Annotated in this window: 45 protein-coding genes; 16 read left to right on the top strand and 29 right to left on the bottom strand. The window is 62.8% G+C overall.

From position 1 onward, the window contains the following. Positions 1-136 precede the first annotated feature (136 nt). The 4 genes from NKH43_RS30705 to NKH43_RS30690 form a co-directional block, all read right to left on the bottom strand. A complete protein-coding gene (locus NKH43_RS30705) occupies positions 137-1942 on the bottom strand; it encodes an ABC transporter ATP-binding protein (protein ID WP_352861332.1) in 1806 nt (601 codons plus the stop codon). A 389-nt stretch (positions 1943-2331) separates the two neighbouring features. Next, a complete protein-coding gene (locus NKH43_RS30700; protein ID WP_352482216.1) occupies positions 2332-2745 on the bottom strand; it encodes a GNAT family N-acetyltransferase in 414 nt (137 codons plus the stop codon). 26 nt (positions 2746-2771) lie between these two features. Next, positions 2772-4454 carry an NAD+ synthase gene (locus tag NKH43_RS30695; RefSeq protein ID WP_352861330.1) on the bottom strand — a complete coding sequence of 561 codons (1683 nt, stop codon included), beginning with the start codon at positions 4452-4454 and terminating at the stop codon, positions 2772-2774. A 65-nt stretch (positions 4455-4519) separates the two neighbouring features. Next, the gene (locus NKH43_RS30690) at positions 4520-5233 is read right to left on the bottom strand and encodes a DNA-3-methyladenine glycosylase I (RefSeq protein WP_352861329.1); all 714 of its coding nucleotides are present in this window, start codon (positions 5231-5233) and stop codon (positions 4520-4522) included. Positions 5234-5317: 84 nt separating this feature from the next. Between NKH43_RS30690 and NKH43_RS30685 the strand changes: the two genes are divergently transcribed. Beyond that, entirely contained in the window at positions 5318-5881 is a 564-nt protein-coding gene (locus NKH43_RS30685; protein ID WP_023720086.1) for a DUF1003 domain-containing protein, read from the top strand. Further along, complete coding sequence (locus NKH43_RS30680) at positions 5878-6465, top strand: DedA family protein (protein ID WP_352861328.1); 588 nt, start codon at positions 5878-5880, stop codon at positions 6463-6465. The genes NKH43_RS30685 and NKH43_RS30680 overlap by 4 nt, the downstream gene beginning before the upstream one ends. A 3-nt stretch (positions 6466-6468) precedes the next feature. Here the strand turns inward: NKH43_RS30680 and NKH43_RS30675 are convergent, their stop codons facing one another. The 6 genes from NKH43_RS30675 to NKH43_RS30650 all read right to left on the bottom strand — a co-directional run bounded on the left by NKH43_RS30675 (position 6469) and on the right by NKH43_RS30650 (position 13455). Continuing rightward, complete coding sequence (locus NKH43_RS30675; protein WP_352861327.1) at positions 6469-7056, bottom strand: hemerythrin domain-containing protein; 588 nt, start codon at positions 7054-7056, stop codon at positions 6469-6471. Between the two features lie 40 nt (positions 7057-7096). Beyond that, positions 7097-7456, bottom strand: coding sequence for a diacylglycerol kinase (locus NKH43_RS30670; RefSeq protein WP_023720089.1), 360 nt, complete (start codon positions 7454-7456; stop codon positions 7097-7099). Positions 7457-7533: 77 nt separating this feature from the next. After that, positions 7534-7953, bottom strand: coding sequence for a GFA family protein (locus NKH43_RS30665; protein WP_352482212.1), 420 nt, complete (start codon positions 7951-7953; stop codon positions 7534-7536). A gap of 147 nt (positions 7954-8100) precedes the next feature. Then, positions 8101-9474: a class II 3-deoxy-7-phosphoheptulonate synthase gene (locus tag NKH43_RS30660; RefSeq protein WP_352861326.1), complete on the bottom strand. Its 1374-nt coding sequence runs from the start codon at positions 9472-9474 to the stop codon at positions 8101-8103. 179 nt (positions 9475-9653) lie between these two features. Beyond that, positions 9654-13154, bottom strand: coding sequence for a transcription-repair coupling factor (gene mfd / locus NKH43_RS30655; protein ID WP_352861325.1), 3501 nt, complete (start codon positions 13152-13154; stop codon positions 9654-9656). Positions 13155-13167: 13 nt separating this feature from the next. Further along, positions 13168-13455 (bottom strand): succinate dehydrogenase assembly factor 2, encoded by a 288-nt coding sequence (locus tag NKH43_RS30650; RefSeq protein ID WP_023720093.1) that lies wholly within the window; start codon positions 13453-13455, stop codon positions 13168-13170. 91 nt (positions 13456-13546) lie between these two features. On the opposite strand from NKH43_RS30650, the gene recG reads away from it, so the two are divergent. Continuing rightward, positions 13547-15655, top strand: coding sequence for an ATP-dependent DNA helicase RecG (gene recG, locus NKH43_RS30645; protein WP_352861323.1), 2109 nt, complete (start codon positions 13547-13549; stop codon positions 15653-15655). On the opposite strand, the gene NKH43_RS30640 is transcribed toward recG, so the two are convergent. After that, positions 15607-16359 (bottom strand): DUF502 domain-containing protein, encoded by a 753-nt coding sequence (locus NKH43_RS30640; RefSeq protein ID WP_031194320.1) that lies wholly within the window; start codon positions 16357-16359, stop codon positions 15607-15609. The genes recG and NKH43_RS30640 overlap by 49 nt on opposite strands. 80 nt (positions 16360-16439) lie before the next feature. Next, positions 16440-18263, bottom strand: a complete 1824-nt coding sequence (gene glmS, locus NKH43_RS30635; RefSeq protein ID WP_023720095.1) for a glutamine--fructose-6-phosphate transaminase (isomerizing) — start codon at positions 18261-18263, stop codon at positions 16440-16442. A gap of 226 nt (positions 18264-18489) precedes the next feature. On the opposite strand from glmS, the gene NKH43_RS30630 reads away from it, so the two are divergent. Further along, on the top strand, positions 18490-18843 hold the full coding sequence (locus NKH43_RS30630) for an ADP-ribosylation/crystallin J1 (protein WP_352861336.1): 354 nt from the start codon (positions 18490-18492) through the stop codon (positions 18841-18843). Position 18844: 1 nt separating this feature from the next. Here NKH43_RS30630 and glmU read toward each other — a convergent pair whose 3' ends face one another. Together glmU and NKH43_RS30620 are read right to left on the bottom strand one after the other, a co-directional pair. Beyond that, a complete protein-coding gene (gene glmU / locus NKH43_RS30625) occupies positions 18845-20206 on the bottom strand; it encodes a bifunctional UDP-N-acetylglucosamine diphosphorylase/glucosamine-1-phosphate N-acetyltransferase GlmU (protein ID WP_352861321.1) in 1362 nt (453 codons plus the stop codon). A gap of 130 nt (positions 20207-20336) precedes the next feature. Beyond that, a complete protein-coding gene (locus NKH43_RS30620) occupies positions 20337-21284 on the bottom strand; it encodes an AraC family transcriptional regulator (protein ID WP_352482204.1) in 948 nt (315 codons plus the stop codon). Between the two features lie 129 nt (positions 21285-21413). Here NKH43_RS30620 and NKH43_RS30615 point away from each other — a divergent pair, with 129 nt between their 5' ends. Then, positions 21414-22307: an SDR family oxidoreductase gene (locus tag NKH43_RS30615; RefSeq protein ID WP_352861319.1), complete on the top strand. Its 894-nt coding sequence runs from the start codon at positions 21414-21416 to the stop codon at positions 22305-22307. A 66-nt stretch (positions 22308-22373) separates the two neighbouring features. Here the strand turns inward: NKH43_RS30615 and NKH43_RS30610 are convergent, their stop codons facing one another. Beyond that, entirely contained in the window at positions 22374-23120 is a 747-nt protein-coding gene (locus NKH43_RS30610) for a cytochrome c biogenesis CcdA family protein (protein WP_023720100.1), read from the bottom strand. Positions 23121-23317: 197 nt separating this feature from the next. Between NKH43_RS30610 and NKH43_RS30605 the strand changes: the two genes are divergently transcribed. Continuing rightward, entirely contained in the window at positions 23318-23695 is a 378-nt protein-coding gene (locus tag NKH43_RS30605) for a COG4315 family predicted lipoprotein (protein WP_352861317.1), read from the top strand. A 141-nt stretch (positions 23696-23836) separates the two neighbouring features. On the opposite strand, the gene NKH43_RS30600 is transcribed toward NKH43_RS30605, so the two are convergent. Further along, entirely contained in the window at positions 23837-24064 is a 228-nt protein-coding gene (locus NKH43_RS30600; RefSeq protein WP_023720101.1) for a hypothetical protein, read from the bottom strand. Positions 24065-24140: 76 nt separating this feature from the next. Here NKH43_RS30600 and topA point away from each other — a divergent pair, with 76 nt between their 5' ends. From topA to rpmG, 7 genes are all read left to right on the top strand, one after another. Continuing rightward, complete coding sequence (gene topA / locus NKH43_RS30595; RefSeq protein ID WP_352861315.1) at positions 24141-26756, top strand: type I DNA topoisomerase; 2616 nt, start codon at positions 24141-24143, stop codon at positions 26754-26756. Between the two features lie 6 nt (positions 26757-26762). Then, positions 26763-29069, top strand: a complete 2307-nt coding sequence (gene rnr / locus NKH43_RS30590) for a ribonuclease R (protein WP_502906524.1) — start codon at positions 26763-26765, stop codon at positions 29067-29069. Beyond that, the gene (locus NKH43_RS30585; protein ID WP_352861314.1) at positions 29069-29521 is read left to right on the top strand and encodes a DUF983 domain-containing protein; all 453 of its coding nucleotides are present in this window, start codon (positions 29069-29071) and stop codon (positions 29519-29521) included. Before rnr ends, NKH43_RS30585 begins: the two co-directional genes overlap by 1 nt. Positions 29522-29594: 73 nt before the next feature. Continuing rightward, positions 29595-30329, top strand: coding sequence for an NUDIX hydrolase (locus tag NKH43_RS30580; RefSeq protein WP_352861312.1), 735 nt, complete (start codon positions 29595-29597; stop codon positions 30327-30329). A 16-nt stretch (positions 30330-30345) separates the two neighbouring features. Next, complete coding sequence (locus NKH43_RS30575; protein WP_352861310.1) at positions 30346-31521, top strand: MFS transporter; 1176 nt, start codon at positions 30346-30348, stop codon at positions 31519-31521. 109 nt (positions 31522-31630) lie between these two features. After that, positions 31631-32086, top strand: a complete 456-nt coding sequence (locus tag NKH43_RS30570) for a YqfO family protein (protein WP_023720107.1) — start codon at positions 31631-31633, stop codon at positions 32084-32086. Positions 32087-32206: 120 nt separating this feature from the next. Then, the gene (rpmG, locus tag NKH43_RS30565) at positions 32207-32374 is read left to right on the top strand and encodes a 50S ribosomal protein L33 (RefSeq protein WP_006201775.1); all 168 of its coding nucleotides are present in this window, start codon (positions 32207-32209) and stop codon (positions 32372-32374) included. 68 nt (positions 32375-32442) lie between these two features. On the opposite strand, the gene NKH43_RS30560 is transcribed toward rpmG, so the two are convergent. The 8 genes from NKH43_RS30560 to NKH43_RS30525 all read right to left on the bottom strand — a co-directional run bounded on the left by NKH43_RS30560 (position 32443) and on the right by NKH43_RS30525 (position 41015). Next, positions 32443-33510, bottom strand: a complete 1068-nt coding sequence (locus NKH43_RS30560) for an ABC transporter ATP-binding protein (RefSeq protein ID WP_352861308.1) — start codon at positions 33508-33510, stop codon at positions 32443-32445. Positions 33511-33514: 4 nt separating this feature from the next. Continuing rightward, positions 33515-34363, bottom strand: coding sequence for a carbohydrate ABC transporter permease (locus NKH43_RS30555; RefSeq protein WP_023720109.1), 849 nt, complete (start codon positions 34361-34363; stop codon positions 33515-33517). Then, positions 34363-35286, bottom strand: a complete 924-nt coding sequence (locus NKH43_RS30550) for a carbohydrate ABC transporter permease (RefSeq protein ID WP_352814544.1) — start codon at positions 35284-35286, stop codon at positions 34363-34365. The genes NKH43_RS30555 and NKH43_RS30550 overlap by 1 nt, the downstream gene beginning before the upstream one ends. A 215-nt stretch (positions 35287-35501) precedes the next feature. Continuing rightward, positions 35502-36779 carry an ABC transporter substrate-binding protein gene (locus tag NKH43_RS30545; RefSeq protein WP_352861306.1) on the bottom strand — a complete coding sequence of 426 codons (1278 nt, stop codon included), beginning with the start codon at positions 36777-36779 and terminating at the stop codon, positions 35502-35504. Positions 36780-36809: 30 nt separating this feature from the next. Then, positions 36810-37997 (bottom strand): PLP-dependent transferase, encoded by a 1188-nt coding sequence (locus tag NKH43_RS30540; RefSeq protein WP_352586992.1) that lies wholly within the window; start codon positions 37995-37997, stop codon positions 36810-36812. Then, positions 37994-38728 carry a FadR/GntR family transcriptional regulator gene (locus NKH43_RS30535; protein WP_352861304.1) on the bottom strand — a complete coding sequence of 245 codons (735 nt, stop codon included), beginning with the start codon at positions 38726-38728 and terminating at the stop codon, positions 37994-37996. Before NKH43_RS30535 ends, NKH43_RS30540 begins: the two co-directional genes overlap by 4 nt. Before the next feature lie 463 nt (positions 38729-39191). Next, positions 39192-40565: a PleD family two-component system response regulator gene (locus NKH43_RS30530; RefSeq protein WP_023720114.1), complete on the bottom strand. Its 1374-nt coding sequence runs from the start codon at positions 40563-40565 to the stop codon at positions 39192-39194. Between the two features lie 33 nt (positions 40566-40598). Continuing rightward, positions 40599-41015, bottom strand: a complete 417-nt coding sequence (locus NKH43_RS30525; RefSeq protein WP_348625950.1) for a response regulator — start codon at positions 41013-41015, stop codon at positions 40599-40601. 173 nt (positions 41016-41188) lie between these two features. Between NKH43_RS30525 and NKH43_RS30520 the strand changes: the two genes are divergently transcribed. Further along, entirely contained in the window at positions 41189-41488 is a 300-nt protein-coding gene (locus tag NKH43_RS30520; protein WP_292657779.1) for a DUF3572 domain-containing protein, read from the top strand. A 66-nt stretch (positions 41489-41554) separates the two neighbouring features. Here NKH43_RS30520 and NKH43_RS30515 read toward each other — a convergent pair whose 3' ends face one another. Both NKH43_RS30515 and NKH43_RS30510 read right to left on the bottom strand, forming a co-directional pair. Then, the gene (locus NKH43_RS30515; RefSeq protein ID WP_352861302.1) at positions 41555-43039 is read right to left on the bottom strand and encodes a hypothetical protein; all 1485 of its coding nucleotides are present in this window, start codon (positions 43037-43039) and stop codon (positions 41555-41557) included. Positions 43040-43137: 98 nt separating this feature from the next. Next, positions 43138-43713: a GNAT family N-acetyltransferase gene (locus NKH43_RS30510; protein ID WP_352861300.1), complete on the bottom strand. Its 576-nt coding sequence runs from the start codon at positions 43711-43713 to the stop codon at positions 43138-43140. Between the two features lie 68 nt (positions 43714-43781). Here NKH43_RS30510 and NKH43_RS30505 point away from each other — a divergent pair, with 68 nt between their 5' ends. After that, a complete protein-coding gene (locus tag NKH43_RS30505) occupies positions 43782-45110 on the top strand; it encodes a DNA polymerase IV (protein WP_352861299.1) in 1329 nt (442 codons plus the stop codon). Between the two features lie 5 nt (positions 45111-45115). On the opposite strand, the gene NKH43_RS30500 is transcribed toward NKH43_RS30505, so the two are convergent. Further along, positions 45116-45622, bottom strand: coding sequence for a hypothetical protein (locus NKH43_RS30500; RefSeq protein ID WP_352640652.1), 507 nt, complete (start codon positions 45620-45622; stop codon positions 45116-45118). A gap of 174 nt (positions 45623-45796) precedes the next feature. Here NKH43_RS30500 and NKH43_RS30495 point away from each other — a divergent pair, with 174 nt between their 5' ends. Continuing rightward, complete coding sequence (locus tag NKH43_RS30495; RefSeq protein ID WP_352640650.1) at positions 45797-46678, top strand: DMT family transporter; 882 nt, start codon at positions 45797-45799, stop codon at positions 46676-46678. A 9-nt stretch (positions 46679-46687) separates the two neighbouring features. On the opposite strand, the gene NKH43_RS30490 is transcribed toward NKH43_RS30495, so the two are convergent. Continuing rightward, complete coding sequence (locus NKH43_RS30490) at positions 46688-47491, bottom strand: ion channel (protein ID WP_352482189.1); 804 nt, start codon at positions 47489-47491, stop codon at positions 46688-46690. 58 nt (positions 47492-47549) lie between these two features. After that, positions 47550-51077: a DNA polymerase III subunit alpha gene (gene dnaE, locus NKH43_RS30485; protein WP_352861296.1), complete on the bottom strand. Its 3528-nt coding sequence runs from the start codon at positions 51075-51077 to the stop codon at positions 47550-47552. Positions 51078-51223 lie beyond the last annotated feature (146 nt).

The raw sequence follows: 51223 nt of genomic DNA, 5'->3' as shown, positions 1-51223 counted from the left end.
CCTAACCCCCCCCCCCACGCCGCCGATCGCTTGGGGGTTGGTTATTGTTAATATGAAACCAAAAAATAAACTACGCCCACACACAAAAACCGCGGCCCCCCCGGGCGGCTAAAATCCCGGCGGGGCGCCGTAACCGTCAGATCACCAGGCCTTTGGTCAGCTCAAGCGCCTGACGTTCGAACAGCCGGCGGTAGATGCCGCCTTGCAGCCGGATCAGTTGGTCATGCGATCCCTCCTCGACAATGCGGCCGCGATCGAACACCAGAAGCCTGTCCAGCGCGCGCACCGTCGACAGCCGGTGGGCGATGACCAGCGTCGTGCGGCCGACCATCAAGCGCTCCATCGCCTGCTGGATCAGTACCTCCGATTCCGAATCGAGGCTCGACGTTGCCTCGTCCAGGATGAGGATGCGCGCGTCGGCGAGGAAGGCGCGTGCGATTGCAACACGCTGACGCTCGCCGCCCGACAGCTTTACGCCACGCTCGCCGACCAGCGTGCCATAGCCTTTCGGCAAATTGGCGATGAAGTCATGCGCGCTGGCCAACACCGCCGCGTGCTCGATCTCGGCCTGCGTGGCGCTCGGCCGGGCATATGCGATGTTTTCAGCCAGCGACCGGTGGAACAGGATCGGCTCCTGCTGGACGATTGCGATCTGTGCGCGCAGCGACGCCTGCGCCACATCGGCAATATCCTGGCCGTCGATCAGGATATTTCCCGCAGTCACGTCATAGAGGCGCTGGATCAGCTTGACGAACGTCGTCTTGCCGGAGCCCGAATGGCCAACCAGCCCGACCCGCTCGCCCGGCGCGATATCCACCGAAAAGTCGCGATAGAGCGGCAAGCGGTGGCTGCCGTAGTGGAACGTGACGTTGTCGAAGGTGATACGGCCATCGGTGATCCGGATCGGTTTGGCGCCGGGCCGATCCTCGATGCCGAGTGGTTCGGACTGGAAGTCGACCAGTTCCTCCATGTCGTTGATCGAGCGCTGCAGATTGCGGATATGCGTGCCGATGTCGCGCAGATAGCCTTGCAGCACGAAGAATGAGGTCAGCACGAAGGCGACGTCGCCGGCGCTCGCCTGCCCCCACGACCACAAAAGCAGTGAGAACCCGATGACCGCTGCCCTCAAAAGCAGCAGCATCGTGCCTTGCGTGGTGCCGTTGACGGTGCCGCGCACCCAGGTGCGCCGCGTGCGTGCGCGCCATTTGGCGACGACCTCGGCAAGCCGCGTCTCCTCGCGCTCCTCGGCGCCAAAACCCTTGACCACGGCGTTGCAGCTCACCGCATCGGCCAGCGAACCGCCAAGCCGCGTATCCCACGCATTGGCAAGCCTTGCCGCGGGCGCGACATAGCCGAGCGACAGCATCGTCGTCACGGCGATGAACAGCACCGAACCCGTCGCGACGACCGCGCCCATCAGCGGCCAGAACCAGCCGAGCAACAGCGTCGAGCCGACAAGCATGACGACCGACGGCAGCAGCGCGATCAGGATCGTGTCGTTGAGCAGGTCGAGCGCCCACATGCCGCGCGTTACCTTGCGCACCGTCGATCCGGCGAAGCTGTTGGCGTGCCAGTCGGTGGAAAAGCGCTGGACGCGGTGGAAGGCATCGGCGGCGATGTCGGCCATCATCTTCAGGGTCAGTTCGACGATGGCCATGAAGGCGAGATTGCGCAGCACGACACCGGTGAGCGCCAGGGCCACCAGCATCGAAAAGGCAGCCATCGCGGCATTCCATGCGACATCGGCGGCAGTGGCACTGCTGGCAACGGCGTCGACCAGCCGGCCGGAATAGAGCGGCGTCAGCACGTCGGCCAGGGTCGACAGCAGGAATGTGGCCATGATCAGCGAAAGCCGCCACGGCTGGCGCCGCCAATGACTGAGCGTAAAACCAAGAACGCTGCGAAAGGCGCCCGCGCGCAAATCTATTCGAAAACGAGCCATGATGTCATTCGGGCGCAAACGAGCCCGATCCCGGAAAGGTCGAAATTGAAAAAACCGCGTCGGGCGAATTAGCACCCAAGGAATGCGGAGGTTCGGCACATTTGGCGGCTCGCCCGAATACGGGCGGCGACCGGCATCGACGAACGCCTGTTCTCAGCTCGACTTCGCCGCAAGGGTAAGAACCTTCGGGCTCACCGATTGGGACCTAGGCTTCGCGGCCTCGCATAACGATGTCAAATCCTGGCATTTCGGTCCTCCCCAAGGGGATCGCGGAAAGGCGTTTATAGAGACGCCTCAACGCCGCGCCAAGTCAGTAGATGGTCGAAAGCGCATCTGGTCCAACCAGTGAGACGATTTTGCAACAACGGTCGGTTGTGCGCTGCCTCTGTTCAGGCTGCCGGGACGCGGTCGAGGCGCATATAGCGGCCGTCGGTGGAAGGCCTGAAGCCGAGCTTCTCGTAGACCGCGTGGGCATCGTTGGTAGACAGGCTCCAGTGGGTGACAGTCTTGCAATCCGGGTGGTCGATAAGCGCCTGGACAAGCCGGGTCCCGATGCCTTGCCCGCGATACCCGGGCCAGACAATGATGTCGGCGAGATAGGCAAATACCGTACGGTCGGTGATCGCCCGGCCAAAGCCGACCTGATTGCCGCCGACATAGGCGCCGACGCACAGTGAGTTGGCAAAGGCGCGGCGGTGCAGTTCATCGCTGCGGCCGCTGCCCCAATAGCTCTCCTTCAAAATGTCGGACGTCGCCCGGAAGTCGATCTGCGACAGGTCGAAGCTGATTTCAAAGTTGGCCATGGCTAAACCGTTATGCAGCCAATCGCCTACCCGCCATCCCTGAACCGGTTGGTAATAGGATAGCGGCGGTCGCGGCCAAAATTCTTCCTGGTGATCTTCACGCCGGGCGCTGCCTGCCGGCGCTTGTATTCGGCGACGTAAAGCAGGTGCTCGACGCGCGTCACCGTCGCCCGGTCATGGCCGCGCGCAACGATCTCGTCGACACCCATCTCGTTCTCGACCAGACACTCCAATATGTCGTCGAGCACTGGATAGGGCGGCAGCGAATCCTGGTCGGTCTGGTTCTCGCGCAGTTCCGCCGAGGGCGCCTTGTCGATGATATTGTTCGGGATCACCTCGCCGGACGGGCCTAGCGCGCCCGGCGGCACATGCGCGTTGCGCCAGCGCGACAACGCATAGACCTGCATCTTGTAGAGGTCCTTTATCGGGTTGAAGCCGCCATTCATGTCGCCATAGAGCGTGGCGTAGCCTACCGACATCTCGCTCTTGTTGCCGGTAGTGACCACCATCGAGCCGAACTTGTTGGAAATCGCCATCAGGATGGTGCCACGGGCCCGGCTCTGCAGATTTTCCTCGGTGATGCCTTCCTTGGTGCCCTCGAAAAGCTGCGTCAGTGTGTGCAGGAAGCCCTCGACCGGCTCGAAGATCGGCACGATATCGTAGCGGCAGCCGAGCGCGCGGGCGCAGTCCTCGGCGTCCTTGAGCGAGTCCGTCGAAGTGTAGCGGTAAGGCATCATCACGGCGCGCAGCCGTTCCTCGCCGAGCGCATCGACGGCAAGTGCCGCGCAGATCGCCGAATCGATGCCGCCGGAAAGGCCGAGCACGACATTCTTGAAGCCGTTCTTGTTGACGTAGTCGCGCAGGCCCAACATGCAGGCGCGATAGTCGGCCTCCTCCTTCTCCGGGATTTTCGACATCGGTCCGTCAGAGCAGACCCAGACGTCATTCTTTCGCTTCCAGGTGGTGACGTTGACCGTCTCCTCGAACTGGCTCATCTGGAAGGCCAGCGTCTTGTCAGAGCCTATGGCAAACGACGCGCCGTCGAAGATCAGCTCGTCCTGGCCGCCAAGCTGGTTGGCATAGATAATCGGCAGTCCGCATTCGATGACCTGGCGGATGACGATCTGGTGGCGGACGTCGACCTTGCCGCGGTAATAGGGCGAGCCGTTCGGGACCAGCAGGATTTCCGCGCCGCTTTCGGCCAGCGTCTCGCAGACGGCAATCTCGCCCCAGATATCTTCACAGATCGGCACTCCCACCCGCACGCCGCGGAAATTGACCGGCCCCTGGATCTCGGGTCCGGCCTGGAAGACGCGCTTCTCGTCGAACTCACCGTAATTCGGCAGATCGAGCTTGTAGCGTTCGGCAAGGATCTTGCCGCCATCGGCAAAGATGATCGAATTGTGCGTGCCGGTCTTGCGCTTCAACGGCGTGCCGATGATGAAACCCGGGCCGCCATCGGCGGTATCGCCGGCGAAATCCTCCGCCGCCCGCTCGCAGGCCTTCAGGAAGGCGGGCTTCAGCACCAGATCCTCAGGCGGATAGCCGGCCAGGAAAAGCTCGGTGAACAGCACGAGATCGGCGCCCTGGCGGGCGGCATCCGCCCTCGCCTCGCGCGCCTTGGCAAGATTGCCGGCGACGTCGCCGACCGTCGGATTGAGCTGGGCGACGGCGATGCGCAATATGTCTGGAGCGGTCTTGTCGATCATGCCTGTGGGTTTAGCGCGGCAAAATTCGTCGGGCAATGGCGTTCGTTTGGATCAAACAATCGGTCCTATTCGCCCATATATTCGCGTAGCGCCTCCGGCGGATGGTTCTCGCCGATCGACATTGCCAGAATGCGCGAAATGTGTCGGTGCGGCAGCTCGGTCTCCGCCGCCCAGGCGTTGATCTGCACCTGGATCTTGTCTAGGTCCTTCTTCGATGTCGGGCTCTGCGCGATGTCGAGCCCGGCGTCGCGCAGCGCTGCCGCCATGTCGACCGAGACGATGAAGGCGTCCCACTCCAGCCAGCGCAGACAATACTGGCCGGTATTGCCGCCGAGCCGGCTCCCGTGCTTGCCGAGATAAGCCATCAGCCCGACCTGATCGCCGGCCGGCCAGTCGGCGAGGAACTTGCCGAAGCTGCCATGCTCCTTCGACACGCGCTCGACGAAGGCTGCGTTGTCGCGTACCGACTTGATCTTCTGCGGATTGCGCACGATGCGCTTGTCGGCGGTGAGATCGTGCCAGAAATCGTCAGGCTGGAACAGCAGCCGCTTCGGCTCGAAGCCAAGAAATGCTTCCTCGAAACCTGGCCATTTCTGCTCGATGACGCGCCAGACGAAGCCGGCGGCAAAGACCCGTTCGGCCATGGTCGACAGGATCCGGTCATCCGCAATCTTTGCCAGCGCGGCATTGTCGGGCGTAGGGCCCAGCAGCGACGTCAGCGCTGCCTCACCGCCTTTGCGTTTCGCCGCACGGGCGCGAATCTTCTGAAAATCCACCATTGTTTCCTGACCCCATCGCGTCAATCTACCACTTCCCGTATGAACCGGCAGCTTCTACGTCTATCGCTGACGACGGAGGCGACGATGAACAAAACGATCGAGGATCTGGCAAACCGCTGGCTGAAGCGAAAGCCGGACGGCCTCAGCGCGCTCGAAAGCCGGGTGCTGCAATCAACGCTCGAGCGCACCACGATCTCCAAGGACACCAACAAGGCCGTCGCCTTTCACCAGACGTTTGGCGACCGCCTGGCTGACACCATCGCCCGGATCGGCGGTTCGTGGTCCTTCATCCTGACATTCATTGGCTTCCTGATCCTGTGGACGGCAGGCAATGTCTGGCTCTTGTCGCGCGCCGCCTTCGATCCCTATCCTTTCATCTTCCTCAATCTCGTGCTTTCCATGGTTGCTGCCCTGCAGGCGCCAGTGATCATGATGGCGCAGAACCGCCAGACCGAGCGCGATCGTATCGACGCCGCCCACGACTATGAGGTTAATCTCAAGGCCGAGATCGAGATCATGGCGTTGCATGAAAAGCTCGACGAACTGCGCCACAGCCAGATCATCGGCATGCGCGACGAGATCGCCCGGCTGGCCGAGCAGGTGAAGCGCATCGACGAGATTCTGTCGAAGCAGCGGACGTCTTCATGACGGAAGCCATTCATCGTCTCATTGAGCAATATGGGCTCGTCGCGGTTTTTCTGGGCTGCGTCGCCGAGGGCGAAAGCGCCGCCATCCTTGGCGGTTTCTTTGCGCATCAGCATGTCTTCGTCCCGTGGCAGGCCTTCCTCGCGGCGGCGCTCGGCGCCTTCGGTGGCGACACGTTCTTTTTCATCCTGGGACGGAGCTTCGCCGACCATAAATTCGTGATCAGACTCCGAGCCCGGCCGGGTTTCAGCCACGCCTACCGCCTTGTCACCTCTCATCCCAACATTTTCGTGCTGTCGAATCGCTACATCTATGGCCTGCGCCTGGTCGGTGGTATCGCGGCCGGGCTGTCGGGCATTGCGGCTGCGCGCTTCGTCATCCTCAACGCCATCTCGTCGGTAGTCTGGGCGGCACTGTTCTGCACTGTCGGTTATGTCTTCGGGCTGGGCGCGGAGCGCATCGTCGGTCAGGCGCTGGCCCGCCACGAGCGGTTGCTGATCGCCCTGGTCATCGGTCTCGTTGTAGCCATCTTCGGCTGGCTGGCGTCGCACGTCCTCGCCAAGAAGGGGCTTCGCAAGGGAAGCTGATCATCAATCAATGCCGAGCGCGCGGTCGCCCTTCTCGAGGATCAGCGGAATGATCAGGTCTTCCTCGTCGGCAAGATGCCGGGTCAACATGGCGATCAGCCGGCTGTTCTCGTCGGCATAGGCATCGGCGGCGAAGCGCTGTTTGTCCTCGCTCTCCTGAAGCGTGCCGATGAAGGCATTTGCCGCTTCGGCATTGCGCTCCAGTCCCTCATGGATTGTGTGGTGATCGGCATCCAGGATTTCGAAGCCGCGCTTCAGACGAGTCTCGGCCCTGGCGAAGACCGGGAAATAGTGATGGTCCTCGACATTGTGGTGGCCGTCGAGATTGCCGAGGAAATGATTGAGGCGCGGCGCGAACCAGCGTGCGAATTCCGGCGCGTTCAGCCTGCCCTCACGATAATCGCCAATGCCGTTGGTGAGCATGCCGCCAAGGTCGCGGAACATGTCGTGCCGCTGCAGCCACATATTGGCCATACCGTGGATGTTGGCATGCGCCTGCCAGTCCTCACGCGGATATTTTTCCACCAGCCAGTGCAGATCGTCCGGCAGGCCCTCACGTTCAAGCAGCAGAAATCCGGCGGTATCGGCCATATCGGTCTCCTCGATTAACCGGCATGTGGTGCCTGAAACCTCAGATCGGTACCCCAACGATGCGCTCGATGACTGCGACGCCCCAGACGCCAGCGACGATCACCACCGAAATCAGCACTGCCAGCGAACCGCAATCCTTGGCCAGCTGGATGTCGATGTTGAATTCCCGGCTGAACGCGTCGCATGCCGCCTCAATGCCGGTGTTCAGCACTTCGATCATGATCATGAGCAGCACCGCGCCGATCAGCAGGGCATAGCCGCGCCACGATTCTGAAAGGAACCAGCCGAGCGGCAGCGCAAGCACAAGCAGGACCAGTTCCAGCTGGAAGGCCTCCTCGCCGGCGGCCAGTTTGCGAAACGCCCGCACCGAATTGTAAAAAGCGTCGATCAGCCGCTGCATGCCAGAACCCTTCGGAATCACCGGCAGGGGATAGCGCAATGGCTGGATCAAGGGAATAAGGCGGCCTCTTCAAAAAATCAGCCGTCTGCCACCTTGATCGACGGCGTCGACTTCTCGAACTGCGGCAGCCCGTCGTCGATCGCGTAATAGTCGCCCTTGTCGCCGACAAAGATATGACATTCCCCTTGAAGTCCGGTTGGCGCGTCGAACAGGCCGGCCATGACCGAAACGTAGCCACCCTCCATCGGTTTCCAGAACAGCAGCGATCCGCATGTCTTGCAGAAACCGCGCCTGGCAAACGAAGATGCCTCGTACCAGGTGACGTTCTCTGCGCCGGCGATTGTGATGTCGCGATCGGCGACATTGGTCGCGGCATAAAAATGCCCGCTCTGCTTTCGGCACTGCGAGCAATGGCAGTAGATAACGCCGCGTAGCGGTCCTCGCGTCTGCAACCGCACTGCCCCGCACAAGCATGATCCGCTGTGACTGTCAGCCATCTCGGCCTCCCAATGCAATTGCCATCGCTTGGCAGGATTCCAGTTTTGCGCCCGTTACGCGCCAGCAAATGCGACACCCGCCGGATTGAATACAAAAAGCGCCGGATTTTTCCGGCGCTTTTTCAATACATCAAAGTTCAGATCGCATCAGCCGTTGACGGCCTGCTTGTGCTGGACCGGATGGCTCTTCTTGAGCAGATCGGACACCAGGAAGGCTAGCTCGATCGCCTGGTCGGCATTGAGGCGCGGGTCGCAATGGGTGTGGTAGCGATCCTGCAGCTCTTCGGCGGTGATGGCGCGGGCACCACCGGTGCACTCGGTGACGTTTTTGCCGGTCATCTCGATGTGGATGCCGCCGGGATGCGTGCCTTCGGCGCGATGCACCTCGAAGAAGGTCTGCACCTCCTTCAGGATGCGGTCGAACGGCCGTGTCTTGTAGCCGGCGGCCTCGATGGTATTGCCATGCATCGGATCCGACGACCACACCACGCTGCGGCCTTCCTTCTGCACCGCGCGCACCAGTTTGGGCAGATGTTCGGCGACCTTATCGGAACCGAAGCGGGCAATCAGCGTCAGCCGGCCAGGCTCATTCTCCGGATTGAGCAGGTCGATGAGCTGCAACAGGCCGTCCGGCGTCAGCGACGGGCCACATTTCAGGCCGAGCGGGTTCTTGATGCCACGGCAGTATTCGACATGCGCGTGGTCGGGTTGGCGCGTGCGATCGCCGATCCAGATCATGTGGCCGGAGGTGGCGTACCAGTCGCCCGAAGTCGAATCGACGCGAGTCAGCGCCTCTTCATAACCGAGCAGCAGCGCCTCATGGCTGGTGTAGAAATCGGTCTCGCGTAGCGCGTAATTGGTCTCCGAGGTGATGCCGACGGCCTTCATGAAGTCCATCGTCTCAGTGATGCGGTTGGCGAGCGACTCGTATTTCTCGCCCTGCGGGCTGTCGGACACGAAGCCGAGCATCCATTGATGCACGTTCTCCAGGCTGGCGTAGCCGCCCTGGGCGAAGGCGCGCAACAGGTTGAGCGTCGCCGCCGACTGGCGGTACGCCATCTCCTGCCGCGCAGGATCGGGAATGCGCGACTTGGCATCGAACTCGATGCCATTGATGATGTCGCCGCGATAGCTGGGCAGCGTCACACCGCCCTTGGTCTCATTGTCGGACGAGCGCGGCTTGGCGAACTGGCCGGCGACACGGCCGACCTTCACCACCGGCTGCGCGCCGGCGAAGGTCAGTACCACCGACATCTGCAAAAAGACGCGGAAGAAGTCGCGGATATTGTCGGCGCCATGCTCGGCGAAGCTCTCGGCGCAATCGCCACCCTGCAGAAGGAATGCGTCCCCGGCAGCGACGGCTGCAAGCTGCTTCTTCAGCTTGCGCGCCTCACCTGCAAAAACCAACGGCGGAAAGGTGGCGAGCTGGGCTTCCGTGTTCCTCAGCGCGACAAGGTCCGGATAGGCAGGAACCTGCTGGATCGGCTTAGCTCTCCACGAATTCGGCGACCATTTCGTCATCGAAGCACCCAACGCTCTTTCGCGCGGACGCCATCGCCCGCCAATCCGCCCAATATGGGGTCGCGGCTCCATACACGAAGCCGATTTCCTATTCTAGACCGGAATTGGCCGCGTGGCGAATGGGCACGGCACGGTGAAAGTGCCGGTGCGGCTGTGCCCAGAGCACCAGCGACACCCTGCTATGCCGCCGCCTTCTCCACCAGTCGTGCCAACTGCGTCATGACAACCGCCGAGCCTGCCAGTCGCTTTTCGGGGGTCGGCCAGTCGCGGCTGAACACGACGCTCTGGTCGGGCCGGATCTTGGCCAGCGAGCCCTGTTCGCCGATGAGCTTGACCAGCCCGACCGGATTGGGGAATTCCCGCTTGCGGAAATGGATGACGACGCCTTTCGGCCCGGCGTCGAGCTTCTCGACGTTGGCCTTGCGGCAAAGCGCCTTGATGAAGACGATCTTCAACAGATGTTTTACCTCTTCCGGCAGCGTCCCGAACCGGTCGATCAGCTCGGCGCCGAAAGCATCGATCTCTGCCGTATTTTCCAGATCGCCAAGACGGCGATAGAGCGCCAGCCTGAGCTGCAGGTCCGGGACATAGCTTTCCGGGATCATCACCGCTGTGCCGACGGCGATCTGCGGCGACCAGCCGCCGTCCTGCACCTCGCCGGAATCCTTCACTTCGGCCACCGCCTCCTCCAGCATCTGTTGGTAGAGCTCGAAACCAACCTCCTTGATGTGGCCCGACTGCTCTTCGCCGAGCAGATTGCCGGCGCCGCGGATATCGAGGTCGTGGCTAGCCAGTTGGAAACCGGCGCCGAGCGTATCGAGCGACTGCAGCACTTTCAGCCGACGCTCGGCTGTATCGGTGAGCTTGCGGTTGGCGGGCAGTGTGAACAGCGCGTAGGCGCGCACCTTCGAACGGCCGACACGGCCGCGCAGCTGATAGAGCTGCGACAGTCCGAACATATCGGCGCGGTGCACTATCAGCGTGTTGGCGGTCGGGATATCGAGGCCGGATTCGACGATGGTGGTCGACAAAAGCACATCGTACTGGCCGTCATAGAAGGCGTTCATGATGTCGTCGAGTTCGCCCGGCGGCATCTGGCCATGCGCCACCGCCACTTTCAGCTCAGGCACGGATTCGCGCAGAAAATCATGGATTTCCGCGAGATCGCTGATGCGCGGCACGACATAGAAGGAATGGCCGCCACGGTAGCGCTCGCGCAGCAACGTTTCGCGGATGACCAGCGGATCGAAGGGCGAGATGAAGGTGCGCACCGCCATGCGGTCGACCGGCGGCGTAGCGATCAGCGAGAGCTCGCGCACGCCGGTCAAGGCAAGCTGCAACGTTCGCGGGATCGGCGTCGCCGACAAAGTCAGGACGTGGACGTCGGTCTTCAGGTCTTTCAGCCGTTCCTTGTGCTTGACGCCGAAATGCTGCTCCTCGTCGATGATCAGCAGGCCGAGATTCTTGAACGAGATCGAGGAGCCGAGCAGCGCGTGCGTGCCGACGACAATGTCAACCTGACCTTCGGCGATGCCCTTCTTGGCCTCGGCCAGTTCCTTGGCGCCGACCAGCCGCGAGGCTTGGGCGACACGGATCGGCAGGCCCGAGAAGCGCTGCGAGAAGGTCTTGAAATGCTGGCGCGACAACAATGTCGTCGGCACCACCACCGCCACCTGAACGCCTTCCATCGCCGCGATGAAGGCGGCGCGAAGTGCAACTTCGGTCTTGCCGAAGCCGACATCGCCGCAGATCAGCCGGTCCATCGGCTTTCCGGCGCCTAGATCATCCATGACCGAATCGATCGCCGTCTGCTGGTCATCGGTCTCCTCATAGGGAAAACGCGCTGCAAACTCGCCATAGAGGCCTTCCGCCGGCACCAGCGCCGGTGCGGCCCGCATCTGCCGCTCGGCGGCGATGCGGATCAGCTGCCCGGCCATGTCGAGCAGGCGCTTCTTCAGCCGCGCCTTGCGCGATTGCCAGGCGCCGCCGCCAAGCTTGTCGAGCGTCGCCTCGGCCGAATCCGAGCCATAGCGCGACAGCAGCTCGATGTTTTCCACAGGCAGGAACAGCCGATCATCGCCGGCATAGTGGATTTCGAGGCAATCGTGAGGCGCACCAACCGCCTCGATGGTACGCAACCCGATGAAACGGCCAATGCCATGATCGGAATGGACGACAATATCGCCCGAGGACAACGCCGAAGCCTCGGCGATGAAGTCGGACGCGCGCTTCTTGCGCTTCGAGCGTCGGATCAGCCGGTCGCCGAGAATGTCCTGCTCGGCGACAACGACCAGTTTCTCCGTCTCGAAGCCGGATTCGAGCGGCAGCACGGCCAGTCCCGCCTGCCCCGGCTCAAGCCTTTCGGCTTCGGCAAGCGTCGCCACCGGCTTCAGATTGCCAAGATGATGCTCGGCCAGGATCTGACCAAGCCGGTCGAGCGAACCCTCGGTCCAGCCGGCGACGATGACGCGGCGGCGTGCAGCGCGCTCGTCGGAAATGTGTTTTACGACGACGTCGAAAACGTTGGCGCTAGGGTCGGCGCGTTCCTCGACGAAGCTGCGGCCGTGGCGCGAGCCGGCATGGAACACCTTTTTCGCACCGGCATCGGGCGCATCGAACGACGTGAAGTCTATTGCTTCGCGCGGGCCAAGCGAGGCAATCAGGTTCTCTGGCGACAGATAGAGCAGATCCGGCGGCACCGGCTTGTAGGGCACCGCGTCCTTCAAGGCGCCGTCGGCCTGCTTCTTGCGCGCTTCGTAGTGGTCGAGGATCAGAGTGTGGCGCTCGGCCAGTGCCTCATGCGCCAGATGGTCGAAAACCACAGGCGCGTCGGGTAGATATTCGAAGACGGTTTCCAGCCGCTCATAGAAGAACGGCAGCCAGTGCTCCATGCCGGCAAACCGCCTGCCCTCGCTGACCGCTGCATAGAGCCCATCGTCGCGCGAGGGTGCGCCAAAGGCTTCGATATAGGCACGGCGGAAGCGGCTGATGGTTTCCGGCGTCAGCGCCACCTCGCTCATCGCCTGCAACGCCATCGACTTGCGCTGGCCGGTGGTTCTCTGTGTTGCGGTGTCGAAGACGCGGATCGATTCCAGCGTATCGCCGAAGAAATCGAGGCGCAGCGCCTCCGCCCATCCGGGCGCGAAGAGATCGAGGATGCCGCCCCGCACTGCAAATTCGCCGATGCCGCGCACCGTCGGTACCCGCTCGAAGCCGGAAGTCTCCAGCCGCGACACCAGTACATTCATGTCGATCTGGTTACCGGGCTTGGCGTGAAAGGTCTGCGCCTCGACGAGTTCCGCCGGCGGAATGCGCTGAAGCAACGCATTCGCGGTGGTGAGAATGACGGCGCGGTGCGGCCTCTTCGCCAGCGCAATCATTGCTGCCAGCGCATCGAGCCGCCTTGCGGCGGCATCGGCGCCGGGCGAGACGCGGTCGTAAGGCAGGCAATCCCAGGCCGGCAGTTCCAGCACCGGCAGGCCCGGCGCGGCAAAGGCAAGCGCCTCGACGATCGCCGGCAGACGCTGGCCGTCGCGTGCCACGAAAAGCACCGGCTTGTCAGGGGCGATCTCGTGCGCAGCCTGCACCAGCGCAAAGGCTTCATAGCCGTCGGCGACGCCATCGACAATGAACTGGCCGGCGCGGCCTTTCGGCAGACCGATCGTAGGGATAAGGCTCATGGCTACACGTTGTTCAGAAGGTCATGTCCCGGCGCGAAGCCAGGATTTTTTGCAGGACGGCACAATCTATATCCGTCGGAACCGGGCGCTCGCCGGTGACGATAGGCAGGAATTCGGTGTCGGGAATGTCGAGAAGCCTCTCATATTGGTCGATTTCGTCGCCGGTCAAGGCGCCGATCTCGGCATCGGCGAAGCTGCCGAGTATCAGGTCCATCTCGCGCATGCCGCGGTGCCACGAACGAAACAGAAGCTTGCGGCGGCGGGTATCGAGCCCCTCGCTTGATCGAGTCGTTCCGGTCATCGTGCAACATCCTTGCCCAGGCGGCGCATATAGCGTGGATAGAAGGCGGTGTCAGCCTTGCGCTCCGGCCGGCGCAACATAAGCTGACATCATGCGTCCCTCCCTCCTCGATCCGCTGTTTGTCCCGATCACCTCGCTTGCCGGCGTCGGGTCGAAGGTTGGCGTATTGATCGAGAAAGTCGTGGCGGCGGATCTCGGCGACCGGGCAGCGCGCGCCGGCGACCTCTTGTTCGTGCTGCCGCATACTGTCATCGATCGCCGCAACCGGCCGGGCATCGCCGGTTCGGCCGAGGGCGCAATCGTCACGCTCGATGTGCGCATCGACCGCCACCAGCCGCCGCCGCGTGGCAACAGGTCGGTACCCTACCGGGTCTACGCCCATGACGACACTGGCGAGATCGCGCTGACCTTCTTCCATGCCCATGCCGCCTATCTCGAAAAAGCGATGCCCGTAGGCGAGCATGTCGTCGTCTCGGGCCGCATGGAATGGTTCAACGGCCGCCCGACCATGGTTCATCCCGACCATATCGCACTTGCCGGCGACGCAGAAAACCTCCCATTGGTCGAGCCGGTCTATCCGCTGACCGCCGGGCTCTCGGGCAAGGTGCTGCGCCGGGCGATTGCCCAAGCGCTGGCCCGCCTGCCGGTGCTGCCCGAATGGCAGGACGGCGAGTTCCGGCGCCGCCACGCCTTTCCTGCTTTCGGCGATGCGCTCACCCGGGTCCACAATCCTGCCGACCCGATCGACGTCTCCGTCGACGGCGCGGCGTGGCGGCGCCTTGCCTATGACGAGTTCTTGGCCGGCCAGGTATCGCTGGCGCTGGTCCGGGCCAAGGTCCACCGATTATCGGGCCGGCCACTCGTTGGCGACGGCCGCATAGTCGAACAATTGCGCGCGGCACTCCCTTATTCGCTGACCATGTCGCAGGAAATGGCGCTTGCCGAAATCAACGCCGATCTCGGCGACCCCGAACGCATGCTGCGCCTTTTGCAGGGCGATGTCGGCTCCGGCAAGACGGTGGTCGCGCTGCTTGCCATGGCGCGTGCCGTCGAGGCCGGCGGCCAGGCGGCATTGATGGCGCCGACCGAAATCCTGGCGCGCCAGCATCTGGCAACGATTGCGCCGTTGGCGGAACGGTCCGGCTTGCGCGTCGCCATCCTCACCGGCCGCGAAAACGGCCGCGAGCGCGCCGACACGCTGACCGGGCTGGCCAATGGCGACATCGACATCGTCGTCGGCACCCATGCGCTGTTCCAGCAAACGGTGACGTTCCATGACCTCGTGTTCGCCGTCGTCGACGAGCAGCACCGTTTCGGCGTCCACCAGCGCCTTGCCATCACCGCCAAGGGCGATGCGCCCGACATGCTGGTGATGACGGCAACGCCGATACCGCGGACGCTGGTGCTGACTGCCTTCGGCGACATGGACGTGTCGAAGCTGACGGAAAAGCCGGCCGGCCGCCAGCCGATCCGCACCGTCACCTTGCCGCTTGAACGGCTCGACGAGCTGATCGGCCGCATGCTCGACGCTGTCGCCGATGGCCAGAAAATCTACTGGATCTGTCCGCTGGTTGAGGAATCCGAGGAGATCAAGCTGATGTCGGCCGAGGACCGTTTTGCCTCGCTGAAGCCGCTGTTCGGTGATCGGATTGGCCTGGTGCATGGCCGCATGAAGGGCGCCGACAAGGACGAGGCGATGCGCGCCTTCAAGCAGGGTGAAACGCGCATCCTGATCGCCACCACGGTGATCGAGGTCGGCGTCGATGTGCCTGACGCAACAATCATGGTCATCGAGCATGCCGAGCGTTTTGGCCTTGCCCAGTTGCACCAATTGCGCGGCCGGGTCGGGCGCGGCGACAAGCCGTCGTCCTGCGTGCTGCTCTACAAGGACCCGATTGGCGAGACGGCCAAACGCCGGCTGTCGGTGATGCGCGAGACCGAGGACGGCTTCCGCATCGCCGAAGAGGATCTGAAGCTGCGCGGCGAAGGCGAGTTGCTCGGCACCCGCCAATCCGGCACGCCGGGCTTCCAGGTGGCGCGCATCGAGGCGCATGCCGACCTGCTCGAGGCCGCCCGCGACGATGCGCGGCTGATCCTGTCGCGTGATCCGCAACTGCAGTCCGAACGCGGCACGGCGCTGCGCCTGCTGCTCTATCTATTCGGCCGCGACGAGGCCGTGCGGCTCCTGCGCGCCGGCTGAGGCATCGCGTCGAGCGGCGGATTGGCGAGCGCGCCGTGGATCTGCTCGCCGTTCACCGTCACCATTTTGACCGCCGGCGCCACCAGGCCGGCCGAAACGATCAGCTTGGCTCCGTCCTCGATCGTCATGTCGAGCAGCACGATGTCGGATTTCGGTACATACATCAGAAAGCCCGTAGTCGGGTTAGGCGTACACGGCATGAACACCGCAATCAGCGGATCGCCTTGCTGGTCGAGCTTCTGGTTGATCTCGGTTTCCTTCTCGCTGGCGACGAAGACCAGCGACCAGACCCCCTTGCGCGGATATTCGACCAACCCGACCTGGCGGAACATGTCGCCCTTGTTCGACAGCACGGTCTCGAAAATCTGCTTCAGCGAGCCGTAGATGCCGCGCACCAGCGGCATGCGGCCAAGCAGGCGCTCGCCGAAGTTGACGATGGCGCGACCGACGATATTGGCTGTCAGGAAACCGATAAAGGTGATGAGGATCAGGGCAACGATCAGCCCAAAACCCGGCACTGGAAACGGCAGGTAGGTGTCCGGATTGTAGCGTACCGGGATGTAGGGTTTCACCCAGGAATCGACCCAGCCGATAAGCGACCAGGCAATGTAGGCGGTGATCGCCAATGGCGCGCAAACGACGAAGCCGGTCAGGAAATAGTTTCTCAGCCGGGTCATGCCTGAGGTCTTGAGAGCATCCGACATGGTTCACCGCAGCGTGTGTTTGCAACGCGACACTACTGAACCCGAAGGCGCTTTGGAATTGCGAAGTTTTTAAACGAGACCTATTCCACCGTTACCGATTTCGCCAAGTTGCGAGGCTGGTCGACGTCCGTGCCCATGAACACGGCGGTGAAATAGGCGAGCATCTGGATCGGCAGCGCGTAGATGATCGGCGAGATGATTTCCGGCACGTCCGGCAAAACGATCGTCTCCATCGTCTTCACCGTAGCGTGTGCAGCGCCCTTGCTGTCGGTGATCAGGATGATCTTGCCGCCGCGCGCCGCCACCTCTTGCATGTTCGACACCGTCTTTTCGAAGATGCGGTCGTGCGGGGCGATGACGATGACAGGCATGTTCTCATCGATCAGTGCGATCGGCCCGTGCTTCAGCTCGCCGGCGGCATAGCCTTCGGCGTGGATATAGGAAATTTCCTTGAGCTTCAGCGCGCCTTCCATGGCCAGCGGAAAATTGGTGTCGCGGCCGAGGTAAAGTACATTCTTGTAGTGCGAGAGGTCGCGAGCGATCTTTTCGATCTGCCCATCGAGCTTCAGCACCTGGTTGGCGTAACGCGGCGCTTCGGATAGCGCGCGCACCAGTGTCTTCTCCTGCTCGGGCGAAATGGTCCCACGCGCCATACCAGCTCGCACCGCCAGCGAAGCCAGCACGGAGAGCTGGCAGGTGAACGCCTTGGTCGAGGCGACGCCGATCTCCGGGCCGGCCAGTGTCGGCAGGATGACGTCGGATTCGCGCGCCATGGTCGATTCGCGCACATTGACCACAACACCGATCTTCATGCCGGCCTTGCGGCAGTAGCGCAGCGACGCCAGTGTGTCCGCCGTCTCGCCCGATTGCGAGATAAAGAAGGCGGCATCGGTCTTCGACAGCGGCATCTCGCGGTAGCGGAACTCCGAGGCGACATCGATGTCGACCGGCAGCCGCGCATAGCGCTCGAACCAGTATTTGCTGATCAACCCGGCGAGATAAGCGGTGCCACAGGCCGAAATCGCCAGCCGGTCGATCTTGGCGAAATCGAATGGCAGGTCGAGCGGCTTCGAGACGCCACCGACGAAATCCACATAATGTGCCAGCGTGTGCGAGATCACTTCCGGCTGTTCGTGGATTTCCTTTTCCATGAAATGGCGCCGGTTGCCCTTGTCGACCATGAAGCTCGTGCTGAGCGACTGCTGGCGTTTGCGGTCGACCTTGTTGCCGTCCATGTCGAAGATGGCAACGTCGTTGCGGCGCACTACCGCCCAGTCGCCGTCTTCCAGATAGGTGATCGAGTTGGTGAACGGGGCAAGCGCGATGGCGTCGGAGCCCAGGAACATCTCGCCATCGCCATGTCCGACGGCCAGCGGCGGGCCATTGCGGGCGCCGACGATCAGATCCTCGTCGCCCTTAAACATGATGGCCAGCGCAAAGGCGCCTTCCAGCCGCTTCAGCGCCTGATGCGCGGCCTCGACCGGCTTCAGGCCCCTGGCCAGTTCGCGCGCCACCAGATGGGCGACGACCTCGGTGTCGGTCTGCGAGGAAAACGTATAGCCGTCGCGGATCAACTCATCGCGCAATTCGGCGAAATTCTCGATAATGCCGTTATGGACGATGGCGAGCCCGTCGGAAAAATGCGGATGCGCATTGGTCTCGTTCGGCACGCCATGCGTTGCCCAGCGCGTGTGGCCGATGCCGATCGTGCCACCGAGCGGTTCGTCCTTCAGCCGGCGCTCGAGATTGATCAGCTTGCCTTCGGCACGGCGACGGGCGAGATGGCCATGATCGATGGTCGCGACGCCGGCCGAATCATAGCCGCGATATTCGAGCCTTTTCAGCGCATCGACGATAAGCGGCGCGACCGGCGAGTTACCGACTATTCCAACGATACCGCACATGGCGCTTCCCCCGACTCTGACTTCAAACCCGGCACTATTTAGAGACTGCCTGGCGACCGCGAAAAATCACATTCCATTTCGTCCGGTATCAGCCGGACTATCCTGCACAGATGCACCATCACAGAGCGCTCTTGCAATCCGGTTACTGCAATTGCTCAGTTTCTCCGCTCATATATCCTATCTCGCCTCAAAGGCTCCTGAAATCAGTCAAAGACATGATGCGGCCATGAACGAACGAATTGACACGGTGACACTTTGGCGTCCGGTTGGGCCACGCGAACTGGAGTTGATCCAGAGTTCAGGGATGCGCGTCTTTCCTCCTCGACTTGCCGATCAGCCGATCTTCTATCCGGTAACGAGCGAGGCCTATGCCACCCAGATCGCCCGAGACTGGAATGTGCCCGCGAGCGGATCAGGTTTCGTGACCCGTTTCGAGGTGCGCCGCAGCTTTCTGGACCGTTACAGCGTCCAGCATGCCGGCAGCCGGGCGCATCTGGAATACTGGATCCCGGCCGAAGACCTGTCCGCCTTCAACGATGCAATCGTTGGGGAAATCCAGCTTGTCGCTGAGTTCCGTTAGGCTATCCTTTTTTGTGGGCAGCCGCAGCCGAAGCGAACCGTTCGCGCAACTCCTTGCCCTTGCCGGGCAGAGTCCGCTGGCGGGCACGGCCGAAGGCCAGTGCATCGTCGGGCACGCTTTCGGTGATGACGCTGCCCGAGGCGATGTAGCCGCCCTTGCCGATCGACACCGGCGCCACCAGCGAGGAATTCGAGCCGACGAAGGCGCCCTCGCCGATATCGGTGAAGAATTTCGAATAACCGTCATAATTGCAGGTGATGGTGCCGGCGCCGATATTGGCGCCTGCGCCGATGCGGGCATCGCCGATATAGGTCAGGTGGTTGACCTTGGCGCCCTCCTCGACGATCGCTTGCTTTACCTCGCAGAAATTGCCGACCTTGGCTTTGTTTCTCAGATCGGCCCCGGGCCGCAGCCGCGCGAACGGCCCGACATCGCAATTCGACGCGATGGTTGCGCCTTCGATATGGCTGAAGGCATGGATCTTGGCGCCCGTGGCGATTTTCACGCCCGGCCCGAACCAGACATTGGGCTCGATGATCGTATCGGCGCCGATATCGGTGTCGTGCGAGAAGAACACGGTTTCTGGCGCAATCAGCGTCACGCCGGAAAGCATCGCTTCATGCCGCCGGCGCGCCTGCCAGATGCCTTCCGCCTGGGCAAGCTCGGCGCGGTTGTTGATGCCGAGGGCATTTTCGAAACTGGCTTCGATGGCGACGACATCAAGTCCTTGCGCAGCGGCGATCTCAACGATGTCGGTGAGATAATACTCGCCCTTGGCGTTCTTGCTGCCGACTTGATCGAGCAGCTTCAGCGCATGCCTGCCGGCGACCGCCATCAGCCCGCCATTACAGAAGGTGATTTTCTTCTCCTCGTCCGAACAGTCCTTCTCCTCGCGGATGGCGACGAGCTTGCCGGCCTTTTCGATAAGCCGGCCGTAGCCCGAAGGATTTTCCGTACGGAAGCCGACCACGACGACAGCCGCACCTTCGGCCAGCTTCAGCCGCGCCGCCGCCAGTGCTTCCGGATCGATTAACGGCGTGTCGCCAAACATCACCAGGATGTCATCATAGCCCCTTGATATCGCTGCCCGCGCGGCAAGCACGGCGTGCGCGGTGCCGAGGCGCTTTTCCTGAACAAAAGTCTCGACCTTCGGCGCGAACTTGAGTGCCGCCTTGCGCATCTCGTCGGCGCCATGGCCGATCACCAGCGCCAGATCACCGCTGCCGGCGGCTTCAGCCGCCTTGACGACGTGGGCAACCATCGGCAGGCCGGCGATTGTGTGCAGCACTTTCGGCACCGCACTCTTCATGCGCGTGCCTTCACCGGCAGCGAGGATGATGGACAGGCAGGATCTCTGGCTCATGGGGGCAGCAACCGTTGAAAGGAGTCTGGAATCGAAGCGTTAGTAGCACCGGCGCCATGCTGCACCAATGCGGTTAAATTCCGGTGAGACGGTGGAACCTCCAACCCGCGAGACGCTCAAGCCGATCGGCTCAGGCGGCTTCCGCCTCGTTGCGTGATGCGAAGCCGGGGGCTCGGCCACGACCGTATTGCCGTGGCGAACAGTTCATGACCCGCTTGAAGGCCGTGCTGAAGGCGCTTTCGGATTCGTAACCGAGCGACAGCGCGATGACGGCGACGGGATCGCTGGAATTCGTCAGCCGGTCGCCGGCCAGCAGCATTCGCCAGCGCGTCAAATAGTCCATGGGCGATGCGCCGACCGTCTCCTTGAATCTAAGCGCAAAGGTCGATCGCGACATGCCGGCCCGTTCCGCCAGCTCCTGTAACGTCCAGCCATGCGCCGGATCGTCGTGCATGGCGCTGATCGCCGCGCCCATCTGTTTGTCCGCCAGGGCAAAGAGCCAGCCGATGCCACCTTTCAAGCCTTCCGAAAGATGCAGCCGCAGCGCCTGAACCAGCATCATGTGGGCGAGGTGCCGGATCACCAAAAAGCCGCCCGGTTGTGGCTCGCGCAGCTCCTGCATCATCCGCTCCACCGACCAGCGCAGCGCAGACTGGTCCGACTCTTTGCGGATATGCACAATGGCTGGCAGCATCCGCAACAGGATGCCGGCATGATTGCCGCCAAGCGCGAAGCGGCTGCTGACCAGAAAGAAATCACCGCCGCCATTGTGGGTCACGACACCGCCGGCTCGCGCTGGCGGAAAAATCTTGACGGCTTCAACAGGCGCCAGGCCCATGTCGCTTGCAAGGCGGAAAGGCCGTCCGCTCGGCAGCAGGAAACAGTCCCCCGTCTCAAGGTGCACTGCGTCGGCAACGCCCTCCACCGACAGCCAGCACCGGCCCGAGACCACCGCTCCCGTCTTGATGCTTTGCTGCTGGTCGGGGAACTGGATCGACCATTCACCACCTGCATCGAAGCCGGCCGACATATAGTTTCGCGGCTTCAGCAGCGAGAGCACATCTGAAAGGGGATCCATGGGTCATTCCGGACGATTGCGAAGATAATACGGACTTTACCGCATAGATCGTATTTTCTCAAGCGCCTATCACGACGTCACCGGGCCGCGAACATGGTCGTGGTCAGAAATGAACAAGGAGAAGTCGTGATGCGTGTTTTCGTTACCGGAGCGACCGGATTCGTCGGTTCTGCCGTCGTTCAAGAACTCATCGGCGTCGGCCATCGGGTGCTCGGCCTCGCCCGCTCGAATGCGTCGGCCAAGTCGCTTGCCGCCACTGGGGCCGAGGTGCATCGAGGCGACCTCGAAGACCTGGAGAACCTGCGCAGGGGTGCGGCAGCCGCCGATGCGGTGATCCACACCGGGTTCAACCATGACTTTTCGAAGTTCGCGCAAAACTGCGAAATGGACCGGCGCGCCATCGAGGCGATGGGCGGTGCACTCAAAGGCTCCGAGCGCCCCCTGCTCGTCACCTCCGGAACCGCGCTCCAGGCGCGGGGCCGTATCGCGACGGAGGAAGATGCGCCTGTCCCCGCTTCCGCTTCGTATCCCCGCGCCTCCGAAGCGACAGCCGCCGCGCTGGCGGCACGCGGGGTGTGCGCGTCGGTTGTCCGCCTTCCGCCGTCGGTCCATGGCCAGGGCGACCACGCCTTTGTTCCGATCCTCATCGACCTTGCTCGCAAGAAGGGCGTGTCGGCCTATGTCGGCGAAGGGCTCAATCGCTGGCCCGCCGTGCATCGGTTCGATGCCGCCCGCATCTACCGGCTTGCGCTCGAGCATGGCGCCGGTGGCGGGCGCTATCACGCGATCGCCGAAGAAGGCGTGCCGTTCAAGGACATCGCCGGCGTGATCGGCCGGCGCCTGAACGTGCCGGTCGTCGCCAAGTCCGCCGAAGAGGCCGGCGATCATTTTGGCTGGTTCACGATGTTCGCGGCGATGGATGTCCCGACTTCAAGCGAGCGAACCCGCGCGCTGCTGGGCTGGGCGCCGAGCGGACCCGGGCTCATGGTCGATATCGACCAGCCAAGCTATTTCGGAGGCTGAACGGACCACGTAGCTGTGGTACCTTGTGCCGCAGTTACGGCCTCGCGCCTCGGCCGGGCGGCAAACCTATCCCAATTGCCCCAGCACCGGAAAATTCTCGAGCAACCAATAGGATGCCGCCTGCACGCCGCCGGTCAGGAAAAACACGCCGGCCACGACCAGCAGCGCGCCGATGGCTTTTTCGACGCGGCCGAGATGGACGCGGAATTTCCCGAGAAAGCGCATGAAGGCGCCGGAAAACAGCGCCGCGACCAGGAACGGTATGCCGAGGCCGAGCGAGTAGGCGGCAAGCAGCAGCGCGCCCTCGCCCACCGTCTCGCGGCCGCCGGCAAGCGTCAGGATCGGCCCCAGCACCGGGCCGATGCAGGGCGTCCAGCCAAAGGCAAAGGCCAAGCCCATGACGTAAGCGGCGATCAGGCTGGCCGGCTTGCCTTGTGACTGGAAGCGCGCCTCGCGTGAAAGCAAAGGGATGCGCAATACGCCGAGGAAATTCAGCCCCATCAGGATGATCAGCACTCCGGCCGCCATTGCCAGCGGCTCCTGCCAGACCCGTAGCAGATGGCCGATAGTGGAGGCGCCGGCGCCCAGCGCGACGAACACGGTCGAGAAGCCGAGCACGAAGGCGATGGAGGAATTAACCAGCGCGCCTCGCGCGCCAGCCTTTGCCGCAATGCCGGCTTCGCCGCGGAAATCGTCGACCGACACGCCGGCCATGTAGCACAGATAGGGCGGTACCAACGGCAGCACGCAAGGTGACAGGAACGAAATCGCTCCCGCCCCGATCGCGCTGACATAGCCGACGTCCAATGCCATTTCCGTCTCCCGATGACTGCGCAGCCATATAGCCGCGACAACGGCCATCCGCCAATCACCATCGCGTGGCCCCAGCAAGTCGTCGCCCTCGCCTGGATCTATGGAAAACAGCCCGGGAAGAAAGGACCGCCAGGCAGCGTTGATCAAACGAAGCGCGTTGTTCCGCGCGCTTTTTCGAATCATCCAAGGAGAAGTCCATGAAAACGATCGCAATCGGCATGGCCGCGCTTTTGCTCGGCACCGTCGTGTCCTACGCCGCCGAGGCGTGGAAGGAAGCAGAAGTCGGCGGCACCAAGATTTACACCGACGCCAGCGGCATGACGCTCTACACCTATGACAAGGACGAGGCCGGCCAGTCGAATTGCTACGACAAATGCGCCGCCAATTGGCCGCCACTGAAAGCTGACGCCAACGCCAAGGCCGAGGGCGAATGGACGATCGTCGACCGCACCGACGGCACCAGGATGTGGGCCTATGAAGGCAAGCCGCTCTACACGTTCATCAAGGACAAGAAGGCCGGCGATGTCACCGGCGAGGGCGTCGGCGGCGTCTGGCATATCGCCAAAGCCGACTGAGCCTTGAGCCTCTGATCCGCTGTAACAGGCGGTAATACGGCTGGTCGCCGGGACGTTGACCCAACCACCCCGGCGGCCAGCTTTTCAGCACAGCAATTCCGTGCGACTGTCCGAGCAATGCCGGGCTGCATATTGCGCAGTTCACAGCGTCTGTTCAAGCAGGGCTGGCGCGTGCTCGATGTTTCTCTTATATCCGCGGGAGAGTTTGTCCCGTTCTCCAGGATCAATTGCCGGGTTTGTCCAGCGATAGGCTGCCCATTTCCCTTGTCCAGGATTGCGGAAATCGCAAGGCGCGCCGTTGGGTTGCGCATTCGGTGCAGGGCCGCATTTTGACTGCTTGGCCTTGACCGGATGCAAAAGCGCGGCCATGTGAGCGACACATTGAACGAGATTTCGTCGCGCGCAGCGGAATTCTTCTGCCGCATCACAACTGATATGAGACCGTATGGACGTCGTCGTCGTCGAATCGCCGGCCAAGGCGAAGACAATTAACAAGTACCTGGGCAAGAACTACAAGGTTCTGGCCTCGTTCGGCCATGTCCGCGATCTACCGGCCAAGGATGGCTCGGTGCGCCCGGATGAGGACTTTGCCATGTCCTGGGCCGTCGACACCGCGTCTGGAAAGCGTCTCGCCGATATCGCCAAGGCAGTCAAGGACGCCGACGGGCTGATCCTCGCCACCGATCCGGACCGTGAGGGCGAAGCGATCTCCTGGCATGTCCTGGAAGTGCTGAAACAGAAGCGCGCGTTGAAGGACAAGCCGGTCAGCCGCGTCGTCTTCAATGCCATCACCAAGGCGTCGGTGCTGGAGGCGATGGCCAATCCGCGCCAGATCGATGCGCCGCTGGTCGATGCCTATCTCGCCCGCCGCGCGCTCGACTATCTGGTCGGCTTCACGCTGTCGCCGGTGCTGTGGCGCAAGCTGCCCGGCGCCCGCTCGGCCGGCCGCGTCCAGTCGGTGGCACTGCGTCTGGTCTGCGACCGCGAATCCGAGATCGAGCGCTTCATTCGCGAGGAATACTGGCAGGTCGCCGCCATCTTCGGCACGCCGCGCAAGGAAAATTTCGAGGCGCGGCTGACCGCCTTCGAGCGCAAGAAGCTGCAAAAGCTCGACATTTCCAACAAGGCGCAGGCCGACGACATCAAAGCGATGCTCGAAGGCGCCAGCTTCAAGGCAGTGTCGGTCGAAGCCAAGCCGACCAGGCGCAATCCCGGCCCGCCCTTCACCACCTCGACGCTGCAGCAGGCAGCCTCATCGGGTCTCGGCTTTTCGGCCAACCGCACCATGCAGGTGGCGCAGCGGCTTTATGAGGGCATGGAGATCGGCGGCGAGACCACCGGCCTGATCACCTACATGCGAACCGACGGCGTGCAGATGGCGCCGGAGGCGATCTCTGCCGCACGCGATGCGATTGCCAAGGAATTCGGCCCTAAATACCTGCCTGAAAAGCCGCGCGTCTATTCCGCCAAGGCCAAGAATGCCCAGGAGGCGCACGAAGCGATCCGTCCGACCGATTTCATGCGCACGCCGGCTTCCGTCAGGCAGTATCTCGACACCGACCAGGCGCGGCTTTACGAGATGATCTGGAAACGCGCCATCGCCAGCCAGATGCAGCCGGCCGAGATCGAGCGCACCACGGTCGAGATCGAGGCGATCAACGGTTCGCGTACCGCCGAGCTTCGTGCTGTCGGCTCGGTTGTTCGCTTCGACGGCTTCCTTGCCGCTTACATCGAGCAGAAGGAAGAAGATTCGGAAGACGAAGAAAGCCGCCGCCTGCCCGAGATCCGTGCCGGCGAGCAGCTCACTCGCGAGGCGATCAACGCCACCCAGCACACCACCGAGCCGCCGCCGCGCTATTCCGAGGCGTCGCTGATCAAGAAGCTGGAAGAACTGGGCATTGGCCGCCCGTCGACCTATACGGCGATCCTCAAGACGCTCGAGGATCGCGATTACGTCACCATTGACAAGCGCAAGCTGGTGCCGCAGGCCAAGGGCCGGCTATTGTCGGCTTTCCTCGAAAGCTTCTTCGAGCGTTATGTCGAGTACGACTTCACCGCTTCGCTCGAGGAGAAACTCGACGAAATCTCCGACGGCAAGCTAGCCTGGAAGGATGTGCTGCGCGATTTCTGGAAGGATTTTTCCGGCGCCGTCGCCGACATCAAGGAGCTGCGCGTCACCGACGTGCTCGATGCGTTGAACGAGGAACTCGCGCCGCTGGTGTTTCCCGCGCGCGAGGATGGCTCCAACCCCCGCATATGCCCGAAATGCGGCACCGGCAACCTGTCGCTCAAGCTCGGCAAGTTCGGCGCCTTCGTCGGCTGCTCGAACTATCCCGAATGCTCCTTCACCCGCCAGCTCGGTGACGCCGCCAATCCCAATGGCGAGAACGGCAGCGGCGAAGACGGCACCAAGGTGCTCGGCAAGGACCCCTATACGGCCGAGGAGATCACGCTGCGCAATGGCCGGTTCGGCCCCTATATCCAGCGCGGCGACGGCAAGGATGCCAAGCGCTCCAGCCTACCCAAGGGCTGGACTGTCGATTCGATCGATCACGAAAAGGCGCTCGCCCTGCTGTCGCTGCCGCGCGACGTCGGCAAGCATCCGGAATCCGGCAAGATGATTTCGGCCGGGCTGGGGCGCTACGGGCCGTTCGTGCTGCATGACGGCACCTACGCCAATCTCGACAGCATCGAGGACGTGTTCTCGATCGGCCTCAATCGCGCCGTCTCGGTGATCGCCGAGAAGCAATTGAAAGGCAAGGGCGGCCGCAATGGCGGCACAGCCGCTGCTCTGAAGGAGCTTGGCGAGCATCCTGCCGGCGGCGGCAAGATCGTCGTGCGTGACGGCAAATACGGGCCTTATGTGAATTTCGGCAAGGTCAATGCGACCCTGCCGAAGGGCAAGGATCCGCAATCGGTGACGGTCGAGGATGCGGTGGCGCTGATTGCGGAAAAGGAAGCCAAGGGCGGCAATGGCGGCAGAAAGCCGTTCCGCAAAGCGGCCGCGCCTGCGAAGAAACCAGCAGCGGCCAAAAAACCGGCGGCCAGGAAAAAGGGATAGGACGGGTTGGCGCGCAAAGTCTCCGGAAGAAGCCACGGCGATCTGCGCACCGCCGATACCCGTGCCAAGGTCAGGGACAACTACCGGCCTTCGCGTGACGAGATACTGCGTTACATCGCAGAAAATCCGGACCGCGCGGGAAAACGCGACATCGCCAAGGCGTTCGCGCTGCGCGGCGAAGACCGTATCTGGCTGAAGGACATGTTGCGCGACTTGCAGGACGAAGGCCTGCTGACCAAGGAGCGCAAGCGGCTTGCCCGCGTCGGCGCCCTGCCCCACGTCGCGGTGCTCGACATCTTTGGCCGCGACGCCGACGGCGTGCTGCTGGCGCACCCGACCGAAGCGATCGGCAATGGCGAACCTCCGGTCATAGCGATCCGCGTGTCGCGCGGCGGCAATGGCCCGACGCCTGGCATCGGCGACCGGGTTTTGGCCAAGACCTTTCCAACCGACGATCCGGCAGGCCCGGCCTATACCGGCCGGGTGATGAAGATCTTCGAGAAGCGCACCGATGCGGTTCTCGGCGTTTTCCGTGTGCTGAAGGACGGCACGTTCCGCATCGAGCCGGTGGAAAGGCGCCAGCCGGAGCTGGTCGTCGACAAGGAATTCCAGAACGGCGCCAAGAATGGCGACCTGGTCGAGGTCGAGCCGGCGCGGGCCTCCCGTTACGGGCTGCCGAGAGCCAAGGTGCTGGCGGTATTGGGCTCCTTGACCAGTGAAAAGGCGGTCTCGATGATCGCCATCCACGCGCACGACATTCCGCATATTTTTCCCGCCGACGTCATCGCCGAGGCAGAGGCGGTCAAGCCGGCGACGCTTGCCGGCCGCGAGGATTGGCGCGAGCTGCCGCTGCTCACCATCGATCCGGCCGACGCCAAGGATCATGACGACGCGGTGTTCGCCATGCCCGACACCGATGAGACGAACGCCGGCGGCGTGATCGTCACCGTCGCCATTGCCGATGTCGCCGCCTATGTGCGCTATGGCACGGCGCTCGACCGCGAAGCGCTGAAGCGCGGCAATTCGGTCTATTTCCCCGATCGTGTCGTGCCGATGCTGCCGGAGCGCATCTCGAACGACCTCTGTTCGCTGCGCGAGGCCCAGGATCGTCCGGCGATAGCGGTGCGCATGACTTTCTCGGCTGATGGCCACAAACTCAGGCACTCCTTCCATCGCATCATGATGAAGTCGGCGGCGAAACTCGCGTATCAGCAGGCGCAAGCGGCGATCGACGGCGCACCGGACGACACGACTGGCCCGATCCTCGATGCGGTGCTGAGGCCGCTATGGGACGCTTACGCGATCCTGAAGCGCGGCCGCGACACGCGCCAGCCGCTCGAGCTCGATCTGCCGGAGCGCAAGATCCTGCTCAAGCAGGACGGCACCGTCGACAAGGTCGTCGTGCCGGAGCGGCTCGACGCGCACAAGCTGATCGAAGAGTTCATGATCCAGGCCAATGTCGCCGCCGCCGAGACGCTGGAGGCGAAGCGGCAGGCGCTGGTCTACCGCATCCACGATGCGCCCTCGCTCGCCAAGCAGGAATCGCTGCGCGAATTCCTGCAGACGCTCGGCCTGTCGCTGGCGCGCGGTGCGCAGATGCGGCCGAATCAGTTCAACGGCATCCTCGCTCGCGTGCGCGGCGCCGACAATGAGGGACTGGTCAACGAAGTGGTGCTGCGCTCGCAGAGCCAGGCCGAATATTCGCCTGCCAATATCGGCCATTTCGGCCTCAACCTGAAGCGCTACGCGCATTTCACCTCGCCGATCCGCAGATATGCCGACCTGATCGTGCATCGTGGGCTGATCGCCGCACTCGGCCTTGGTCCGGGCGGCCTGACGCAGGACGAGGCGGAACGGCTCGAAGAGGTCTCGGCGCTGATCTCGGCGACCGAGCGGCGCGCGATGGCCGCCGAGCGCGACACGGTCGACCGGCTGATCGCCGCCTATCTCGCCGAGCGCATCGACGACCGTTTCGACGCCCGCATCTCGGGCGTCACCAAATCGGGCCTGTTTGTCCAATTGCCGCAGTATGGGGCGGATGGCTTCATTCCGGTTTCAACCCTGGGCGGGGACTACTATATATACGACGAAACTGCTCGATCGCTTTTCGGAGAACGCACCGGCAAGGGCTATCAGCTTGCCGATCGCGTCGAGGTTCGCCTGATCGAGGTGGCGCCGATGGCCGGCGCGATGCGTTTCGAGATGCTGACCGAGCCAAAGCCGCTGCCCGGCTCCAAACGGTCGTTCCATAAGGCCAAAAGCCGCGCCCGGGCGTCGCAATCGCGTCCAGGCACGCGCGGCAGGAGACGGTAATGCCAACAGAACTGCAGGTGGAAGAACGGGTCTTCGGCGGCGAACATCACTCGGGCCGGACCGCCCGGCCACTATTGACGGCAATGAAGCGCGGCATGCTCGGCCGCTGCCCGCATTGCGGCGAGGGAAAGCTGTTTCGCGCCTTCGTCAAGACCGTCGACAAATGCGGTCACTGCGGCGAGGAACTTCACCACCATCGCGCCGACGACCTGCCGGCCTATCTTGTGGTGGTCATTGTCGGCCATATCGTGCTCGGCGCCTTCATGGGTGTCGAGGCGACCTCGACGCTGTCGACCTGGCAGCACATTGCCATCTGGGTGCCATTGACCATCATTCTCGCCGTCGTCCTGCTGCAACCGGTCAAGGGCGCTGTCATCGGCCTGCAATGGGCGTTTTATATGCACGGCTTTGGCGGTGAAGAAGATCTGATCGAGTCGCATCCCGAGGCTTGAGACCGAGGCTGGCGCAAATCGGCATGGCTGGACGCCACTTTCGCATCGGAGAAGATTCCGCTAGGTCGAGCGCATGGACGTTATGACCAAGGCGGAAGTCGGCAAGGTTGAGCGGATCGCGCTCGACGCCAAGCCTATACGCCCGCGCGACGCCGCGACGCTGATCCTGCTCGACCGCAAGGGCGACGAGTTCCTGGTTCTGATGGGCCGGCGCCACGCCCGTCATGCCTTCATGCCGGGTAAATTCGTGTTTCCCGGCGGCCGCACCGATCCGGCCGACAGCCGAATTCCCGTAGCCAGCGCACTTCATCCTGACGAAGAAGCGAGATTGACAGCCGGCATCGGCCGCACCAGCCCGGCCCGCGCCCGCGCCATCGCCTTGTCGGCAATCCGCGAAACCTATGAGGAGGCCGGCCTGCTGATCGGCCAAAATGGCACCTTCGCGACCGCCAAGCGCGACTGGCAGGGCTTTGTCGAGCACGGCGTCATCCCATCACTGCAACCGCTGCGCTTCATTGCACGCGCCATCACCCCGCCCAACCGGGTGCGCCGCTTCGATACGCGCTTTCTCGGCGCATGGCGCGACGACGTCGCCGTGGAACTGCCCGGCGGCGGGCCGACCAACGAGTTGGAAGACGTCGTTTGGCTGCCGCTGGCCAAGACCAGGCAAGTCGATATTCCAGACATCACGCGCACGGTCCTGGAGGAGCTGGAAACGCGGCTCGCCCAGGATCCGCTGCTGAGCCCCGGCGGTCCCGTGCCGTTCTACCGGCTTGTCCGCAATCGCTTCGTCCGCGAAATTCTCTAGAGCAGCCAGGCATTCCATGACAGTCGATACCCAGCCGCAGGGCAAGGAACGCGTACACTGGCTGCCGATGGTCGCGGCGATCTCGTCGATCAGCGTCGTCGGCATTGCCATCGGCCTTGGCATGCCGCTGCTCAGTGTGATCCTGGAAACGCGCGGCCATTCCGCGTCGATGATCGGTCTCAATACCGCGGTCGCAGGCCTCGCCTCGATTGCCGGCGCGCCGCTCGCCACCCCGCTTGCCATGCGATTCGGCGTCGCCTGGACGATGCTTGCCATGATTGCCGCCGGGGCGCTGGCTTTTGTCGGTTTCCATTTCGCGCCAGCTTTCTGGATGTGGTTTCCGCTGCGCGTCCTGCTGCATATCGCGCTGACGGTGCTGTTCATCCTGTCGGAATTCTGGATCAGCACCTCGGCGCCGCCACACCGGCGCGGACTGGTCCTCGGCATCTATGCCACCGTGCTGTCTCTCGGCTTTGCCGCCGGGCCATGGCTGTTCGCTCATCTCGGCAGCAGCGGCTTCCTGCCCTTCGGCGTCACCATCGCTTTGGTGACGCTCGCTGCCATACCGGTTCTGGCAGCACGCAACGAGAGCCCGACGATCGTCGCCGACGGCGAAATCAGCAATTTCCTGCGTTATATCTGGCTGGTGCCGACGGCGACCGCGGCCGTGCTGGTGTTCGGTGCGGTCGAGACCGGCGGCTTTGCGCTGTTCCCGGTCTACGGCAACCGCATCGGCTACTCCGAGGCCGACGCAGCTCTTTTGCTCACTATGATCGGGCTCGGCAACGTGCTGTTGCAGATCCCGATCGGCATGATCAGCGACCGCGTCAGCGACCGCCGCTATCTGCTGATGGCCTGTGCCACGGTCGGGCTTGTCGGCACCGTCTTTATGCCGTTCTTCGCGCAGAATTGGCACTTGATGGCAGCGCTTCTGTTCGTCTGGGGCGGCGTGGTCGCCGCCATGTACACGATCGGTCTGGCGCATCTCGGTTCCCAGCTTTCCGGCCACGAACTGGCCTCCGCCAACGCCGCCTTCGTGCTTTGCTACGGTGTCGGCATGGTGCTTGGCCCGCAGGCAATCGGCATCGGCATGGATGCTTTCGGGCCGTCGGGCTTCGGTTGGGCGCTCGGCCTGTTCTTCGCCTGCTATATCGTGCTGGTTGGCACCAGGCTGCTCCGCAAAATCCTCTGAGTGGGCCCGCTGCCGACATTGCTCCCACTGCTGACTAACTACTGACACCACCATGTCAGGAGCGCTCGCGTATATGCTCCCTCAAAGTGCATAAGCAGGGAGACCTCGGATGATCGACAGTGGCTTTGAGACGAAATCGCTGCGGATGGAATTGCTGCTGCTGGTGACCTTTCAGGCACCGGCCGCCGATGTCGACCGCATCATGGAGGCGGTGGTCGCGATCGCGCCGCTCAGAATGGGCAAATATGACAGCAATGCCTTTCAGTCAGCGGACGGCATCGAACGCTACCGGCCGCTTGAAGGTGCCGCCGCCGGCGCCGAGACGGAATTGCGCAGGCGGCCGGGCACTGTCGAGGTGTCGTTCGAACTGCCCGACGACCAGAAGCTCGCCGCTCGCGTCGTCGAAGCGATTTACCAGGTTCACAGTTATCAGGAGCCGGTGATCCGCATTCAGCCGCTGCTTGCCAGCCGCTCCAAGGGTCTCGACGACCGCGCCAACCCGAACCGCTGGTGGAACACGACTGGAGACTGGAAGAAGGCGCTGCCAGTCACGGAAGACGCTTGAACCTGGACAAGGGTTGACTTTCCGGGCGCGTTCTTTATGTGTCGCGGCAAGTTTCCCGCGTCCGGGTGTTTCCCCGTGCTCCAGCGGCCAAAACTTCACGAACATTAACGGACGAACATCATGGCCAAAGCCGCAAACATCAAGATCAAGCTTCTGTCGACCGCCGACACCGGTTTCTTCTACGTGACCAGCAAGAACAGCCGCACCAAGACGGACAAGCTGTCGTTCCGCAAATACGACCCGGTCGCCAAGAAGCACGTCGAGTTCAAGGAAACCAAGATCAAGTAATCCGGTTTTCTCTCGCAGTACCGAAACGCCGCCTTCCGGGCGGCGTTTTTCGTTTCGGGGATGCAGGACTAGCCGATGCGATCACCGCTTGCCGGATCGAACAGATGCAGCGACGCCGGGTCGGCCGACAGGCGCACGGCCTCACCCGGTTTCACACTGGCCCGACCCATGGCGAAGACGCACACCTGCTGGCCGGCAAGCTTGGCGTAGAATTGAGTCGACAGGCCGAGCGGCTCCACTACGCCCACCTCGCCTTTCAGCGCGCCATTGTCGGCAAGCCGGATATGCTCCGGCCGTAAGCCGACGGTGATCGCATCGCCATCCCTGAGCGGCAACCCGTCCGGCAGCCGCAGCTTCTGGCCGTCGGCCAGTACGGCATCCGACTTGGCGGTCTTTTCAACCACGGCAGGCAGGAAATTCATGCCGGGCGAGCCGATGAACCCGGCGACGAACATGTTGACCGGTCGGTCATACAGATCGAGCGGCGCACCGACTTGCTGGACGAGGCCGTCATGCATGACGACGATACGGTCGGCCATTGTCATTGCTTCGATCTGGTCATGGGTGACATAGACCGAAGTGGTCTTCAATTGCTGGTGCAGCGCCTTGATCTCGGCACGCATATGGACGCGCAGCTTGGCATCGAGGTTCGAAAGCGGCTCGTCGAAGAGAAAGACTTTCGGGTCGCGCACGATGGCCCGGCCCATGGCGACGCGCTGACGCTGGCCGCCGGACAATTGCCGCGGCAAGCGTTGCAGAAGCGCATCGAGCCCGAGCCGCTTGGCGGCACCGTCCACCCTTGCATCGATCGCCGGCTTGCCGGCCTTCCTCAGCATCAGGCTGAAACCCATGTTCTTCGACACGTCCATATGCGGATAGAGCGCGTAGGACTGGAATACCATGGCAATGTCGCGGTCCTTTGGCGCGATGTCGTTGACCAGGCGCTCGCCAATATGGATTTCGCCGTCGGAGACCTCCTCCAGCCCGGCGATCATGCGCAGCAGGGTCGATTTCCCGCAGCCGGATGGCCCAACCAGGACGACGAACTCGCCGTCGGCGATTTCGAGATCGACCGCGTGCAGGACGCGCACGGCTCCATAGTCTTTGCGGACTTTGTCGAGAGTGACGGAGGCCATCGATCTATCCCTTGACGGCACCAGCGGTAAGGCCGGTGACGAGGTAGCGTTGCAGGAAGGCAAAGAACATGCAGACCGGGATCAGCGCCAGGATGGAAGCGGCCATCATCTGTCCCCAGTCGACCGCGAATTTGCCGATATAGGTGAGCAGGCCGACCGCGAAGGTCTTCTGGTCGTCGCTGGAAATCAGCATCAGCGCAAACAGCAACTCACTCCAGGCGGCGGTAAAGACGAAGCCGAGCGTCGCGCCCATGCCGGGCAGCGTCAGCGGCACGATCACCTTGCGCATCGCCTGCAGGCGCGTGCAGCCGTCGATCATCGCCGCCTCTTCCAGGTCTCGCGGAATGCCATCGAAGAACGACTGCATCAGGAAGGTTGCAAAGGCCGTATTGAAGGCGGTGTAGATGATGACGAGGCCGGTCAAGCTGTTGATGAGGCCGATCTGCCCCATGATGCGGTAGATCGGCGGAATGACCATCACCAGCGGAAAAGTCTGGGTGAGCAGAAGCAGAATGGCCAGGGTCGCCTTGCCGCGGAAGGAAAATCGCGACATGGCGTAGCCGGCCAGCGTGGCAATGACCGTTACGAAGGCCGCCGTCGACACCGAAACGATAACGCTGTTCAGGAAGTAGCGCGGGAAATCGGTGGCTTCGAGCACGGTGACGAAGTTCTGCAGCGTCGTTTGCGACGGCCAGAAAGTGATGCCTTCGGAGTAGAGCAGCCGCTCCGGCGTGACCGAGATCTTCAACGTCCAGAAGATCGGGAACAGCGCGAAGGCCATATAGGCGCCGATGGCGCCGTAGAGGCCGATGCCGCCGAGAACGCGCGAGGAGACGGAGCGTCCTGCAATCATCAGACGTGCCTCACCAGCGAGCGGCGGATGCCGATCAGTGCAATCGCATAGACGATGAGCAGCACAAGCAGCAGCACCGCCACTGCGGAGGCATAGCCCTTGTCCAGCGACTTGAACGCGCTGACGTAGATATAGACCGGCACTGTGGCGGTCGAACCGGCAGGCCCGCCTTCGGTCATGACGAAGATCAGGTCGGCGAAGGTGGCGATCCATATCGTGCGCAGCATGACGGTGATGACGATGGTCGGCGCCAGGAACGGCAGCGTCACCTTGGTGAAGCGCTGCCACGGCGAGGCGCCGTCGATCGCCGCCGCCTCATGCAATTCCGAGGGTATCGACTTCAACGCCGCCAAAAGTGTGATGGCAAAAAAGGGAATGCCGAACCAGACATTGGCGACGATCGGCCCCCACATGGCTGTCGAGGGATCGGAGAGCACGTTGGTCGGCTCGGCTTTCAGCCCCAATGCATAGAGCCAGTGGGGCAGCGGCCCGATGATCGGATTGAACAGCCAGGCCCAGGTCAGGCCTGACAGGAAGGACGGCACCGCCCAGGGCAGGAACACCACCGCCTGCACGATCTTTCTGCCCCGGAACGGCGTGTCGAGCAGCAGCGCCAGGCCAAGGCCGAGGAAGAACTGGAAGAACAGGCTGGCTGCCGTCCACCACAGCGTGTTGACGAGCGCCTGCGCGAGCACGGGATCCGACAGCATCGCCTGATACTGCCCAAGCCCGACATATTCGGATTTGAATGCCGAGAACTTGCGGAACGAGTAGCCGATACCGATGACCAGCGGCACCAGGAGCACGACGACCAGCAGCACGATAGCCGGGCTGAGATAGAGCCAGGGCTCGATCGCGGCATGGGATAGCCGCTTCTTTCGCGGTCTGCCGGCGGATCGTATTTCGGACACGGCATAGGTCATTGGTGCTGGGTTGTCTCCTGAAGCAGCGTCGAGGACAGCGCCCTTCTCCCAGTTTACGGGAAAAGATGCCGGTCCACCCTCCGCAGCTGCAGCGCAGCTGCTGCGGAGGACGGGCAGGCAGATGAGAGCCAGCACGAGCCACGACGGGTTGGCGCCGCCCCTCATCCGTCACTTTGTGACACCTTCTCCCCGTGAACGGGGAGAAGGAAGAAAAGCTATTTCTTGTTCTTGGCCAGCCAGTCCTGCTGTTCCTTGGTCAGGAACTTGGCCCATTCGTCGGCCACGTCCTTGGCCGCCTTCTGGCCAAGCAGCACTTCCTGAAAATTCTTGATCGCCACCTGGTCGACGAAATTGCCGAGGTTTTCCAGATGCGTCGGCGGCGTCACCATCTCGTATTTGTCGCCGTTGTTCAGTTCTTCGAACCAGCCCTTGAACTGCTCGGTCCTGAAGTGAGCGTCCTGGTCGGCGCCGTTGTGGATCGGAATGACGCCGACTTCCTTTGCCCATTCCAGATTGTCCTTGGGCGACAACAGCGTCGCCATCAGCTTCCAGGCATCGTCCTTGTGCTGGGAATTGGCGAACATCGCCCAGCCGGCATAACCGAGCGTCGGATAGGATTTGCCGCTCGGCCCGACCGGCATCGGCGCCACGGCGAAGTCGTCGGCGCTCATCTTGTCGGCGATGCCGAGCAGCGCGTCGGGATCCTGGTTCAGCATGGCGCAGGTGCCACTATAGAAGCCGGTGACGGTCTCGTTAAAACCCCAGCTCACCGCATCTTTCGGCGCCAGGCCATTCTTGTACATGTCGGCGAGCATCTGCAGGCCGTTGACCGAGCCTTCCTCGTTGATGGTCGAGGTGCCGTCCTCGTTGAAATAGCCGCCCTTACCAGCGGCAATGTTCATGAACATGTGCATGCCGTTGAAGGCGCCCGGGCCACCGCGCAGGCAGTAGCCGTATTTGCCCGGTATCGCCGAGATCTTCTTGGAGTCCTCGACGAATTCGTCGAGCGTCGACGGCGGACCGTCCAGGCCGGCCTCCTTGAACAGCTTCTTGTTCCAGAACAGCGCGTTCAGGTAATAGCCGTAAGGGATCATGTACTGCTTGTTGTCGACCGTCGAGCCGAACTGCTTGGCGCGCTCGCCCAGCGTTTTGGCATCGTCCCATTTGGCCATGTATGGCCCGAGGTCCTCGAGCTGGCCGTTGGTCGCGTAGAGGCCCATCCAGCGTTCCGGCATCTCGACGATGTCGGGCGTGTCGCCGGCCTGCACCATGGTGAGGAACTTCTCGAACGCCTGGCCCCAAGGCAGCGATACGAGCTCGACCTTGACGCCCGGATTGGCCGTCTCGAACTCGGCGATTTGCTTCTTGAGGAATTCGGTACGCGGCGGGCTGGTAATGACCTCGACCATCTTGATGGTGGAATCGGCCAGCACGCTGCCGGCGGAAATCGCGAGACCCGCGACGGCACCAAGAAGGATGCTCAGTTTTTTCATGTTCAGCACTCCCATTTTGAACGGCTCCTTTTATCTTTTTGCTCTGTCGAAGGCCTGGGCGACATCCGCCCACAGGTCTTCGACACTTTCCAATCCGACACTGAAGCGGATGGTTCGCGGGCTGACGCCGAAGCGCGCCATCGAATTCAGGCCCGGCGTCTGCTCGAGCGAGGCCTTTGCCGGAACGACCAGGCTCTCATGGCCGCCCCAGCTGACGCCGATGCGAAAGAGTTTCAGCGCATCGACGAAAGCCGGGATGTCGACGTCTTCCGTCACTTCGAATGAGAACAGCCCGGCATAGCCGGCAAGCGTCGCCTTGCCTGGATGGTTGGAATAGGCCGGGTGGTTGACCCGCTCGACATGGCCATGCGCCTTCAGCCGCTCGGCGATGGTCAGCCCGCTCTTCATGTGGTGCGGCAACCGCAGCGGCAATGTGCGCAGCCCGCGCAGCAACAGCCAGGCCTCGAAAGGCGAAAGCTTGCCGCCGAGATAGGAATAGGTCTGCTCGTTGATGTGTCGGATATGGGCGGCCGAACCGGCCACCACGCCGGCGACTGTGTCGCTGTGGCCGCCGAGATATTTCGAGGCAGAATGCAGCACCAGGTCGACACCGTGTGAAATCGGCTTCTGGAACACCGGCGTCGCCCAGGAATTGTCGATCGAGGTGATGATGCCCTGCTCTTTGGCCAGCCGCGCCAAATGCGTTACGTCCTGGAGCTCGAACATCATCGACGTCGGGCTTTCCAGGTAGAGCAGCTTGGCGCCGGGAAGTGCTGCGGCGACCGCGTCCGGATCGGAACCGTCGACATAGTCGACCTTGATGTTGAGCCGAGGCAACAGCCGTTCGAACAGCCGGTAGGCATCGCCGTAGCAGTTGCGCACGACGACCATTCGCTCGCCGGCACTGACGAAAGCAAGCACCGTGGCGCTGATCGCTGCCATGCCGCTGGAAAAGCCGCGCGCGGCTTGCGCGCCTTCGAGGGCGGCGACACGCGCCTCGAACTCCATCACCGTCGGGTTGTCACCGCGCGAATAGATCGGCTGGCGTCGCCTGCCGGCGAATGTGTCGGCCATCTCGGCATAATTGGCGAAGGTGAAGAGCGAAGTCTGGTAGATCGGCGGGACCACCGCACCGCCGGGAAAAGGCTCATCATGGGCGAGAAGCGTCGCAGCCTCGGCGAGATAGTCGTTTTCGAAACCGGCGGGATGGTCGTTCATTTCTGGCCTGAGAGTTTGAGTTTGGCCGCACCGCGTTTCAGATCGTCCTCGACGGTGGCGATCAGCTTCAGCGCCTCGGCCCGGGCTCCCTCCGGATCGTGCGCGGCGATGCGTTCGAAGATGGTGCGGTGATAAGGGAAGCTGGCGTGGCCGAAGTCGCGCACGCCGAGCGGATGTTCCCAGAAACGGTGGAACAGCTCGTGCATGGCGGCGATGATCTGCTCGAACAGCGGATTGCCGGAAGCGCGGTAGATCGACTGGTGGAATTCCCAGTCCTCCTCCGCCGACATGCCGGCGCGCGTGTGGAAGGCCTGCTCCATAATGTCGAGCTTGCGCCCGATCTCGACGAGATTTGCCTGGCCGGCGCGAACGGCGCAAAGGGCGGCTGCTTCCGCCTCCAGCGCGCGGCGGATTTCCAGCGTCTGCATCAGGCTGGTGAAATCATTGCCGCCGGCCAGCGTCAGCGGCATGTGCAGCATGTCCAGCGACACCACTCCCTTGAGATAAGTGCCGCTGCCTTGCCGCCGCTCGACCAGGCCGAGCCCTTCCCAGCGCGTCAGCGCCTCGCGCACGGTGTTGCGGCTCACCTTGAGGCGCTCGGCAAGGATGCGTTCGGTCGGCAGTCTCTGGCCGGGCCCGAGGGCTTCCCGCATCACAAAGCCGGCCAGGGCCTTGAGCACCGCGTCGTCGCGAGCAGTTCCTTGTATGGGCGAAAGGCCGAATTCGGTCATGCCAACGGGTCACCAAAAATGGCTCAATGGTCCAACCAATTTCTGCATAGAAGACAGGCTCTGTCAATCGGCTGCAGGCACATGCGTACCGCCCCCAGCGTGCTGATCAAAAGGCGGCCTACCTGTCACGGCAAAAAGCCAGCATTTTCTGGATGCTGACACAGAGTCCTGATGTGTTTTGAAATTGGGGGCCGGCCGGCGTTTGGCAGCGGTACGAGGAGGCCACTATATGCCAGCGCCGGCCGGCCGACCCCACGGACCCAGGAGATGCGGCGGACCTGAGCATCATGGGGTATTCTTCGGGTCGAACCGGCGATCTAGCCTCGTGCCGGTTACGTCTAAGGGCTGCACATTTGCGCACCAACTTATGAAAATCAACAGTTTCTTAACCAAGCCTCGCAAATCGCTTGGATTAAGGTAAATTCGTAACCTTGTCGCGTTGACTGGCTAATTGGTGTCCGGGCTATGCCGCCTTGGCGACGACGCGATTGCGGCCGCCGCTCTTGGCCTCGTAGAGCGCGAGGTCGGCGCGTTTCATCAGCGCAGCGACCGTATCCACCCCTTTCAGCACCGACGACACGCCGACGCTGACGGTGACTTCGATCGCTTTGCCCTCGCTGCCAACGGCAAACGGCAGTTGGGCGATTTCGGCGCGAATGCGCTCGGCTACCTTTTCGGCTACCGCGCCGTCCGTGTCCGGCATCACCACCACGAACTCCTCGCCACCGAAGCGGCAGGCCAGGTCGATGCCGCGCACATTCTTGCGCAGCCGCCGCGCGAATTCGCGCAGCACGTCGTCGCCGCCGTCATGGCCATGCGTATCGTTGATGGTCTTGAAGCGGTCCAGATCGGTGATCATCACCGACAGCGGCCGGCGCCGTGCCACGGCGCGGTCGAACAGCGTCTGCAGATGGCTGTCGAGATAGCGGCGGTTGTGCAGGCCGGTCAGGGCATCGGTCACCGCCATCTCGATGGTCTGGGTGACGCTGGCGCGAAGCTGGTCGTTGTAGCGCTTGCGGCGCACCTGCGTGCGCAGCCGCGCGGTCAGCTCCTGCTGGTCGATCGGCCGCATCAGATAGTCGTTGATGCCGAGTTCGAGGCCGCGGATGATGCGCCCCTCCTCGCCCTCGTCCGCCAGAAGGATGATTGGCAGGAAACGGGTGCGATCGAGCGAGCGCAATTGCGAGCAGAGCCTCAGCGGGTCGAAATCGGCGAAGGCCGTCGAAATCATCACGCATTCGTAGGGCAACTCGGCAGCCTGAAAGAAACCGGCATGCGGATCGGTGGCGACGTCGAGATCGGCACTGCCGCGCAGCATCTTCTGGATGCGCTCGAAGGAGGATTTGCGCTCATCGACCAGCAGCACCTTCGGCACCGCGTCGTCGGCCGCGAAGTTGCGGCTCAACAGCTCCTCGATGCCGATATTGCGCGTCGTCGAGGCGCGCAGCCGCAACTCGTCGGTCAGCGACTTCAGCCTGACCAGGCTCTTGACGCGCGTCATCAGCTGCAGATCGTTGACTGGCTTGGTCAAAAAATCGTCGGCGCCGGCTTCGAGGCCGCGCACCCGGTCCGAAACCTGGTCGAGCGCGGTGATCATCACGACCGGGATGTGCGATGTCGCCGGGTCGCCCTTCAGCCGCCGGCAGACCTCGAACCCGTCCATGTCAGGCATCATCACGTCGAGCAGCACGACGTCGACCTTGCCGTTTTCGCAGATCTCGATCGCATCCGGCCCGTTGGTGGCGGTCAGAACCTCGAAATATTCGGCAAGCAGCCGAACCTCCAGCAGCCTGACATTTGCTGGGATGTCGTCGACGACGAGGATCCGCGCGGTCATTTCACAAAGCTCCGGCTCGGCTGGAAAGATACATCAGGCATCGCCCAGGTAGGATTTGATCGTTTCGATGAAACGCGGCACGGAGATCGGCTTGGAGATATATGCCTCGCAGCCGCCCTGGCGAATGCGCTCCTCGTCGCCCTTCATCGCGAAGGCGGTGACGGCGATGACCGGGATGACGTGGAGATCATCGTCCTCCTTCAACCATTTGGTCACCTCGAGGCCGGACACTTCGGGCAGCTGGATGTCCATCAGGATGAGGTCCGGCCTGTGCTGCCGCGCCAGATCCAGCGCTTCCAGGCCGTTGCGTGTACGCACCGTCTCGTAGCCGCTCGCTTCGATCAGGTCGCGAAAGAGCTTCATGTTGAGCTCGTTGTCCTCGACGATCATAACCTTTTTAGGCATCGATTTCCCGTCCCGGCTGGCCTTCCACTCGAAGGGTGCCGTCATGCGCCCCTTGTCGGCACGCACCAAACCTGTTCCCACTATACGGCAATATGATTGACGAAACGGAAACCGGCCGCCGGAAAAGCGTTCGGATTCCAGGTCGGCGAGCTTGCTGCCGGCAACACTTGCCACTACTGCGAAAACAGAACGATTCCGCCCACGAAGGAAAAGTAGCGATGGCAAACGCAGCGTCAATGCGCGAGGAAGCCGAAACCATTGCCGTAAAGGCGTTGGGCTTCGTCGCCGCCGATCCGGAACTTCTGCCCCGCTTCCTGGCGATCACCGGCATCGAGGCCCATTCCATCCGCCGGGCGGCCGGCGAGCCGGGTTTCCTGGCCGGCGTGCTGCAGTTCATCCTCGCCCACGAGCCGACGCTGATGCGTTTTTCCGAGGAGACCGGAACGCCACCCGCCGCAGTGGGCAAGGCGTTGCGGGCGCTGCCGCTCGGCGACGACAATCATGAGCATTCGATATAGGCGACGATCCCGAGACTGCGGGCAGATCGAAGAACCTGCCGCCGACGATGGGCCGCTGCTGGTGCTTTATGGCGTTGCCTCTTCCCCACTGTTGTCCGTCCCAACGGGGTCGGCCGGCTTCAGCATGGCGCCGTTGACCGTCACCGAACCGTCGGCTTTGGTGTTGATCACCCATTCAAGCCGGCCGTCCGGCAGCGTCTTGCCGAACCCTTTGATCGCCAGCGCGCCGGTAAAATACTGCGCGGCCTGCGGGTCCGTCTTCGCCGCCGTCTGCAAGGTCTCCACGATCTTGTCGTAGCCGGTGATGTCGATTGTCACGTCCGCACGCGGCTTCTTGCCGGGGAAGGTCATCTCGCCTTCCATCGCAATCTCGATGTTGCCGTTCTTGATCGTGCTGTGTCCGAGAATGGCCTTTGGCGTCTTGGCCAGGAAATCGGCGGAGATCTGGTTGCCGAAATCTGCCGGCAGCGGTGGATCCTTGCTGAAATCAAGGGTTTCGATGGTTTTCTTCGCCATGCTGTCCAGATCGATGTTGGCGCCGCCGAAGTTGAGGTCGATATCCGTCGGCAGCAACGCAACGCTCCAGCTGGGCAGCACCTGCTGCGGTATTGTCAGGCCGGAAACCTTGAACGCGTAGTTGATCTTGCCTTCCTTGGCGATGCCGTCCATGCCGACAGCGGTATTCAGTTGCGTCGCACCGAACTTGCCGACCGGACTCTCCACCACAAGGTCCTTGAAGCCGTAGGTGCCGTCGATCCGCTCCCACAACGGCAGTGCTGCCGTCAGCAGCGATTTGAACTCCGCCCCATCCGCCTTGAATTTGGCTGCATCATCAGTCGCCACGATGAAAGCAAGCAGGTCGAGCAGCGGCTTTGTCCGCAAACCCTTGCCGGCCGCATCCACGGAAAGTTCAGGCGCTTTTACAGCAGCCGGAAAACTCAACCCACTTTTGGGATCGTTGACTTTGATCGTTTCGGCGAAGTTCGTTATTTTTTCCGTCACCGTGAAATCGACGCCGCCGTTTGCGGATTTGGTCGAAACTATTACGGCAGTGCCAGGACCGACCGTGACATCCGCCTGCTGCTTGGGCTCTCGGGTGGTCATCGTCATGCCAGCCATCGAACCGGTTGCGCTCGCGAAAGCGGCCAGGTCGGGGTCATAAACTCCGGTGAACTTGTTGTCCGACACGGAGAAGTCGATGTGCTGCGCCCCCTCAGGGCCAACGAAATCGATAGACCCCTTCGGGGACACGTCCGCCGAAACGTCCCAGTGTCCATCTTTGCGCGGCTTGACCAAGATGAAGTAAGGCGTGATGTCGAACTTGAAGGCTTGCTGCTTTGCCATCAAATCCGTGACTGGCTTGAAGTCGAATGCGAGCTTGTAGGCATCGCCGTCGACTGAAATTTTCACGAACCCGGTATCGAACAGCTTCCTGCCGATATAGTGCGCCAGATCGTCGGAAAGCTGCTTCGCCCCTTGCCTGTCGACCGCTTGGCCGAAGGCCGGTGCGCTGCAGGCAAGAAGTAAAACAAGTGGCAAAACGCGCTTCATGTCGATCCTCACTTACTCGCGGTCCTCAAACCGTTTCTATCACTGGTAGGGAAATACCATCACAGCCGCAAGAGAAGGCCTATGTGTTGCGGCGGCCGTTACAGCACCAGCCGCACCAGCGGCCGGCCCGGCTTGCGTTCGACCAGCCGCTGGAAGCCGGCCTTTTCGAAGACCCGCGACGAGCCGACGAACAGCCCGATCGAGCGCGAATCCTTCGACAGGTCGATCGGGCACGCCTCCAGCAGCCGCGCGCCATTTTCCCGCGCGAAGTCGATGCCGCCTGCGACCAGGCGGTGCGACAGGCCCCTGCCGCGTGCCCTGGCGCGGATGAAAAAGCAGGAGATCGCCCAGACGCCTGGATCGCTGGCATCGACGGGGTCGAGCGGCGCCGACCCCCTGCCCTGGTTGTTCCATTCGGGCACATCGGCGCGCGGGCCGATCTGCATCCAGCCGACCGCCTGACCACCCTCGAAGGCCAGCAGGCCGGGCGGCGGCCCGGCCTCGATCCGGGCCTTGATATGATCCTTGTTGCGCTCCCGGTCGCTTGCGCGGCGCGCTGCCGGCGACAGCCGGAAATGTGTGCACCAGCAGCCGTAGCAGGCGCCTTGCTTACCGAAAAGATCTTCGAAATCCGCCCAAAGCTCGGGCACTAGCGGCGCTATGGTCGTATTCATGAGCTCTCTCCCGGCCCACCGCCTTGTCGTGGCGTCCGTCCTGACGTACCATTGCATTTGTTCTCTTTATGTTCGCAGCGATGGCGGCCCCTGTCAACAATCCCGAACACGGTTTTTGCCGCGACTGCCTGAATTTTCAGCGCAGCGAGGCACGCCGTTGCGAGCGCTGCGGCAGTCCGCGGCTTGCGCGCCATCCCGAGCTTTACCGGCTGCGCCTTGCCCATATCGATTGCGACGCGTTCTACGCGGCGGTCGAAAAGCGCGACAACCCGGCATTGAAGGACCGGCCGTTGATCATCGGCGGCGGCAAGCGCGGCGTCGTCTCCACCGCCTGCTATATCGCCCGCATCCATGGCGTGCGCTCGGCAATGCCGATGTTCAAGGCGCTCGAAGCCTGCCCGGACGCGGTGGTCCTCCCGCCGGACATGGAAAAATACATCCGCGTCGGCCGCGAGGTGCGCGCCATGATGCAGGCGCTGACGCCGCTGGTCGAGCCGCTCTCGATCGATGAGGCCTTCCTCGACCTCGCCGGCACCGAGCGCCTGCATGGCCTGCCGCCTGCGGTGGTGCTGGCGCGCTTCGCTCTCAGCGTCGAAAAGGAGATCGGCATCACCGTTTCGGCAGGCCTGTCCTACTGCAAGTTCCTGGCCAAGGTGGCCTCGGACTTCCGCAAGCCGCGCGGCTTTTCGGTGATCGGCGAGGCCGAGGCTATCGGCTTCCTGGCCGAGCAGCCGGTGACGTTGATCTGGGGCGTCGGCAAGGCCTTTGCCGCCACGCTCGAGCGCGACGGCATCCGCACCATCGGCCAGCTGCAGCACATGGAACGCGGCGACCTGATGCGCCGCTTCGGCGTCATGGGCGACCGGCTCTACCGGCTTTCGCGCGGCGACGACGACCGCCGCGTCGTTCCCGACCAGGACGCGAAAAGCGTCTCGGCGGAAACCACTTTCGACACCGACATCGCCTCCGTCGACGAACTGGTTTCGGTGCTGAGGGCGCTGGCGGAGAAAGTCTCGGCCCGGCTGAAAAAATCCGGCATTGCCGGACGCACCGTCGTTCTCAAGCTGAAGACCCAGGATTTCAAGATCCGCACGCGCAATCGCCAACTCGGCGATCCGACCCGGCTGGCTGACCGCATCTTTCAGACCGGGCTCGAGCTGCTGCGCAAGGAAGCGGACGGCACGAAATACCGGCTGCTCGGCATTGGCGTCAGCGATCTCTCCGACGATGACCGGGCGGACCCGCCCGATCTGGTCGACGTCCAGTCACGCAAGCGCGCCATGGCCGAAGGCGCCATCGACACACTGCGCGGCAAGTTCGGCCGCCGGGCGGTGGAAACCGGCTATACCTTCGGCAAGGGCCGTGATGCGCACCCGCCCGAACCGATCGAGGAGTGATAGTGCTAAGTGCGCCGCAGATCGATCCGGCTGGTAATCACGCGCTCGCCGGTTTTCGGGTCGACGTCGATAACGGTCAGCCGCATGCCGTCCTCGCCGTTCTTCTCGACCGTCATTTGCGCCTTGCGATCGCCATTGACCTCCTTGGCCCAACGGATGCCGAGATTGATTGCGTTGCCGGATCGGCTGCCGCTCAATTGCGCCGGCCCGGTGCGCGATCCGACATAGGTGCCGCTGTATTTCGTCCCGTTGGACCTGAGGTCCGCGCTGATGTCGCGCGTTACCAAAATAAGACCGCGGCAGCTGCCGTCGAGCGACAATGAGTTCGAAGTCGCGTCGGAATTGAAGTGACAGGAGACATTCACCGTCGGCGCATCGGTGGTGACCTTGACGATGCCTTTGCCGGCGAAATTCCCCTGGAATGAGCGAAGAAAATCCGGATCGTCGGCATGCGCTGCGCCGGCCCCGGCCGTCAGGCAGCCGGCAAGTACAAATCGTGCGAGTGATTTCATCGGACCGCTCCTCTTTGGTATCCAAAACACGGCACGCAAACACTGAGGGACCAACGCTTCCCTCAGCGGCGGGTTCCGGCTTCAACATCACTGTTTGCAACGCTTCACGGCTGGCCCAGTCGAATGCGTCGGCTAGCGGTTGCGATGAAAGCCCCGGCTTGCGACATAGCGCCCATGGCACCCGCACCCTCGATCCCCAAGGCCGCGTTCTGGATGGCGCTGTCGATCGCCTCGTTCCTGGCGATGTCGGTCGCCGGCCGGGCCACGACGGCAGAGCTCAACGTCTTCCAGGTGCTCGAGCTGCGCTCGGTGATCGGCTTTTTCATCCTGCTGCCGCTGGTCATGATGTCAGGCGGTTTTCCGGCGATGCGCACCGGGCGTCCGCTGGCCCATATTGCCCGCAACGTCGTCCACTATACCGGCCAGGCTGCCTGGCTTTACGCCTTGACGCTGATCCCGCTTGCGGTGCTGATCTCGATCGAATTCACGACGCCGATCTGGACCGCCCTGCTGGCGGTCGCTTTCCTCGGCGAAAGGCTCTCCCGGCCACGGCTTGCGGCAATCGTGCTGGGGCTGATCGGCGTGATGATCATCGTGCGCCCGGGCGTCGGTGCGGTCAATCCGGGGCATGTTATCGTGCTGGGAGCCGCAGTCTGCTTCGGCGTCTCGGTGGTTCTCGTCAAGTCGCTGACGCGGACGGACAGCGTCGTGCGCATTATCTTCTGGATGCTGATCATCCAGTCGGTGCTTGGCCTCGTCCCGGCGCTATACGAATGGCGCAACCCGCCGCTCGAGCTCTGGCCGTGGATCCTGCTGATCGCGTTTACCGGCATGTCGTCGCATTTCTGCATGGCCCGCGCACTTGTCTATGCCGATGCGACGGTCATCTCGCCAATGGACTTTTTGCGCGTACCGCTGTCGGCGGTGATCGGATGGCTGCTTTATCACGAGCAGATCGACGCCTTCACCGCTGGCGGTGGCGCGCTGATCCTGCTCGGCAATCTGCTCAATCTGCAGAAAAAAGCCGCCAAACCGGCTGAGGTCGCAGCATCGTAGCCCTGCAATTCAATCGCCATCGTCGGGTATGTTCAGAACGTGCCCACAGGCCTTGCAATGGACGGCGTCGGGCTCGTGCCGCTGCAGCCCGCATTGCGGGCAAGGAAAGAACACCTTGGTGGGACGGAAGAGCGCCTGCGCAAGCCTGACGAACAGCGATATGCCGATGATCATGGTGGCGATCGCGGTGAGCTTGCCGGCCACGCCGGGCAGGACGATGTCACCGAAGCCGGTCGTGGTAACTGTGGCGACGGTGAAATACAGCGCATCGACATAGCCCTCGAGACCGCCCACGGTGCGGAAGAAGAAGGTGTAGACGAAGCCGGTGATGACAAAGAGGAACGTCAGGAAATTGATGACCGCGCGGCTCGCCTCGCGCCATCGCCTGAAGCCGCGCATCTCGAGAAATCGCCACAGCGCGCCGCTACGCGACAGCGACCACAGCCGCAGGATGCGCAAAAAACCGAGATTGGCCAGCGCCGTAGGCATCAGCAGAGTCAGCAGGATGAAGGCATCGATCCACGACGCCGGCTGTCTCATCAGGCGCAGCATGTCGTTGGAGGCAAGCAGCCGGGCAATCATGTCGGCGGCGACGAGTGCTGCCACGGAGTAGTCCAGCCAGAGGAACGAGGATGACTTCTGGATCACCGGCGTGGCAATAAAAAAGGCAATGATGGCGAGGTCGATGACAACAGCCGCAAGCTGAAACCGGAACGCCGCCGCTGTGCGCCCGTGATACAGCTTGCGCAGCATGTCGCGCAGCCGGGCCAAGGCTGAAGAATCCTGCGCTCCACTCTTGTCTATTGCATTCATGGCGACTGCGATAACGTTTGGGCCACCAGCCGTCCGGTGTTGCCAGCCGGGCAGCCGGCTACACCAGCTCCACTTCCACCACGCCTGGCACAGCGCGCATCGCCGACGCGATCTGCGGCGAGACGCGGTAGCGGTTGGGCAACTCAATCTCGACCTCGCCCTCGCCGCCTTCCTTTATGACGATGATGCTCACCTGACTGTCGCCACGCTGCCCAAGTTGCGATTGGATTGTCGATGCCGGTGCGTCATTTCTGACGAAGATGCGCAGCGCTTTCTGGATGCGGCTTGCCTCGTCCTCCAGCGACTGCACGGTCTGGATGCGCAGATTGACGCCTTCCGGCCTGTCCTCGGCCGAAACGGTGATCACCACCGAGCGGCCGGGTTCGAGCAGATCGCGGTATTGCGCCAGCCCCTCGGAAAACAGCACCGCTTCATACTGGCCTGACGTGTCGGAAAACTGCACGACGCCCATCTTGTTGCCGGTGCGCGTCTTGCGCTCCTGCTTGGTGGTGACCGTACCAGCGAGCCGGCCGGCGGCAGCACCGCGTTTGACGGCGGCCGAAAACTCGCCCCAGGTCTGCACCCGCATTTTCTGCAGCGCCGCCTTGTATTCATCGAGCGGATGCGCCGAGAGATAGAATCCGACCACCTGGAATTCGCGGTGCAGGCGGTCGGCGGCGAGCCAGGGGTCGGTCGCCGGCAGGTTGAGCGCCTGCGACTGTGCGCCAAGCGAAGCGCCAAAAATGTCATGCTGGCCGGTGACGGCATTCTGCTGCGCCAAGGACGCCAGCCCCATCATCCGCTCGACGCCGGCCATCATCGCCGCGCGGTCATGACCGAAGCAGTCGAGCGCGCCGGCCATGATCAGGCTTTCGAAGACGCGCTTGCCGACGATCTTGGGATCGACCCTTTCGCAGAAATCGGCCAGGCTCTTGAACGGTTTTTCGCCGCGCGTGGCGACGATGTGCTCGACCGCCGCGTCGCCGACGCCCTTGAGCGCGGCCAGCGAATAGAAGATGCGGTTCTCGCCGACCTCGAAATCCCGGAACGACGTCATCACCGACGGCGCCACCACCTCGATGCCGAGGCGCAGCGCATCCTGGCGGAAATCGGCGAGCTTGTCCGTATTGCCCATGTCGAGCGTCATCGATGCGGCCAGGAATTCGACCGGGTAATGCGCCTTCAGATAGGCGGTCTGGTACGACACGACGGCATAGGCGGCAGCATGCGATTTGTTGAAACCGTAGTCGGCGAACTTTGCCAGCAGGTCGAAGATGAAGTCGGCTTGCGGCTTGCCGACGCCGCGCTCGACCGCACCGGAAACAAAGCGCTCGCGCTGCTTGTCCATCTCGGCGCGGATCTTCTTGCCCATGGCGCGGCGCAGCAGATCGGCTTCACCCAGCGAATAGCCGGAAAGCTCCTGCGCGATCTGCATCACCTGTTCCTGGTAGACGATGACGCCTTGCGTCTCCTTGACGAGATGGTCGATCTTCGGGTGGATCGACGCCATCTCCTCCTCGCCGTGCTTTCTGGCGTTGTAGGTCGGGATGTTCTCCATCGGCCCCGGCCGGTAGAGCGCGACCAGCGCGATGATGTCCTCGATACAGTCGGGCCGCATGCCGATCAGCGCCTTGCGCATGCCGGCACTTTCCACCTGGAACACGCCGACCACCTCGCCGCGCGACAGCATGGCGTAGGTTTCCGGGTCGTCGAGCGGAATGTGGGCGAGATCGATCTCGATGCCGCGGCGGCGGATCAGCTTGACCGCCCTGTCCAGCACGGTCAGCGTCTTCAGCCCAAGGAAGTCGAATTTCACCAGCCCGGCCTGCTCGACATATTTCATGTTGAACTGGGTGACCGGCATGTCCGAGCGCGGATCGCGGTACATCGGCACCAGTTCCCACAGCGGCCGGTCGCCGATGACGATACCGGCGGCGTGCGTCGAGGCGTGGCGGTAGAGACCTTCCAGTTTCTGCGCCGTGTCGAGCAGCGTTTGCACGATCGGCTCCCGCTCGGCCTCTTCGGCAAAGCGCGGCTCGTTGGCGATGGCGTCGGCGAGCTTGACCGGATTGGCCGGGTTCGACGGCACCATCTTGCTCAGTTTATCGACCTGACCATAAGGCATCTGCAGCACACGGCCTACGTCGCGCAGCACCGCGCGTGCTTGCAGCGTGCCGAAGGTGATGATCTGGCCGACCTGGTCGCGGCCGTATTTCTGCTGGACGTAGCGGATGACCTCCTCGCGCCGGTCCTGGCAGAAGTCGATGTCGAAGTCGGGCATCGACACGCGGTCGGGATTGAGGAAGCGCTCGAACAGCAGCGAAAAGCGCAGCGGATCGATGTCGGTGATGGTCGTCGAATACGCAACCAGCGAGCCGGCGCCCGAACCGCGGCCCGGCCCGACCGGAATGCCTTGCGCCTTGGCCCATTTGATGAAGTCGGCAACGATCAGGAAATAGCCCGGATATTTCATCTTCTCGATGACCCCGAGCTCGAAATCCAGTCTTTCGCGATATTGGTCGGCCGTGTAGCCGGGTGTGAGCCCATGCGCCGCCAGCCGTGCCTCCAGCCCTTCATGCGCCTGCCGGGCAAGCTCCTGCGCCTCCGCTTTAACCGCCGCGTCGGCGTCGGCGACATCGCGGCCGGCAAAGCGCGGCAGGATCGGGTTGCGGGTCTTCGGATAGTAGGAGCAGCGCAGTGCGATCTCGACGGTGTTGTCGATTGCTTCCGGCAGGTCGGCGAACAGCCTCGCCATATCGGCCTGACTTCTCAGGAAGTGGTCGGGCGAAAGGCGGCGGCGATTGTCGGCCGCAACCACGGAGCCTTCGGCGATGGCGATCAGGGCGTCATGCGCCTCATAGTCCTCACGAGAAAAGAAAAACGCCTCGTTGGTGGCAACCAGCGGCAGATCGTGGCGGTAGGCGAGGTCGACCGACGACTGCTCGATGGCACGGTCATAGCCGGAGACCCGCTCAAGCTCGACATAGAGCCGGTCGCCGAACAGGCCCTTGAGCGCCAGGAGCCGGGTCTCGGCGAGTTCGCGGCGGTCCTCCTTCAAGGCATTGCCGATCGGGCCTCGCGGCCCGCCCGTAAGGCAGATCAGACCGTCGGAGTTGCCCTGCAGCATCTCGGTCGTCAGATGCACCGCTTCGCCGGGCGGTGTCTCGAGGTAGACGCGGCTGACCAGCCTGACCAGATTGCCGTAGCCGGCCTCGGTTGCGGCGATCAGGACGACCGGCCGCATCTCCGGTCCTTGCCGCCTGCGGTCGCGCTGGCTGTCGCTCGCCTCACCGGAAAAGGCGAGGTCGATCTGGCAGCCAATGATCGGCTGAATGCCGTCCTTTACCGCCTTCTGGGCGAATTCCAGCGCGCCGAACAGATTGTTGGTGTCGGTGACGGCGATTGCCGGGCACTCGTCCTGCACCGCATGGCCGACGATCTTGCCGAGCTGCAAGGCGCCTTCGAGCAGAGAATAGGCCGAATGCACGCGCAGATGAATGAACCGACGCGCCGCCTGCTCGGCCCGCGACGCCTTCGCATAGGCCTCGCGCAGCAAGGGATCGCGTGGAAGTCTCTCATCCGCCATGGTTTTTTCGCGCCGCCTTACAAGGACTCAGTCGATGAAGATGTATTGTCCGGCACCGGGTAACACGAGTCCAGCGGAAGCGATTGGAGCTTTGGAAGTTTAGAGCAACCGCCGAAGCTGCCAATCTCCCTCCTCGTGGGGGAGAT

Source organism: Mesorhizobium sp. M1163 (assembly GCF_040318415.1).
Taxonomy (GTDB): Bacteria; Pseudomonadota; Alphaproteobacteria; order Rhizobiales; family Rhizobiaceae; genus Mesorhizobium.
Note: the sequence above shows the minus strand (reverse complement) of the source record. Positions and strands in the feature narration are given on the sequence as shown.

What these genes read in the sequence shown, in the direction of transcription:
- NKH43_RS30610 (WP_023720100.1), bottom strand. Translation starts at nt 23,120, where the DNA reads ATGGCATTGGACGTCGGCTATGTCAGCGCGATCGGGGCGGGAGCGATT.
- NKH43_RS30500 (WP_352640652.1), bottom strand. Translation starts at nt 45,622, where the DNA reads ATGAAATCACTCGCACGATTTGTACTTGCCGGCTGCCTGACGGCCGGG.
- NKH43_RS30505 (WP_352861299.1), top strand. Translation starts at nt 43,782, where the DNA reads ATGTTCGCAGCGATGGCGGCCCCTGTCAACAATCCCGAACACGGTTTT.
- NKH43_RS30530 (WP_023720114.1), bottom strand. Translation starts at nt 40,565, where the DNA reads ATGACCGCGCGGATCCTCGTCGTCGACGACATCCCAGCAAATGTCAGG.
- NKH43_RS30510 (WP_352861300.1), bottom strand. Translation starts at nt 43,713, where the DNA reads ATGAATACGACCATAGCGCCGCTAGTGCCCGAGCTTTGGGCGGATTTC.
- recG (WP_352861323.1), top strand. Translation starts at nt 13,547, where the DNA reads ATGCGTCCCTCCCTCCTCGATCCGCTGTTTGTCCCGATCACCTCGCTT.
- NKH43_RS30540 (WP_352586992.1), bottom strand. Translation starts at nt 37,997, where the DNA reads ATGAACGACCATCCCGCCGGTTTCGAAAACGACTATCTCGCCGAGGCT.
- NKH43_RS30685 (WP_023720086.1), top strand. Translation starts at nt 5,318, where the DNA reads ATGAACAAAACGATCGAGGATCTGGCAAACCGCTGGCTGAAGCGAAAG.
- glmS (WP_023720095.1), bottom strand. Translation starts at nt 18,263, where the DNA reads ATGTGCGGTATCGTTGGAATAGTCGGTAACTCGCCGGTCGCGCCGCTT.
- NKH43_RS30570 (WP_023720107.1), top strand. Translation starts at nt 31,631, where the DNA reads ATGATCGACAGTGGCTTTGAGACGAAATCGCTGCGGATGGAATTGCTG.
- NKH43_RS30535 (WP_352861304.1), bottom strand. Translation starts at nt 38,728, where the DNA reads ATGACCGAATTCGGCCTTTCGCCCATACAAGGAACTGCTCGCGACGAC.
- NKH43_RS30615 (WP_352861319.1), top strand. Translation starts at nt 21,414, where the DNA reads ATGCGTGTTTTCGTTACCGGAGCGACCGGATTCGTCGGTTCTGCCGTC.
- NKH43_RS30600 (WP_023720101.1), bottom strand. Translation starts at nt 24,064, where the DNA reads ATGGCCGCGCTTTTGCATCCGGTCAAGGCCAAGCAGTCAAAATGCGGC.
- NKH43_RS30695 (WP_352861330.1), bottom strand. Translation starts at nt 4,454, where the DNA reads ATGATCGACAAGACCGCTCCAGACATATTGCGCATCGCCGTCGCCCAG.
- NKH43_RS30555 (WP_023720109.1), bottom strand. Translation starts at nt 34,363, where the DNA reads ATGATTGCAGGACGCTCCGTCTCCTCGCGCGTTCTCGGCGGCATCGGC.
- dnaE (WP_352861296.1), bottom strand. Translation starts at nt 51,077, where the DNA reads ATGGCGGATGAGAGACTTCCACGCGATCCCTTGCTGCGCGAGGCCTAT.
- topA (WP_352861315.1), top strand. Translation starts at nt 24,141, where the DNA reads ATGGACGTCGTCGTCGTCGAATCGCCGGCCAAGGCGAAGACAATTAAC.
- glmU (WP_352861321.1), bottom strand. Translation starts at nt 20,206, where the DNA reads ATGAGCCAGAGATCCTGCCTGTCCATCATCCTCGCTGCCGGTGAAGGC.
- NKH43_RS30670 (WP_023720089.1), bottom strand. Translation starts at nt 7,456, where the DNA reads ATGCAGCGGCTGATCGACGCTTTTTACAATTCGGTGCGGGCGTTTCGC.
- NKH43_RS30585 (WP_352861314.1), top strand. Translation starts at nt 29,069, where the DNA reads ATGCCAACAGAACTGCAGGTGGAAGAACGGGTCTTCGGCGGCGAACAT.
- NKH43_RS30515 (WP_352861302.1), bottom strand. Translation starts at nt 43,039, where the DNA reads ATGAAGCGCGTTTTGCCACTTGTTTTACTTCTTGCCTGCAGCGCACCG.
- mfd (WP_352861325.1), bottom strand. Translation starts at nt 13,154, where the DNA reads ATGAGCCTTATCCCTACGATCGGTCTGCCGAAAGGCCGCGCCGGCCAG.
- NKH43_RS30665 (WP_352482212.1), bottom strand. Translation starts at nt 7,953, where the DNA reads ATGGCTGACAGTCACAGCGGATCATGCTTGTGCGGGGCAGTGCGGTTG.
- NKH43_RS30575 (WP_352861310.1), top strand. Translation starts at nt 30,346, where the DNA reads ATGACAGTCGATACCCAGCCGCAGGGCAAGGAACGCGTACACTGGCTG.
- NKH43_RS30605 (WP_352861317.1), top strand. Translation starts at nt 23,318, where the DNA reads ATGAAAACGATCGCAATCGGCATGGCCGCGCTTTTGCTCGGCACCGTC.
- NKH43_RS30580 (WP_352861312.1), top strand. Translation starts at nt 29,595, where the DNA reads ATGGACGTTATGACCAAGGCGGAAGTCGGCAAGGTTGAGCGGATCGCG.
- NKH43_RS30690 (WP_352861329.1), bottom strand. Translation starts at nt 5,233, where the DNA reads ATGGTGGATTTTCAGAAGATTCGCGCCCGTGCGGCGAAACGCAAAGGC.
- NKH43_RS30650 (WP_023720093.1), bottom strand. Translation starts at nt 13,455, where the DNA reads ATGACCGGAACGACTCGATCAAGCGAGGGGCTCGATACCCGCCGCCGC.
- NKH43_RS30705 (WP_352861332.1), bottom strand. Translation starts at nt 1,942, where the DNA reads ATGGCTCGTTTTCGAATAGATTTGCGCGCGGGCGCCTTTCGCAGCGTT.
- NKH43_RS30560 (WP_352861308.1), bottom strand. Translation starts at nt 33,510, where the DNA reads ATGGCCTCCGTCACTCTCGACAAAGTCCGCAAAGACTATGGAGCCGTG.
- rpmG (WP_006201775.1), top strand. Translation starts at nt 32,207, where the DNA reads ATGGCCAAAGCCGCAAACATCAAGATCAAGCTTCTGTCGACCGCCGAC.
- NKH43_RS30550 (WP_352814544.1), bottom strand. Translation starts at nt 35,286, where the DNA reads ATGACCTATGCCGTGTCCGAAATACGATCCGCCGGCAGACCGCGAAAG.
- NKH43_RS30675 (WP_352861327.1), bottom strand. Translation starts at nt 7,056, where the DNA reads ATGGCCGATACCGCCGGATTTCTGCTGCTTGAACGTGAGGGCCTGCCG.
- NKH43_RS30660 (WP_352861326.1), bottom strand. Translation starts at nt 9,474, where the DNA reads ATGACGAAATGGTCGCCGAATTCGTGGAGAGCTAAGCCGATCCAGCAG.
- NKH43_RS30620 (WP_352482204.1), bottom strand. Translation starts at nt 21,284, where the DNA reads ATGGATCCCCTTTCAGATGTGCTCTCGCTGCTGAAGCCGCGAAACTAT.
- NKH43_RS30525 (WP_348625950.1), bottom strand. Translation starts at nt 41,015, where the DNA reads ATGACGGCACCCTTCGAGTGGAAGGCCAGCCGGGACGGGAAATCGATG.
- NKH43_RS30630 (WP_352861336.1), top strand. Translation starts at nt 18,490, where the DNA reads ATGAACGAACGAATTGACACGGTGACACTTTGGCGTCCGGTTGGGCCA.
- NKH43_RS30495 (WP_352640650.1), top strand. Translation starts at nt 45,797, where the DNA reads ATGGCACCCGCACCCTCGATCCCCAAGGCCGCGTTCTGGATGGCGCTG.
- NKH43_RS30490 (WP_352482189.1), bottom strand. Translation starts at nt 47,491, where the DNA reads ATGAATGCAATAGACAAGAGTGGAGCGCAGGATTCTTCAGCCTTGGCC.
- NKH43_RS30700 (WP_352482216.1), bottom strand. Translation starts at nt 2,745, where the DNA reads ATGGCCAACTTTGAAATCAGCTTCGACCTGTCGCAGATCGACTTCCGG.
- NKH43_RS30545 (WP_352861306.1), bottom strand. Translation starts at nt 36,779, where the DNA reads ATGAAAAAACTGAGCATCCTTCTTGGTGCCGTCGCGGGTCTCGCGATT.
- NKH43_RS30520 (WP_292657779.1), top strand. Translation starts at nt 41,189, where the DNA reads ATGGCAAACGCAGCGTCAATGCGCGAGGAAGCCGAAACCATTGCCGTA.
- NKH43_RS30680 (WP_352861328.1), top strand. Translation starts at nt 5,878, where the DNA reads ATGACGGAAGCCATTCATCGTCTCATTGAGCAATATGGGCTCGTCGCG.
- NKH43_RS30640 (WP_031194320.1), bottom strand. Translation starts at nt 16,359, where the DNA reads ATGTCGGATGCTCTCAAGACCTCAGGCATGACCCGGCTGAGAAACTAT.